Source organism: Cylindrospermopsis sp. CR12, assembly GCF_001432185.1.
Lineage (GTDB): Bacteria > Cyanobacteriota > Cyanobacteriia > Cyanobacteriales > Nostocaceae > Raphidiopsis > Raphidiopsis raciborskii.
Map to the genome: position 1 here is coordinate 1 of NZ_LMVE01000133.1, position 57,671 is coordinate 57,671.

Consider the following 57,671-nt stretch of genomic DNA (forward strand, 5'->3'; position numbering starts at 1 on the left):
ACTGGGTATGGTCTGGTAGGTTGAAAGGTTCCCTAGGGGGAGTTACATTTTGGGTTGAAGGTTGGGACACGGTTGGTAAGAGGGGGTTTTCCCCTCAGCTCAGGGGGATTTAACCTAATTTTAGCAACTTTTTTTAGTTTGGTAATCAGGGGATCTCATTGATCTTCGGGGGTTGGGTTGAGAAAACCCAGCCTACAAAGGGGGCTGAAATGTCTTTATCAAGATTAGAACGGACGATTGCGAAGCACTCCCTAGGAGAGATCCCACGGTGTTCAGATTTTAAAAACTATATATAAAAACTATATATTAATTTTTCTAATCTTTCTGAATCGCATAGCATAAGCTACCAATAAACCATCCTGAATGCTGAGGACTTTTGGCAATTTCCGATTGCATAGTTTCCGTTCTAACTTTTAGGGCGGTAAAAAATTCTTGTAAATTATAGGTTTTGGAACCGTCTTCCTCTCCGGTTCTGGTTTGCCAATCCCATTCTTTCCACCAATTGGGAACCGCTAAGGAAGCAGTAGTTAGATCAAACTGGAGGTTATAAATACCCGGTTCAGATAATTTATCAGGTTGGATAACTGCTGTAAGTTTGGCTTGATTTTCTTTGGGGAGAATTTGCCAATCTTTTAATTCTATGGCTGAAATTATTTCTGAATTGCTATCTACCTCTACAAACTTACGATTAAACCTATCTAACTTTTTACCTTTTACCTGGGCTTGAATCGTACTTGGATCTATCAATAAACTGTATTCTGAATGGAGGAAATTCACGGTATAGTTAATAGTTGAACTCTGCTTTAAGGAAGAATTCAATTTTAGCATTTCCTGGTTGCTCTTGCTAACCGTAACCCCCTCCTTGGCTAGGGCAAAAACTTCAGTAATCCCCTGTGGTAAAGATATGGGTGTCCCATCTAAAACGGAGATTTTATCCAATACATGATCAGGATGAAAGATCATTAAGTTACTGTTATCACTATTTAATAAATCTTGGTTTGTATTGTATTTTTTGAGCTGACTAAAGTAGTGCTTAATATCCCCATAGGGTCCGATAAATAATACATAAAATGGACGAAACTTTGCTGGTTCTTGACCTGTACTATAGTTAAAACTTCTTGGATTGTTACCTTCTAAATAAATCTTACCATCAAATTCACTTTTAATAGCCCAAATTCCTACCGCATAATCGCGATTATCAATATTATAATAAGTGTCATTAATTACTTTATTTAGCTTGGTTACGTCTCCACTATTTTGCTGCAAATCAGTAATAATCACAGTCATTTTTTTCTGCTCCTTTTCTGGGGGAACAATGGCAGCATCTATGGGACTGGAAACTTCTGGAAACTGGTTACTACTGCCATCGTAAAATACGGAACTAATTCCAGAATTGTAGTATTCACTACTAGTAATCTTTTGCATGGGACTACCAATTCGATAATATTCAACTGGTAATTTATCACTTAACTCAAATACATTTCTGATAGATCTAAGAGTCTTAACATAATTGGTTTCTCCACTCTTCACATATCCTAACATGGAACCACTACCATCTAGGTAAATGCTCACACTGAGATTATTTGATTTACTAGTATTAGTATTTTCCACAGGAGTATGGGCAAGTTCGCATTTTAACTTTTCTTCTTTGTTACAAGCCACTATAAAAAGACTAAGTAACAACATAATTAAGCCTTTACGGAAATATACTTTATGTATCATTTCTAACTCCTATTTGTCAAAACTATTTTATTACTAATTCCGTCAGCAATATTATTACTGATTATAAAATAATATTAAGTAACTTTACCACCAGTTGTATTGCAAATCTTAGAGTAGTATGTTAGCATAGGGAAAAATAACCATACTGAGTTTCAACCAAACGAGAACGGGAATATTACAAAAAATAGGGGGGGTTAATGAAGCCGAGGGAAGTGATCAGAATTATTGTACTCACCACAATTGGTGGCATGGCAATGTTTTTAGGGCAAAAGCTAGTTTATGAGAATCAAATTGTACCTATTCAACAAATACCAGTAGACGCTTGGCTGACTAGTAACTATAATACTGCCGCTATGGTCATGTTTCTTGCTTCTATTATTCCAACATTAATTTGGTATATATCAGCAGCTAGGAGTCGATTTAATGATGGATCTGCTACACGTCGATGGATGTTACTGTGGTGGTTATTGGGAATAATACCAATGGTGACCATTGTAGTCGCGGTTTTTTACATTAATCGGAGTAGCGAAGCCCAACATTCACTGATTTTCTTTTTTCTGCTGGATGCCATCTGGCTATACTGGTTACCAACAGCAACCAGCTCCCCAGAAGGGGTAAAATATATTCCACCATTGGCCTTTTTGTTACGTTATAAACTACTGGGAGACTTCATAGACTAATGGAGGACCTCATAAAATAATGGGAGACTGAGGATAGATGTCAAATTATATAATTGGAATTGGTGGTACTGGGGCTAAATCCATTGAAGCAATAATTCAATTAACCTCCATTGGGCTTTTTGGGGAACAATCCCTAAGGTTATTGTTTGTGGATACTGATGAAACCAATGGAAATGTTAACAGGGCTTTAAAGAGTTTAGACATATATAATAAATGTTATAAACTCGGTTTACAAGGTAAACACCCGTGGATGAAAACAGCGATTGAATCCTTTTCACGTCCATGGTCACCATTTGATGATATTGACAATGTTGCCAACAAAAACTTGGCAGTTATTTTTAAATACAATCTGATTAAACAAAATGAACCAGCCCTGGGTAACTTGTTTGATGTACTTTATACATCAAAAGAGCGAGAAGCCAGCTTGGATGTGGGTTTTAGGGGAAGACCCAATATTGGGGCGGCGGTGATGAGCCAGGTGATAAGCCAGGTAAAAATGGATACTAATGATAATGATTTTTGGGGAAATCTGATGCGGCAAATTCAACAGGATGCTGGAGGAGGAAAGCGACCAAAAATCTTTTTATGTGGTTCAATTTTTGGGGGAACAGGAGCTTCAGGACTGCCAACCATTGGCAGATTAATTCATAGTGAATTAGAAACACTAGGAATTAGGGAGAAAGTGGATTTAGGTTGTCTATTTGTCTTGCCTTATTTCAGCTTTACACCTGAAGAGAATGGGGAGGAAGTTTACGCCCGTTCTGAACAGTTTCTTTTAAACACAGAAGCAGCACTCCGTTATTATGGCAGTCGACCTCAAGAATTTGATGTAGTCTATTTATTGGGTAATCAACAATTATCCCCAGTTAAGAACTTTAGCATAGGTAGAAACACTCAATGTAATGATCCTCATTTTATTGAACTTTATGCTGCACTAGCTGGGAGAGAATTTTTATTAACCCCCCCAGCGGCGGAAAAAAAAGTGGTGTTAATGAACCGAGAAAATCAAGGAACCCTAACCTGGGAAGATATTCCAGACATGCAAAAAGTAAAAGCAGAAATGGTGAAAGCCACCCGTTTTGCCTTTGCTTGGTTATCTAATATTGCCCCAGAATTAAAAGAAGCTAGGGACTTGGGCGAAAAGAAATTCAGAATTCGTGTTGGTACGAGTTGGTTTGTGAAATTCTTCCCAGCTCCTAAAGGTATTTCTGGGGGAGGTAACAGGTTAGGCGTTGATTTTAATGATGCCGAACAACAAGAAGCAATGGAAAAAATTACGGATTGGTGTAAGGACTATTTGCGCTGGTTAGAGCATATTCATGAATCATCAGGGGAGAATATCCAATTATTTCACAAGGAGTATATTAAAAATCTGAAAGATGATAATTTGGCAAATCTGATATTTGAACAAGGTGACAGTCGGGGTCAAGATAAAAAATCTCAGGACACAATTCAGAAACTTAAAGAAAGTTTAAAACCCAAGGATATAGATCCTCCGAAATTGGGAACTATTGGTCTAGCTAAGTCCTTGTATCATGTTTGTAGATTAACAGACTGAAAATACTTGATTTAATATAATTCACAAGGTAGGTACTTTAGATATGGCACATTTGTTGTTACCCAAACTCAAAGATGATTGCGATGTGATCTCTGGAAATGCTGGTGTGTGGGATGCCCAAGCACCAACTACCTTTGATAAAGTTGCCACAAGTTTAGATTACAAGGCTCCAGGGGAAATCAAAAATATAAGTTCTGTGCCTACTATTTGGGCCCGTCCTTTATCAGTAGAAATGGCATTACATAATGATAGATATCCTATTAGGGAACAAATTATTGTCCAGTGGCAAGGAATGTTAACAGTTTTAGCTCTAGCTGAAGTGCGGGCATTTCCTATTAAGGCTCAACTTTTAGAATTGGGAGTTAAAAAAGATACAAATCCTTTCGCTCGTTCTCTATATAAGTTGTTACCAGACGACACAAATAGTATTTACCGGTTCAATAATGGTAGAAATCCCTGGGAAGATTTATATATTTTCACCTGGAATAATCGCCCTGTAGGTATGACTTCTCCTAGCACTTTAGTTGTCCCATCAGAAGAAGGTATTTGGGATGGTTTACCTTGGTGGAATAAAATTAAAATGCGATTTGAACCTGTACATGAGTATTTGAATAGGACCGAAAAAGACCAGTTAGTCTTTTGGTTAAACAAGCTCATAGAGGAAATTAATGCCGAGCATCATAATGGGAGACCGGGAGCAGTAAATATAGTAATTGGACTGATAGATGGATTTATTAGAAGTTTGCCAGCACCATTAAGATTGGACTTTCAATTAACCGAAAATGAAACATTTTTTGATGTTTCCTTGAACAGGGGAGCTTTGGGGGTACTAAATTTTCCCGTGAGGGTTGAACCAAGAGATTCTAATGTTCGTGTTGTTCCCAACATCCCGAAACCCAATATTAATCCCTTGTTAATCATCGATAGAGATATAGCTAACAGTTGGAGTGAGCTACCCCAAAATATTTGGGTTCATGAAGGTAGAACCTTAGCCGCTCTGCACCCTGAGGATGTATCAATATGGAATAACGGTAGAAGAGTAGTTTGTCGAAAGTCAGAAGAGCTATTTTTACCCGAATTAAAATTTATCAAACAGGAGGAAATTTTGCCTGGGGCCCTACTTCCCGAAGGTGCCCAATCCCTAAAATTCAGAGGTCAGTCTATTACACCTTTAATTCCCATACATCCAATTTTATTTGATTACTTCACCCCAGAATATTTAGCCACCAAAATTGTTAGGTTTCAGCTCACTAAAAATGCTGGTGGCACACCTTTGGTCAGAGTTACCTTAACCATACCCTTGAGTGGAATGAATGAAGGCCGAATACCTCAAAATTTCCATGTTTACAAAGAATATCCCCTTCTGGAGGAAAACGTCATTCCTGAAGTTCCCATGTTAGAAATATGGCCTGATTTTCAGGTACAGGGATGGAAAGAATACTACGGGTTTTACTATGATGCAGGTGCATTACAAGGGGAACAGACCTTTCAAGTCAGTTTTCCCGGTGCCCAAAAAACCCATGGGTTTCAAGACAAAAATGAGACTTATCAAGTAGTTAAATTAGACGAATTTCCATCCTTTATTGAGTGTAAAGACAAGTATAGAAACATCATTGGTCTGATTTTCTTACCAACACCAAGACCCATCAATCTTGTAGATAGATGGGTGATTGGTGTTGATTTTGGCACATCTTTTACTAATGTCTATGTCAATAAAAATGATGAAAATCATCCTGAACCCTTAGGTCTAGAAAATCTTCACCGTCAAGTTACAGATGTTTCTGATGATACTAGATTACCCGCCCTATTTGAATTTTTCATTCCCGAAAAGTTTATCCCCGAGGATAAACCCTTCCCCCTTTCTACTGTGTTGACAACTAGAGGTAAAACTAATGCTGGGGAAGACAGGAAAATTCCGATTTTTGACGGTCGTATCTATATCCCTAATTTCGCCAAAGAGTTTGCTCCCCAACTACCATGGATAAAAACTAACCTAAAATGGACAAATACTAATCTTAGCGATAATCGGCTTTTTCTGAAACATTTAGCCTTGCACATTACGGCTTTAGCGATTAAGAATGGTGTAGGGGAAATTCAATGGTCTTTATCATTCCCCTCCGCCTTCTCTTCAAGAGAACAGGATCAATATTTTAGACAGTGGGATTCATTAATTAGAGAATTAGCACAAGTCACGGGAATTGTCCATCATTATCCAAAAGAAGATGATCCTAATGCTCCTAATTATTTTAAGACCGAAAGTCTAGCAGTTGGACAATACTTTGCTGGCAAAGAAAAATATCATTTAGTTAGCAGTACCTGTATTGATATGGGTGGTGGGACTTCAGATATTTCCATTTGGCAAGATGATCAACTGCTACATCAGTGTTCTATTTTGTTAGCGGGTAGGGAGTTATTTTCCCAGTTTATAGCAATGAACCCCAACTTTTTGCAAAGATTAGATACAAATATCAAAGATATGAATGAGTGGGGTAAGCTCAAAGGTGCTGCTTTCTATGCTAAACTAGATGTCTGGATGCGTTTAGAAGCAGCTAACTGGCTAGAAAAGAAAAGAGAAAGATTTGAAGAAGATAGGGAATTTCAAGGACTTATACGTCTGATGGCAATTGGCATTTCTGGGTTATACTTCTATGTAGGTCAAATTCTCTCTGCTTTGTCTCAAGAGCAAAAATATTCCGGAAATGAAATCACTTCAGTTTATATTGGTGGTAATGGTTCTCGTTTATTACATTGGTTAGCAGCAGGCGGTAAATTTAAGCCCCGTTCAGAAATAAATGGTTTGTTTAATAAAATGATGAGTATTGCTGCCAAATTGCCAGATGCAAAGCAACCCTTACGTCTGAGTCAAAATCCCAAGGATGAAGCTGCTTGTGGATTGGTTTTACAAGAGAGAAGATTAAGAGGTTTGGGTAACAATGATAGAGATCTTATTGCTGGCGAGAAGTGTACTATTAATGGTCAGAATTTTGATTATCAGGATCGTTTGAATTTCAGGAATTTCAGAAGTGATATTAGTGAATATGAAATCACGTTTGATCAATTGAAGTTATTTTTAGATGCTTTTCATATCAGTTTATCTGAACTAGATATTGAGGATATAAGACCATTGGAAAAATACCAGGTTAAGAAAAATTTAGATGATCCAGATCCGGACTACAATGCACAATTGTGGCGTGAAACAAAAACAGAATTGAGGAACGATATTAATAATATCCGAGGTAGTATTGAAGATATTAGGCAAGAACCACCTTTTATAATCGCATTAAAAGCTCTTTTGAGGGTTCTCGGCAAAGAGTGGGCTGGAAAATTGATACTGTAGCCAGAATCTTAAAACCCTATTGATAACGTCCTGATTTTATTGAGTTTCAGACGTATTCGGGAAAATTGGCAATAGTATTGAAATAACACCAGGGATCATAAGTGGGCAATTTAGTTTGCCCACTCCTTTACCCAAAGGTTATCATTTATGTAATTTGGAGGTTTAAAGATGGAAGATTGTCCCGTATGTGGATATAAATATAATAGAAATACAGAAACAAGTGAGTTTTGTCCAAAATGTGGTTGGCATTTGTTTCTAGATCCATTACCCCATGATGTTGATTGCATGGAACCAGCACCAGTTGCAGCGCAAATACTAAACTGGGCTAAAACTACCTGGAAAAAATTAGAGTTGTTGGAAAAAAATCCACTTTTAGAGCCAACAAATTATTCATTACTGGCCAAAAAAGTAGAGGAGATTCAGAATAATACTAGTAATTTACCAGAAATCTTGAGTATTTTACGGGAAATAAACGAAAAAATCCAAGAAAACTACTCTCTCAGTGATCAAACACAAATAGTATCAAATACACTTGGAGATTATAAGCAGGATGAACAAGTAAGTAACTATTCTCTCAGTGATCAAACACAAATAGTATCAAATACACCTGGAGATTATAAGCAGGATGAACAAGTAAGTAACTATTCTCTCAGTGATCAAACACAAATAGTATCAAATACACCTGGAGATTATAAACAAGATGAACAAGTAAGTAACTATGAAATTGATGACCCAGAAATAAATAGAGAAATAAATAGTTTGGTGGAGAATTATAATAATCACGGGGAATTTCCGGATAAGATAGATGTTTGTGAAACGGAAGAAAGCAGATCTCGTCGTTGTTCTGGTGGCAAAGATCCAACGGTTTTTGAGGCGAATTACAGGGGTAGGGGGGACTATTGGATTATTGCTGATCAATATCTAGTGCCAAAACATAAGTATAAGATTAATCAGCATAGTTATAAAACTATATCAGTGTTATTTGATTGTCGGAATTATGATGGCAATGCTCATGCAAGTTTAGATGATATGATCTTAGTTAAACCTGCTAAGGTTATCCCTATTCCTAATCAACAAAAATGGCAATTACAAGACACTGGAATCTTAGAGTTTAAAACCCAAACATAAAAATGACAAAACTTTATAAAAAAATATGAATAAACTTATGAAGCACCACTTTTATCTGACACTCACATTATCTAGTATATTGCTCTTGGTTTCTCCCGTTCGTGCTGTGGATGATCTGGTGCAAGATCTACCACCAGGTAATATAAATAATATTGCCATAGGTGTCAGTCAGCAACAGAATATCCTAGAAAAATTTACAGGTTTAAAAAATGCGGTAAGATCCTTTAATCGGAATTTAAAGAATTTTGTTCAAGATAAAAAAGATACTGGAAATTTGAACTCTCGTGCGGTTCTTGCCCAAATTAATCAGCTAAAGCAAGAGATTTCTACCTTATCTCAAACCCCGGTTGCTAGGAGTAGTGCTATCCTTAAAGAACTTGAGCGTGCTACCAAATACTTGGAAAATGGATTAGAACCGAAAGGAGTAACTGGAATACAAAAATATTTGGGGTTTTTTGCCAAAAAAAAAGTAAACAAAAAATATTATGGAAACTTTGGCAAAACAACACAGGAAGAAATAGAGAAATTTACTAATGCAAAAATTCAACAGTTAGAAAAGGAGATTACAACCATTCAATCTTTGACTGGTAAAACTGGGACAAAATCGGTAGCAGTATTAAGTACTAACAGTATTAGTAATATCCCAAGTTCCTCCACTAAAGTGGATCCTAAGTCAAATAATCCTAAGTTAAATAATAATGAACCCAATAATAATGCGAAAGAACTCGCAGCACTCAAAAGTAGATTAGATAGAATGGAGAAAACAGCAATAATCATAGGTTTGATATTTCTGATCGGTATTGTTGTTTGTATATATGTATTGTCTCAAATCATAGGAAATCCAGAAATGATCAAACGACTTAACAAGCTTGATCAATCTAATAATAATAGTATGAAAAAGTTCAAAGATTTAGAAACCCGGTTAGGGGTGATAGGAGATGATCAAAAAACTTTAATTGAGAAAATCAATAACTTAAGCAACTTAGATAGGTTTAATGGTGAGCAAGTTTCAATTTCCGAACCTCCTAAACTACCAGTAGATAAACGTTATCAATCACAAAAATTACCATTCACACCCAATAATTTGGAAAATCCTATTATTGTACTCTATAACAACAAGGCTAATGCGCTAATTGATAGAGCAATTCCAGTGTCGGAGGCTAAACTTACAGCTTATGATCGTCGTTTGGGTCGTTATACTCAACCTGTTTTAGAGGAAACTAGACGGGGTAATTATTGGGTTATTATCGAAGGTGCTATGAACTATCTTGTTCCTAAATTTGACATCAGAATTAATAGTCATAATTATAGTACTATATCTCTGTTTTTTGAGTGTTTTAAATATGATCACAAGAGCATAAATGATTTTAAGGATTTTAGACTGATTAGTCCAGCAATAGTTTCCGCAACTGGTAACAAATGGGAGTTAGTTGAACGGGGAGAGTTGGAATTTTAACCCATGTTCTAATTTAAATGGTTAATAAAGATAGAAAACTACTATTTGTTATACCCTCTATATATAAACCCAAACATAAAAATGACAAATATTGAACTAACTTATGAAGTACCGTTTGAAGTACTATTTTTACCTCACCCTCACATTATCTAGCATATTACTGTTGTTTCCCCATGTTCGTGCTGCGGATAATTGGGTGGAATATTTTGACCTAAAGCAGGGGATTTCTACTTTAAGTAGTAAGATTATTAATAGTAATACTCCAGCACCCGAACCCTTACCCACTAAGGTAGATCCTAAGCCAAATAATAATGGGAAGGAACTTGCGGAAATTAAAAGTAGATTAGATGAAATGGAAAAAGTCATAATAATGGTAGCTGTGCTATGTTGTGGTGGTATTTTTATTTGTTTATTTGTATTATTTCAACTCATAGAAAATCCAAGTTTGATTAAAGACTTTGACATAATTTATCGCTACCATAAGAGTAGTGTGATAAGACTCGATGCTTTGGAAAATCAATTAGATGTGGTACTAATTAAACAAAAAACTTTAATTGACATAATCAGTAACTTAACTAACTCAGATAAGTCCGATGGTGAGCAAGTCCCCCCAATTCCTCAGCAAATCCCACAAGAAATTCCTCAACCATATCAAACACCAAAATTAGGACCCAATATTTTTGATAATCCTATAGTAGCACTGTATAATGGCAAGGTTAAGTTGCTAGCTAATATGGTAATTAGAGCATCAGAGGTTAAACTTACAGCTCGTGAACGTCGTTCTGGTCGTTATACTAGGCCTGTTTTAGAAGAAAACAGACAGGGTAATTATTGGATTATCAATCAACGAAATATGATCTATCTTGTTCCTAAATTTAACATGAGAATTACTAGTCGTAATTATGATGCTATATCTGTGTTTTTTGAGTGTATTAAGTATGATCCTAATAGTAGGAAAAGTTTTAAATTGATTAATCCAGCAATCGTTTTCTTAAAGGGTAGTAAATGGGAGTTATTTCAACGGGGAGAGTTAGAATTTTAACCTATAAGTGGGTGGGTGCTAAATATAAGATGAACCTAGGTTGGGTTGAAGTATGAAACCCAACGCCCGCACGGGTTTCGTTCCTCAACCCATCCTGAAAATAATTGTGCCTCCCTACCTATATTAGTTTTGTGGTAATTTAGTGGTAATTTAAATAAGTGGAGTTGGAAAATGGTTAATTCAGATGATATCCTCGCTAGAATTGAAAAGATAGAAAGCTACCTATCTGCAGCTGATGCAAGAAACAATGGCCCGGTCATGGTCACTGGTGCTTTTAATACCGAAAAAATTATTCCCGTAAATATCTCGGAAGAGGAAATAATAGAAGTTTATAATGAGGTACCCGGGGTTTTACTCAGAAACTCAATTGTTACAGGGTTAACTGAGGTAAGTTATAGGGAATATAGTGGAGACCAGCCAATTATTTTGCAACCCGATGACTATGGTAAGTATTGGTTAATTGTCTCCGATGAAGATAACATTTTTGTTATACCCTCTATTGAGGTCAAGTCTTATATTTATAGACTAAAAAGCATGGCTAAAGTATTTGATTTTCAGGGTGATAGTCCCTCTACAGATAATTATTATTTATTAATTAAACCTGCAAGATTTCAGGTTTTACCCAGTGGAAGGGAATGGAAACTGGAGGAAAAGGGTGTTTTAGAGTTTACTAATCGTGCTGGAAAGGGTTCACTGGCTAAATCTTTGCATAAGTCTATACAGAATAATCAGACAAATACTAATTTGGAAATCTCGAAAATTCATCAAGAGTTAAATGAGATAAAATCTCAATTAAAACAGGTTACTCCCCAGGTAGATTCCCAACTCCCTATATCGGAAATCAGAGACAATCAAGCAAATACCAATTTGGAAATCCTGAAAATTAACCGACAATTAAATGAGATAAAATCTCAATTAGAACAGGTTATCCCCCAGGTAGATTCCCAACTCCCTATATCGGAAATCAGAGACAATCAAGCAAATACCAATTTGGAAATCCTGAAAATTAACCGACAATTAAATGATAATATTAATTCCCATTTAGAGCAGTTGGAGTCTCAAGTAAGTAAAATCTCACTTCTGAGAGATTATGTTTATCTTCAAATAGATTTACTCAAGGTACGCTTAGAATCTTTAGAGAGCAGGTCAAGTAGAGATTAACTAGAGTATTAAGTCTTCACGGATTAAAATAGCCATTATATACTACTATGGGGATTTTTAATCCTGTCCACTCAACAATTTCTTCCATGAAACCACAATTGCTTGTTTATGTCCCACCCCATCCCTTAATTAAACACTGGCTGTCTGTAGCTCGTGAAGCAGCTACCCCTTCAGTGCTATTCCGCTCTGCTATTACCGAATTAGGAAGGTGGTTAACCTATGAAGCCACTAGAGAATGGCTACCTACTCAAGAAAGCGTAGTTCAAACACCTTTAGCTCCATGCTCAGCTACTTTTATCAATTCACAAGTACCCTTAGCAGCTGTCCCCGTTCTCCGTGGGGGATTGGGTTTATGGGAAGGAGCACAAACTGTGTTACCCTTAGCTAGTGTTTATCATTTGGGATTAACCCGAGATGAAAAAACCCTGGAACCATCCTGTTATCTCAATAAGTTACCGGAAAAATTTGCCCCCGACACTAGGGTCTTAATTGTCGATCCTATGTTGGCCACAGGAGGATCTATAATGGCAACAATGGCAGAATTGACACAAAGAGGTGTGGAACCAGCATTAACTCGAATTGTTTGTGTAATCGCGGCAAAACCTGCTTTGCAAAGACTAAATGCTGCTTATCCTCAATTGGTCGTCTACAGTGCCACTATTGATGAAAATCTAGATGACCAAGGATTCATTGTGCCGGGACTAGGAGATGCAGGCGATCGCATTTTTGGTACTTAAAAGCTACCATATTAGCTACTACTTATTGAAGGCGGTGAAAGTATGAGTCAGAAAGATGGGTTTGGCAGTGGGTTTCTACTGGGGACAATTGTTGGAGGTGTGGTAGGTGGCATTTTGGGCACGGTATTAGCATCGAGAAGGGAAAGAGCAGAAACGGAGGATGGAGGTAACAGTGATGATTTAGAAATGGGTAAAGGTGGGACGAGAAGAAAACAGATGAAATCAGCAGTTAGTCAAGATCTCGCCATGGAAACAGCAAGGCGGTCTCTAGAAGACAAAATTGCCCAGCTCAATGCTACAATTGATGATGTGCGAGAACAATTAAACAGTGTTAATAGTAGTTCCCCTGGTTCTTCTCAATCCTCGTTAATTCAGGAATAATCATCTAAGGTAGAAACCTCTCCTAACTATGTATTTACTTTTCCAAACTTTAGCCTCCTTTGTGGAAATTTATAGCTACGTGCTAATTGTCAGAGTTCTGCTAACCTGGTTCCCACAAATTAACTGGTACAATCAGCCATTTGCTGCATTAAGTCAGGTTAGTGACCCCTATCTCAATCTGTTCCGCAATATCATTCCTTCCCTGGGAGGTATTGATATTTCGCCTATTTTGGCCTTCTTGGTGCTTAATATAGTCTCCAGTTTGTTGGAGAACCTTAGTAGTGCAACTTCTTTAGGGGGATTTTAGACCTAAGTAGGGAGGCACAATTATTTGTAGGATGGGTCGAGGAACGAGACCCATGCAGGCGTTGGGTTTCATACTTCAACCCAACCTACGTTCACCTTATATTTATACTTACACTCGGAAAACTAGGAAATACCTTGAGAACTTTCTTCGGAAAACTAGGAAATACCTTGAGAACTTTCTAGCGAATCCCTTTACCTGTGGGTATGAGTTAAACAGGTATTAGTATCTATTTTCGGATCATGGCGCTAAATCCTGATGCTTTAAACTGTTTCAACTTGAGTGGAGTTGGTTGATTAGCTGGTACGGAAATTCTTAACTCAAAATTACTGATACCGGGTGGTACTTGGGCAATTGACCCCAAGCGGGAGCGATTTTGTAAGATGGGGTCATTATTCGCATCATAGATTCTACCATATACGTCAGCATCATAAACAGTTTTGTAAGTGCCATTTTGTGCCTTACCTGTGATGATAAAACAGTTAGCGAATCTGGAACTACCACTGACTACAGCACCTTGAGCTAGGTCTGAAGGACAATCTTGATAGGATAAATCGAATAGTTTAATACTAGTTAATGCTAAAGCTGATGGAGTAATTATCAATCCAAGAAAACTAGTTAAACAAACAAAAAAGACTAGGATAACTGATTTTAAACGCATAAACACACCTTGTATAAATCACTATTACTCACTCTTTAACTTTAGTGCTTCCGTCGTTGACACTCCCTCACCTTGAGAACCAAAATAGGATATAGTCAGAGCAGCTTCACCTCTGGTCACAGCTTTTTTAGGCTGAAATAGGGTTGTATATCCAAAAACCCTTCTAATATTTGATTGTTCCCCATTTTGAAAGTCAGCTAGGACTGGTCTAAGAGCTTTTAGGTCAATCTTTGCTGTATCCTGAAAGCCCCAGGTTTGCTTGACCGCTTCCGTACTAGCATTGGGGAGAGATTGACGAGTGTCTAAGGGAACTTTCCACATTAGGAGGTTTTCCCTGGTTAGAGGTGCATCGGGACGAAACAAGAGTTCCGTTGCATCTCCTGAGAGAGGACTGGCAATTAGTCCAGCTTCTGCTAAACCCTGAATAAAGGGAAAATCAACATCAGTGGGTGGAACATCTTTAAAGATGGGTTGGGAACCTGGGGATGGTAAACGGATTTTTTTAGCCTGCTTATTAGCATAGATCACATTGTTACCAGTTACTAACCATCTAGCAAACTCTCGACGTGTAATTATTTTGTTGGGTTCCAGTTTTTGTGGTTGCCCAGAATAGTTTTTAGTCTGTTGATTATTCCCCAGCACTTTATTATCTATGGACAAAACTCCCAACTTGCCTAAATCCTCAATTGGTTTTCTCCATTCTAATGGTACTTGTGGTAAATCGGTAAATTCCAGAGGATGGAAATTTTGATTGTAGTCAATTTGCGCTGTAGATTGTTGAGTGGTGTTGGTTGAATCAGTTATGGTCGGGGATGGCTCAGGTTGAGACGTTATAGTGGCTCCTAAATCAGTGTTGTTTAAGTTGTTATTCAACTGATATTCAATTGTTAATTCAGTGGAGCTTCCAGGTTGATTTGCACTGGTACTAGTGACCGTTGTAGGTTTAACAGTCACCTTCAATAATAGATCGGTTTTTCGAGCTTCAAAAATCCCATCTCCATCACTTCCTGGCTTTTGTAAAATTTGCCAGTTCTCTGTTTGCAGTTTACTAGCATAAAAACTGGCAATCATATTACTGGGATCAGAGCTTTCCCAGCGAGTTATTGAGTATTGTGAGTTATTTTGTGCCAGTTCAACTTCTATTAACTTAGCATTAGAATATAAGGGAATTATTTTAGGAAAATCACTAGGTAAACCAACAACAGGTGTCGGGGGTGTTTGTTGCTGCTGAGGAACACCAAAAAGTCCCGATCTCTCCTGTAGTCGCGAGTCCGCAGCCAAATTACGTTCCCAGTTTTTAGCACCGGGTGCGTTAGCACAGGCTGTTAAGGTAGATAGCGAAACAGCTATACTAATAAAAGTAGTGGAAAGTTTATAAATAACCACAGAAAATCACAAGTATGTTTAATATTAACTACTAGACTAGCATTCCTTAACTTACTCCTTACAACACCATCCCCGACCATAAATTTTAACTTATGGAATTTATGGACATCTGGAGTGCTAAACTAGAGATGAACAAAATAACTAGTCTAACTTAAACAATTCTACCCAAGTAACTCAGTATTTTACTATTTCTCAGGCGTTGCCAGGTTGTTACCAGTGCTGAAACAAGATTACATGGAAGTTTCCCAGGATCAGCCTATTCATTTTGAGGCTCCACTCCAACTGTTGCTCTTTGTTGATGGAAGACCCAAGTCTCGCCAACAAGTGCAACGAATATGCGCGTACCTACAAGATCTGGAAGTAGACTATAGTTTTGATCTGCAAATCATTGATGTCGGGCAAGAACCCTATTTAGCAGAACATTTCAGACTGGTTGCAACACCAGCTTTAGTCAAAATCCATCCAGAACCGCAACAAACTTTGGCTGGAAGTAATATCATTGCCCAATTACAAAATTGGTGGCCACGGTGGCAAACTGCCATAGATACATCTCTAGCTTTACAGAAAGACTTACACGAACTTCCAGAACCAGATATTTCTATGATTCACCCCCCATCTACTATACATTCTGTGGCCCTTTCTGCTGAGCTAATTAAGTTGTCAGACCAGATTTTTTACCTCAATCAGGAAAAAGCAAAACTTCAAGAACAGTTACAATTTAAGGAACGTATCATAGCCATGCTGGCTCATGACCTTCGTAACCCTTTAACTGCTGCTGCCATAGCTATAGACACTCTTCAATCTGATTATAATTCCGATTTGGGTCAGTTTCAACGCCTAAAACCAAACTTGACGGAAAATTTACTCAAACAGGCCCGTCATCAAACCCGGATTATTGATAGGATGATAGCCGATCTGTTGGAAATCGGACGCGAAAACGATAATGATTTTAACATAGCACCACAAAGGTTGGAATTGGGCAAACTCAGTTTTGAGGTACTAGAAGAATTACGAGACCGTTATGTTGGTAAGTCTCAAACGGTAGAGACTGATCTTCCATCTGATCTGCCTTGTGTGTATGCAGACCCAGAGAGAATTCGTCAAGTTTTGATTAATCTGTTAGACAATGCTATCAAGTATACACCCAAGGAAGGTAAAATTAGTTTAGCAGGACTGCATCGGACAACACAAAAGGTACAATTTAGTATTGGTGATACAGGTCCTGGTATTCCCCATGAAAACCGAGATCACATTTTTGAAAATCATTTCCGTCTAGAACGAGATCAAGCAGCGGATGGTTATGGTATTGGTTTGTCCCTATGTCAACGTATTATCCGTGCCCACTACGGTCAGATTTGGGTAGATTCTACCCCTAATGGTGGCGCTTGGTTTCATTTCACTTTACCAGTATATCCTTCTTAATTTAGCCATTCTCAATCTTTCTAATCATTTCTTAACTATGCCACACCCATTGATGTATGAAGAGGAAAATTTTGTTGTTCTGGAAACTAACCAAGAAGAACAGTTTTTGACGAAGCTAGAATTGTTAGAAAAGTTGCAAAACACTTTAAGTCAAATGCCTATAGAAGATATACCTTTAGATGTGAGAAAAATTGGATCCTTGATAGAACAGGTGAACCATTTGATTGATACCACCTGCGAATTAGATTTGGGACCAGGGCGATATTTACAATGGTATGCTGTCAGATTAGAAAAGTAAAAGCGTCTTGATATGAGATTAATTAGAATGGTTGACAGTAATTAATTCCAATTCAATTTTATCTTCATTGGGCTGAGTGATTTTTACATGAACATTAGGTGCAAAATACTTAGTCATTTTCTCTTGTTTTTCCAACCATGTATCCAGAGGGATCAGGGGAGAGTCAAACTCTAGAATTAGACAATAAGCACCATCAAGGGAAGTTTCTCGCAGACTGGTGACTACGGGGCGTTCTTCATCCGTGGGATTTAAGCCTAAATATTCAAGGGCCCTATCTAAATGGGCTTGTTGTCCGTAGCAAAATCTTGTAATATCTTTACGGATTTTATTTTGGGTAATAGTAGCTTGCTGCTTCCTGAGTTCCAATACCGACTCTGTGGTAGGTTCACTAAAGGGTATTGGTTGGAGTTCATTAGCTTTGAGTGCTAAACCACCTAATAACAGGGGAAATCCATAAAAAAACCCTACCAAATTCAAGGTCGCGTTATCCAACCCATAAGCTATAAAGCCCATAATGGTTAATATACTACCTACAGTTAAACCGAGTGTTCCCAAAGAGATTTTGCCGAACATGATTTTAGATGCTGATCATTTATTGATATTGGCAAGTATTTTACACTATTTGGGCGCTATCTGAGATTTGCGGAGGCACAATTATTTGCAGGATGGGTTAGCGAATCCATGGGGGTGTTGGGTTTCATACTTCAACCCAACCTACGTTCATCTTATCTAGCTTTTTCAGAAAATCTGTAATAAGCTATAAATTTAACTGGTAGTATTTAAAAATACGAGGAAAACTTATGGATCTGGAAACAATAAAGCAAAGAATCTCCTTAGTACAAACTAAGCGCGAATACCTACTAGGGTTACTCGAACAGCCTAACTTGGGCACTCTTAGGGTTGATATCAATCAAGCTCTGGAAGAGTTAGATGATCTATTGGATGAGTTTAATCGTACATTTTCAAATGAAAATACGAATTAAACTACCCACATAGAATAGAAATGGGGATATTATTTTTAGTTTATTTTGGCTTACTTGAACTTATTCTCAATTCTGCATAAGCGGCTTTGGGTAATTATTTTGGCTCATGGACATAAGAATCGCTTGGGAGTTAGCTTCTGAACTGTTATCTTTGGGCGTTCTTTGAATGTAATTGCCATCGGGTTGTAAATCCCAAGCTTGACGATTATCTGCTAACATAATCCCGAGGATTTCTTGTAGATCTTTGGCAATTTCTTGGTCTCTAATTGGTGTAATAACCTCCACTCTCCGATCTAAATTGCGACGCATCCAGTCCGCACTGCCAATATATATTTCTTCCTGACCATTGTTGTGGAAGTAAAAAATGCGAGAATGTTCTAGAAATCGCCCAATAATGCTCACAATGCGAATGTTATCACTAATGTCTTTCATTCCAGGTCTTAAACAGCATATACCTCTAACTATCAAGTCTATTTGCACCCCTGCACGGGAGGCGGTATATAGGGTGGCAATGATTTCAGGATCAACTAGCGCATTCATTTTGGCCACAATCCTTCCAGAGAATCCATTGTGTACGTTGGTAATTTCTCTGTGAATTAGTTCTAAAAAGCGGTTGCGCATATTCACCGGAGCAACTAATATCTCTCGATAGTTTTTTTGCAGAGAATAACCTGTTAAGAAGTTAAATACATCGGTTAGATCTGCACCCAGTTCTTCCCGACAACTAAACAATCCTAGGTCTGTGTATAGTCTGGCTGTTTTTGGGTTATAATTACCCGTGCCAATATGGACGTAACGACAGATTTTCTCTTTTTCTCTCCTGACTACTAGCACTATTTTACTATGGGTTTTCAAACCCGCTAATCCATAAACTACATGAACTCCAACTTTTTCTAATCGTCTGGCCCAGTAGATATTATTTTCTTCATCAAAACGGGCTTTTAACTCCACTAGAACTGACACTTGTTTACCATTTTCAGCTGCAGCAATTAAGGCATTTACTATGGGTGAATCCCCGGAAGTACGATACAATGTCATTTTAATCGCTAACACTTGAGGATCCCATGCTGCATGGGTAATAAATTGCTCTACTGTAGCGGAAAATGATTGATAGGGATGATGGACTAATAAATCTTTTTCTCTAATTATAGAAAAGAAATCTTTTCCATCTTCTGTTTCTAAAACATCGGGATCTAAACAGGGTTCTTTTAACCGCTGTAACCGGGAAGGAATGACTGATTGACGTGGAGGATCTTTCAGTTCTGGTAAGGATAATCCCATAAAATACATTAGATCCCTCAAACCTAGTAAACCATTTACTTGGTAAACATCATTAGCAGTCAATTCTAGGTCTTCTAATAACCGAGAACGTAAATTTTCCGGTGTTTGTGATTGTATTTCTAATCGAACCGGTGTCCCACCCATACGCCTTTTACGTAGTTCTTGTTCAATGGCTAGTAATAGGTCATCTGCTTCATCTTCTTCTAGCTCTAAGTCCGCATCTCGAGTGATCCGAAAAGGATGGCATTCTTGAATGTTCATCCCCGGAAATAATTGATCTAAATTATGGGCGATCGCCTGTTCTAAAGGTACACCAATCCAGTAAATTGGTTTACCATTATGACTTGCTAGTTCGGAAGGTAAGGGGATAAATCTTGGTAGAACTTTTGGTACTTTCACCCGGGCAAAATATTCTTCTTCTGTCTCTGGATTTTTGACCACTACAGCCAAATTCAGGCTGAGATTAGAAATGTAAGGAAAGGGATGACTAGGATCCACTGCTAAGGGGGTGAGAACGGGAAATATTTGTTCTTTAAAATATTCATCCAGATGCAATTTCTGTTGCTGATTCATATCTATATATTTTATAATATGAATACCTTGATTAGCTAACAAAGGTTGTAGTATTTCTTCAAACTGTTGGTTCTGTTTTGCCACTAATGGGTTTAAATATAATCTGATATCATCTAACTGCTGTTGTGGTGTGCGCCCATCAGGAGTAAGAAGGTCTACTTTTGCTTCTACCTGCTGTTTTAGTGCTGCAATACGCACCATAAAAAATTCATCCAGGTTAGAGCTAAAAATGGCTAGGAATTTGAGTCTCTCTAATAGTGGTGTGCGTTCATCGCATCCCTCATGTAGTACCCTGCTGTTAAACTGTAACCAACTTAATTCTCTATTAATATAATATTCTGGGTCATTTAAATTAATTGGTTCATCTAAACTAACAACTGGAGGATTGTTTTTTTTGAGTTTGGCCATGATTATCTATCACCTAGTAGATGTTGCTATTTCCTTGGTAGTCAATTAATCCAATTATAATGTTAAGCTTTGGTTAAGAAAAAGTTAAGAACCCCTAATTATTTGTCTAAGTAGGTCGGTATAATTAAATATAAATTTTTAACTCCTTGTCATTATCCACTGTGTATGTTCCAAGCTACTCGTCGTCGTCTTGCTCTTTGGTACACCGCTGTCACCGCTATTTTACTACTCTTGTTTGCCACTGGAGTGTATTGGTATGTCCGCAGCACATTAATTGAGAGAATTGATGATACTTTAAATCATGTAGTAGAGGTAGTAGAGCGTTCCTTAGTAATTGAAGACGTTAACTTGGAACCAAGTCAACTAAAATTAAGGCATCAAGGAGTTAAAATACCTCAACAAAACACAATTAGTGTTAACATAGAAGCAAGTTTTCGCAATAATAAGAGTACAAATGAAGACGATCATATTGATTTAGAATGGTTTACCCCTACTGGTGAGTTAAGGTGGTCTACCTTTTCCGAACCCTTACACATTCCCATTCGTGGGAACACAAGTGAAACTGTGCGGGTGATGGGAGCATGGGGTAACTCAGAGCTATTACTGCGACAGGTGACCCATAGAGTGGAAATAGGAAGACAAGTTTTAGGGTATTTGAGGGTCAGTCACCCCTGGTTTGAAGTCACTAAACCAAGTCGAAAGTTGGTTGTGGATCTAGGTTTAGGTATAGGGTTAATGGTGATTTCTGTGGGCGCTAGTGGTTGGTTTTTGTCTGGAAAAGCGATGGAACCTGTGGGTGATTCCTATCAACGGTTGAAACAGTTTACTGCTGATGCTTCCCATGAATTAAGAAGTCCTATAGCGCTGATTCAAACCAATGTCCAAGTTGCATTAGCTGATTTGGAATCGGAAAATTCTTATACTGCTCATGACTATGAACACAATTATTCCCATTATCGCCAACAATTGCAGTTAGTTGAAAGATTAACCCAGCGTTTAGGTAGGTTGGTCAACGATTTGTTGTTTCTTGCTAGACAAGATAGTGGTATGAGTCCTAACTTGTTTTCACCTTGTCCCGTGGATGCTTTGTTAATGGAAGTGGTGGAAGAGCAGGAACTTGTAGCTACAGAAAAACAAATTTCCCTGAGTTTAATCCTTGTGGATCCTCCAGTGGAAACTGACTCCAGATTACGGGAAAACTGGTTCACTCTCATGGGAAACTGGGATCAACTGGGTAGATTATGCACTAATTTGATTAGTAACGCCCTACAATACACTCCCAGGGAAGGAAAAGTGCAAGTAGAATTGGCACGAGTTTTGACAATGCCTGGTCCCTGCTTACAAATTAAAGTGATTGACACGGGAGTAGGTATTCCTAGGGAATCTTTACCAAAACTATTCGATAGATTTTATCGCGTGGACCCAGCTCGCTCCCAACGAGACGCTACTACCGGATCGGGTTTAGGTTTAGCTATTGTTCATACCATTGTAGAACAACATCAAGGGGAAATAGAAGTTCACAGTATTCTTAGTCAGGGGACTACTTTTGTCATTCACTTACCTGTAGGTAGTGAATTTTACTAGTTTTTTTAGTATAATTTTTCTATTAATTTCTCCCATCTTCTAAATAAATATCTCGAATATCAGGGTCTAATTTTTCTTCTAACATCTGGTAGCTCTGTTGTAATAAATCGCTTACCTGTACTATAGAAATATTTTCTCCCTCTGCTTGTAAATAAGCGGCAATCCGGGTTTCACTCCAATGGAAGGTTCGCGCCATCAGTAAAACTACGCGTAGAACAGGTGGTAGTTTATCCAGTGCCTGCTGTAAATAGCACCAAAGCGGAGGTGAGGTTTCTTTTATGGAGTAATGAATTGCTTCTGCTGGTGGTACGCTGATTCGATTAATGCAAAAGGCAGTCATGTTAATTAACCAGTTTTGCAGGCTTAATGCTTCTTTCTCGGTTATTGGTTGCTCTAGAGAAAGTTCCCTCATTTCATAGTATATCTGTTGCCAAGTCAGGGCAAATAAATAGTCTGCTTGAACGGGAGATTTCGCTGAGTGTTGAATCAGAGTGTAAACTATAGGATGATAACGGGCAAATATGGCTGTGAAGTACCGACCACTATCAGGATAGCGCTGAAATAGGTTTAATAGTTCTTGATCGGTTTGCTCAAATAGGGATTTCACCAAGGGGTGATTGGTTTCGGGAAAGGAGGGAATTTGCACAGGGGTTGTAAGGAGTTTAAATGTCAGCTCAAGTTGGTTAGAGTATAAACTATTAAAGAGATAGCGATATGCTAGTCTTTAGCAACAATACTAAAAACCTATTCACTATACAATCTAGATTTATTCATGGTTATAGTAGCTAATGTGATACCTTTTTTGCATATTCCAGTGACAATTGCCTCTTTTTTACCCTCCCTACCCTTGGATAGTCTGTTTTCCACCCAGGGGATTATGATTATGCTATTGGCAGCTTATGCTGGTGCCATGTGGATGTTTCTCACCAGCGCTCCCAAGGTCTATACTGTAATGGTCTCGGATTTGGAAATTGCCCGACAACTATATGAGGGTTTGTTGGATTTACCCGCTGCGGAAGTACCTCTACACTACTACTACAATTATGAACAAACTATAGGTGCTACGGCTATAGATCCGCTTTATATGTCTTCTGGTCCTAGTTTCTCTCATAGGACTATTAGTAATGGCAATGATGGACTATGGTACCAATTAAAGAAAAATACCCAACTACACGTTATTACTGGTGCAAGTCTAGGTAGTAAAAGTCAACAACGTCATGTTTGTTTTGACCGGGATTGTTTAGACTTAATTTTAATGCGGGTGGAAACTAGAGGGTTAAAGTTTAAGATTCGTAATCAAAAACCTTTGAACTTTTTGGTAAAAGATTACGAAGGGAGAATTATTGAAATGGCTGAGGTGACTGGTTAAGAAAAGTTGTTATGGGGTAAAAGACCTGTGATTGAGGCTGAGGTTCATTTGTCATTACATAATTTCCTGCGCTCCCAGGTGGGTTTTCCAACTTGGCCTCATCACCTAACGATGGCAAGGTTGGTAGCTAGGGCTTTTCGTTTGGGACGTAGTGCTTTAATTCAAGTTGGAGCTCTTTGTGGTTATCAAGGAAGATACCGAACAAGTTTTATTGCCTCCGCTTTAATGTGGCCTGGTCCAGTAATTATCGTAGCATTACCAGAAATCCAGCAAAGATTGCTCAAGATAGAAATACCTCGTCTTGAACAGTGGTTAGGAACAACTAAATCTATTAGAGTAGGTGATGTTTGGCCTGATCCCGATTTTAAAGGTTTACTACTAACCTCTCCTCAAGCGTGGCTAAAAGAGCAGTTGAGTAATGAACATGTTGGTTTCCCTCCCCATATTCCTACTATTATTGATGGTGTAGACGATCTAGAAGATTGGGTACGTAATCAGCTGACCCAAAACCTTGATCCCCAGTCCTGGGATCAGCTAATATGGGCTTGTCCCCACCAAGCGGATTTAATCCGGGAAGTGAGGGTAAAATTAACTCATGAATTGTTTCAGCATCCAGAAAATCCATACCACTGTTATCTAATTTGCCAACGGGAAATTGAAATTTTACAAACTCTGTTTTCTGCTTTAAATCCTGACCATCTCCCAGCTATATGGCGTAGTTTTCAGGCATGTTTCTACAACGCTATTGATAATTCCGTAACACCTGTTGGTCTGACTTCTTCCCTTTTTTGGGCCACTGTTGCTCGTCGTCAAGGTCTATTTTATTTACATTGTGCACCCGTAGAATTAGCGACGAAATTAGCACCAATTTGGCAACGACAACCGGTGGTGTTAATTGGTAGTGCTTTGGAACCAGAAACGGAAGCACCCCTGTTTCGCCAGGGATTGGGTTTAGTAGATGTAACTTGTTTGAAGTTTTCCAGTGACAATCACGGTGAAGCTATTCAACTTTATGTACCCCATAAGTTACCTTTGCCCAATACACCGGAATTTCAATCTTCGTTTATTCATCAAGTCCGCACCCTGATTTGTTTGAGTACCACGGCTTTGGGTCTAACTGTAGTGTTGGTCGGTGACGTACCTCTCAAAAGTAGAGTAGCAGCGATTTTGGCTGCTGACTTCGGTTCACGAGTTCAGGTGGAAAAAACTTGTTTGGATGATAATGGTATTCTGGTTAGTGGTTGGGAATTTTGGCGATCGCACCAGAGTGTTTTGCCTGCACCCCAGTTATTGATTATTGCTACTTTACCCCTACCATCCTTAGAGAACCCTTTAGTAGCTGGTAGGGTGGCTTATTACAAGCGATCGCACCAGGACTGGTTTAGACTGTACCTACTACCCACTGCGCTGAGTGAGTTACAACGGGCCCTAGCTCCGGTGAGAGAAAGTCAGGGGATAGTGGCCTTATTAGATAGTCGTGTGGTCAATCGTAGTTATGGATCCCAGATTCTTGCTTGTCTTAGCCCTCGAGCACGCTTAGACTATCTTGATCCCAGTCTTTTTTCTTCCCATACTCCAGAAAACTATTGATGAATTTGAGAGGAAACTAAGTACCTTAATAGCAAACCTTAAATATACTAGTAAGTGAAACGAAATCAAACCTGAGATTAACTGAAATCAATTATTTGTTATGGGTGAAGCAAAACGTCGGAAAAATACCATGGGGGAGAACTATGGACAAGAAACCCCCATATTGCCATGGGTTCCCATTACTAAGTCTCAAGCAGAACTTTTTGTGAAAATAACCACTCGCGGAGCATGGATTGGTATTGGAACTATGGTAGCTATATGGGTGACTATCCGTTTTATCGGACCCGCTTTTGGATGGTGGCAAGTAGTGGATTAGGTTAATGAGTATGATTTAATTTAAGCTAGCTGGAAATATCCTAGTGGGAGCTATAGTTAAGAAATAATGCTAGGTCCTCTCAAAATTGCCTATGGAGGTGTAATATCCAACTATTGCCAATTTGACTAAGATTTAGGTTAGGCTAATTGCTAACCTAAGCATTTATCCAAAACTTTTAGAGATAGAGTACAATAACAAGGGACAGGAAAATCTAAAGAAAATATAAAACATTCTCAAATGACCGTGGTGTCTGGAGGAAAAAATGTTTCTGAGACTAGCATACGAACATAGACAATTTGTGCAAGAGTTGGTAATGAACTTACAAGCTCTGGCCATGGTTCTAGAACGCAAGGGTTACCCAGCTTCTTGCTACACCTGTGGGGATCAAATGAACAGTGCTTCATTTATGGTGGGTTTGGGGAATAATCACCTCATCCGCTTTCTGGTGTCTGACTATGGGATTACCTGGACCGAAATGAGGGATGACCGGGAATTGATGAAGTTAGAAGGAGCGGAAGCAATCCAACAATTACAAGAACTAGCTAATCTGGTTAAACAGTCTATAGAACCTTGTACAAATCAGAAAGCTCTAATTAGGAAGTAAGGAAGTTATTTTGTATAGATGAGCAACACAACATCAGGTCAAGGAACTTTACCACCAGCAAGTGCAATTGACAAGTTAACAAAGAATGAAGTTGATACCTGGTTTGACTATCCCATCAGAGTACAACCTCATCATACGGATTATGCAGGATTAGTTTGGCATGGTACCTACTTAACTTGGATGGAGGAGGCACGAGTAGAGTGTTTACGCTCCTTTGGTGTTGATTATGCTGATTTGGTAGCCTTGGGGTGTGATCTACCAGTTGTAGAACTGTCTATACGCTATCATATATCACTACAATTAGGGAATATGGCTTTGGTCAAAACCCGCATGTTAGAAGTTACAGGTGTGCGAATCAACTGGGACTATAAAATTGTCTCCCTTGATAATCAGCAATTATGTGTAACTGCTCAAGTAAGTTTAGTAGCATTAGATAGGGAAAGGGGTAAAATTATGCGTCAGTTACCCGCCACATTCCAGGAGGTGATCGCTAAAATTGCGGCATCTTATAAGTAGTTATAAGTTTAAGAAGGTCAAGACACTTGCCTACACCATTTCGCTAAAACTGGTGTAGGTATATGAGACAGAAATGTTACAGTTAGCGGACAGAAATAAATTGTGGTTGTATACTAAAATTTTCAGTGGCTTTAATTACTTCTTGTCTAGCCCACCTATCTGCTACCAGGATATCCTCTAAAGAAGGATGAGACTGGTTCTGATGGCGATCGCACACCAATTCAATACAGCGAGCAATATCCAAATAGCCAATTTTTTCTTCTAAAAATAGTGCTACAGCTTGTTCATTAGCTGCATTTAAAACAGCGGGCATAGATCCACCTGCTCTACCAGCGGAATAAGCTAAACCCATACAAGGGTATTTGTGATGGTCTGGTTCGCGAAAAGTCAAAGTTCCGCATTTGACTAAATCCAGCCTTTGCCAATTGGTGTAAATTCTTTCTGGCCAAGACAAAGCATAAAGTAAAGGTAGGCGCATATCTGGCCAACCCAACTGAGCTAAAACAGAGGTATCTTGTAACTCAATTAAAGAATGAATAATACTTTGGGGATGAATAACAATTTCGATGTCATTGTAGTTCATACCAAATAAATAATGGGCCTCAATAACTTCCAACCCCTTATTCATCAAAGTTGCTGAATCCACAGTAATTTTTTTACCCATAGACCAGTTAGGATGTTTAAGAGCGTCTGCAACTTTAACTGTAGGTAATTGTTCCACTGGCCAATCTCTAAAAGCTCCCCCGGAAGCGGTCAACAAAATCTTTTTTAAACCAGCTGGGGGTACACCTTGTAAGCATTGAAAAATAGCGGAATGTTCCGAATCAGCAGGTAATAACTTGACCCCGTGTTTTTGTACTAGGGGTAAAACCACTGGGCCACCAGCAATTAAAGTTTCTTTATTTGCTAGAGCAATATCCTTACCCGCTTCAATAGCAGCGATAGTGGGGAGTAAACCCGCACAACCGACGATTCCAGTAACTACCGTTTGGGAGTCACCATAACGAGCGACTTCCACCACACCTGCTTCCCCGGATAGTAAAATAGGTTGGGGGTAGATATCTTTGATAGCTTCCTCCAGCTCCTGTAACTTATCAGCACAGGAGATAGCAGCTATTTGGGGACGAAACTGGCGGATTTGCGCTGCAAATAACTCTACATTACGTCCAGCAGCAAGACCAACTATGCGAAACTTGTCTGGATGCTCAGAAACGATATCTAAGGTCTGAGTACCAATAGAACCAGTAGAACCTAGAAGAGTTATAGCTTTCACAATGATTGAACAATTTACGGATACTCCTAATTTTAAGCTTCTCCGGTCTAAAGACACGGAGATTTCCGAAGAGTCTATAAACGAACTTTCTGAGGCTGGCTTAAAAAGCCTCTACTGATTCTGCTAAAATTAATTCTTAGCATTACCGCTACTTTAAGTTGATTTCGAAAGTATAGCTCAGATAAGACTTACTTGTCAATAGCAGCCACAAAATAACATAAAGACAACACTGGAATATTGAAGATCCGCATCACGGTTAAATATCAAGGCGAATAAATTCGCCGTTGGCACTTCCTGTCTAAAGCCAATTCTATAACTGTAGCCACCTGCAAGGATTATAACGCCCATCCAGGAGCCATATTTTATTAAAAGCAATAAATTCTTTACTATTTGGTAATATCTAATATGTTTTGTTTAATTCTCTTGTTTATATATGACCAAGGGTCAATTTGCCGGTTACAAACCAATTAATCACAAGCTGTTTAGTTACAACTTCATTAGTAATTATCTTGGTAGGGATAACATATATTTCCCTGTAGTTGTATGGCTATTGAGTCGGCTCATGATTTGGGCAGGAATGTTGCTAATTGCACCTAGCATATCAATAACGGATAACAGCGTTTTTGAGCATGGTACATGGAGTATTTTTGACGCTTGGGACAGTGTGCATTATCGGGCGATCGCCACTAGTGGTTACGAGTTTTACCCTGATGGTCAACAATATAATCTAGCTTTTTTTCCTATGTTTCCCCTAACCATTTGGGTTTTAATGAAACTCGGGTTACCTTTTGAAATAGCTGGTTTATTAATCAACAATTTGTCTTTTTTAGGAGCGGTTTACCTATTATATTTTTGGGTTAAAAAACATTGTAGTTTAAGGATAGCGCAATGGACAATTATAGTCATTTGTTGTTGTCCCATGTCCATGTTTACGGGGGTAATTTACACAGAAGGATTATATTTATTATTCAGCATTGGTTGTTTAAGAGCTTTTGATGAAGAAAAATATAGCTTAACTGCCTTTTGGGGAGCTATGGCAACTGCTACACGTCCTACGGGAATGGCTTTAATTCCTGCTTTATTGCTGACTGCTTGGAGACAAAGGCGGGGTAAAATAGCCTATTTTACCAGTTTGTTAACTGCTACTGGGTTAATATTATTTAGCATATATTGTGCGATTAATTTTCATGATCCCTTAGCCTTTATTGCTGCTCAAAAAGGATGGCGACCATCTCTTGGTTTTGATTGGCAAGGTTGGTTAAATATGTTGATGCAAATTATTTTGGGGAGAAATTGGAATTTTGGGTGGGTATGGAACGATGATGGAGGAATTAGGGATCCTTGGTATCCCGTATTTTTTGGTTTTATGGTTTATGGCACAGTCACTTTGTGGTTGCGGCAAAAATATTGGCATCCCTTCATGATATATTTGGTTTATACCACATTAGCAGTGTTATTGATTTTAGTGGATCAGAGGGTGATCAACAATTTGCTCAATGTTTTAATGGTGGTAGGTGGTAGTTATTTAGTGTGGCATTTTCGTCGCAAACTCACACCTGTCATGGTCATTTATAGTTTGTGTGGAGTCGGTTTATTATTAGCTTCTGGAGGAACCATCTCTTTAAGTCGTCTAGCTTATGGTATTGTTCCTTTAAGCATTGCTATTGGTGCTTGGTTGTCCCGATTTCCCCGTCAAGCTTATCTATCTGTCGGTTTATTTGTGGTTTTACTCTTTAGGTTAGCTATAGGATTCGCTCAACATCATTGGGTGGGTTAAAGTATGGAAGCTTATTGAAGTTTAATTATTGATTCGAGTGAGTATAAATCAAACATGAATTTTTTTTGGAATCTGCTGACTCAGAATAATACTGTATTTGCCAAAATTCTAACAGGGTTATTTTTTATAGTTGGACTACCTGCTATACTTCATCATGCTATGTGGCGTGATGAACTGAATGTTTGGTTGATTGTTAGGGAAAGTCAGTCCTTATTGGAATTATTCCATCACATTCATTATGAGGGACATCCTTTTGTTTGGTATGTTTGTTTAGCAATTTTAAGACAATTTACAACTAATCCTGTAATCATGCAAGTATTTCACTTGTGTTTAGCCACATTGTCAGTCTATGTGTTTACCAGATATTCACCATTTAGTTATTTTCAAAAATTGTTATTTTGCTTGGGCTATATTCCTTTTTATGAATATTTACTAATCAGCAGAAATTATGCTATAGGACTATTACTAGTTTTTATATTTTGTAGTCTCTATTCTAGTCGTCAACAGAGTTACCTTAAATTGGCAGTGGTTTTATTTTTTATGGCTAATGTTAATGCTTATTGTTTATTATTGGCAATAGCATTTAGTCTAACGTTGGTAATAGAATATATTTGTAGGCAATTTTTACATCTAAATCTTGTGGCTAAAAAACATGATATAGTTGTAAGTAGTTTAATAATTTCCCTGGGTATTATTATCTCATTTCTACAGCTGATTCCGCCCCAAGATAGTAACTTGGCTGGAGGGTTATCCGGGTTTGTATTAAACTTTGACTTTAACCATTTAACTAAGACTTTAGTTAGATTATGGAATAGTTATATTATTGTTGTTTTAGCTAATGAATCTGAACAATTCAGTCTCATTCTACTTTCTGTTTTGTCCATAATATTTTTTCTGGTTTTCAGCATTTCTTTCATAGTCAGACCAATTATTTTATTTCTTTACATAGTGGGAACAATGGAGATACTTGTATTTACTTATGTTAAATTTTTAGGTAGCCCACGTCATTATGGACATTTATATATTTTGTTAATTGTCTGTATCTGGCTTAGTAGTTATTATCATTCATTATTTTCCTTATCAAGCGTAACTGTTTTACCAAAAACAGTAGTTCAAGCAGCAAAACTGAAAAAGTCATATTATAATATAGCAATTATGGTAATTTTATATTGCCAAATGGTAGGGGGAGTATTTGCTTTTAGTCGAGATATTATTATTCCTTTCTCATCTAGTAAGGAAGCATCTGCTTATATCAAAGACCAATATCAAGATAAATTAAATGACTTGTTTATTGTTGGTAGTAGAGATTATGCCATATCCCCAATTTCTGCATATATTAATCGTCAGATTTATTACCCGGAAATCTCAAAAATGGGCAGTTTTGTTTTATTCACCACTAAGAGGAAGGAGATTAATCATATAGAAGTTCTAAGCCAAGTAAATCAAATATGCCAAAAAGAATTAAATCCATTACTTTTGATTTTAAATAGACCTTTGGAACTCAACCATGCTAAATTGAAGATTGATTTGATTGAGAAGTTTACTAAGGGGTTTATTTATGATGAGCGATATTATTTGTACTCTGTTACAAAACGAACTGTTGAGTAAGATTTTTATTAAGCTACCCATAAACCTTGGGCAAATCTAATTGATGAAGTAATTAACATAATTATAAACCACAATATAATGAAGTAGTTCAGTTTAACATGACGGGATAAAAATATTCCCCAACATATTGCCAAAGAAACACAACCATAAGCGAATCTGTTAATGGACATTGTTCTCCCGGTAGCAAAAATAATAAATAAACTAAATATTCCATAAAATAGGATAGTCGGGGAAATTATTTGACGATAATGCCATAATAAATAAGCACCACCAAAAACTAGTAAAGAATTGAAAAATTCATCACCCGACAAAAGCCATAAAACAATTATCCCAGCAATCATACCATAGCTGAATTTGTAATTACCTGTCCGCCTATCCCAGCAATCATACCATAGCTGAATTTGTAATTACCTGTCCGCCTAACTTTCCACCAACAATAATAAATTAAACCCACACCAAGAGCAAATATAAGAGGATAGATAATATCAACCAACCTACCTGATTTATAATTTGCCCAACCGAAAAACATGGGTAAGAATATTTTTAACCACAAATAACCCAACTTTTCCTGTCCTTCTTGAGTCCATGCTTTTTGTACTAATAAAAATGCCAAAGGTTGATCAAACTTAATTTTTAAATACCCCATATAAAAGATTAAACCTAATCCAGTTAACAGGGCGGCGATATAAGCGGTTAATTTTCTTTTTTCTTGCCAACAAACAATTAAATATGTAGGAATTATAGCCAAAGAATTTAGTCTAGTTGCTGTTAATAACATTCCAAAAATAGACGACTTTAAAACATCTGGTTTCGTCCAGTAAGTTAGGGTCAAGGTGCTCAAGCATAAAAATAAACCTTCTGTATAGACCACACTACAATATAATGAAATCGGACAGAAAGATAAAAATGCTATAGTCCATTTAGCTATATTTATGTCATGTTTTTTTGCTAAGTAGTGAAATAAAATAATTAGGGCAATTAGAAAAGCTGTATTACTAATTATAATTCCTGCTATCTTAGGTTCAAAACCTATAAGTTTACTGAAATATATCAGAGTGGGATATAAGGGGAAAAATGCCACATTATAACCTTTTTCATCATTAGCAAATTGGTAACCATGTTCAACTATATTCAAATAAAAGTTACAATCAAATCTAATAAAAACATCCCAGGAAAAAGTCGCCCTAATGTCTTTAACCGGTTGAGGTAGTAATGGTGCTATTCCCAGCATTGATACCCAAATAATTATGCGACTTGATAACCACATAAAGAAGGGAAAATAGGACTCATTCGCTTTGTTGACTAAATACTTCATCATAGTTTATTGGTAGGTGAACTTGGACTCGTTGGCGCAATTAATCTAAATCCTTGGGATTTTCCTAGGACTCGACTATTTTTTAAGTTGATTTTACCTAAATCCTCTTCATTCACTAACAAAAAAGAGTGAGAAGAAAACTTATCTACTAAATCCCCAAGAGAGGTGGGGATAATCTGACAATCACTATAGAAATCCAAACTGGGACGACTATCAGGAAAAGAAGTATATATTTTTTGCCCCGCTGGAATATGTTGACGAATTAAACCTGCTACTGGTTGGACAGGGAATTTTTCATTCAATTCCCACACCCAAGATTGGGAAATCATCAGCAGTGTTAAAACCAAATACATTCCCCCAAATAAAACCGGGATAAATTGACGACTGTGCTGAGAAATAAACCACGATGTGATAACCATACTGATTGTCAACACCACGCTCATAAGAATCAATGGAACCTGGCGGTCAAATAAACTAAAATAAATACAACCCCCCACACCAGCAACTGATAAAAATATAAAAAATCCTATTAAAAATTTAATTGTTAATGGGGTTTTTAAAAACTTACCAAGACTATGTTCCTCCCAGGTATAACCTAAATTAACACCAACTGCCAAAGCCAAAAATGGATATATGGGCATGATATACCAAGGTAATTTGGTACTCATTAAAGAAACTATAGTAAAATAAATGACCGTACCAATAAATACTAAAGATCCCCAAGGAGTTTGACGGTTTTTCCAACTTAAATATAATCCTCCGGGGAAAAATAACAGCCAGGGAAAACCATATTTAATTATCTCCAGTAAATAATACCAAACAGGGCCAGTATTACCCTCCACTGCTGTTCCTAGTCTATCAAAAGCCTGATCTTCAAAATGCACCTTGAGAAAGGTATCACCATAATGTTGCCATTGGGCTATATACCAACCTAAAGCAGGAAAATTCCCTAAAAATATCCCTATCCAAAAGTATGGGTTTCTCAGTAGATCTAGTTGTTTATTAGCAATGACAAATGTCCCACTAATTAGCACAAATACCATTACCAACATACCCTTTGTCAGAGTAACTAACCCTAGACAAAATCCTATGCCAATAGCATATCTTTTATTATCTCTTGCTTTTAAAACACAGAATAAAAGCATTAGAAAAAAGGAAATTGCCATTCCGTCTAACATTGCCAGTCTACCATGACGTACCACTGGTAATAATGTTAAATAAACTAGGCTGGAAAATAAAGCTGGTGGGGTTTTTAAAAACACTAATCTCCCAATTAAGTAGATTAGGGGAACTCCTAAAGCAGTTAAAAACGCTGCGGGAAATCTGGTTGTAAATTCTCCCACTCCCCCTAGGTGATAACAGATGGCTATTAACCATTGCATTAAAGGGGGTTTGAGCAAAAAAGGAGACCCCTGTAAGGTGGGATAAAACCAGTTACCAGTACGGTAAATTTCTCTAGCAACTATACCGTATGTTCCCTCATCCCAGTCTCTTAATGGTAGGTTCCCTAAACCTACTAGCCATAAGGTCAGTGAGAGGAATAATAATCCTAGCACTATCCATTTGTCACCCATTTCTATTTGAGATTGTTTTGAAAATTTTAACATGTGATTTTAATTAGATTATTCCATTGGATGAATTTGATAGTTGAAATTAGAAATTTCCGTTTCATTAGTTACTTCCCAGTCAATAAATCATTATAGCAGTTGAAGCAAGAGATTCAGGATAGGATACAACTACACCGTGCTGACTGAACTGGGAAAGGAATTAGAGTGAAAATTCATAAATGGGCGATCGCCATATTATTGTGGGGTTTTGTTTTTCGGATGACCTGTGCGATCTATCTCAATACAGGCCTTGACGAAGCTTACTATTACCTGTATACCCAAAATCTCGACTGGAGCTATTTCGATCATCCGCCCCTTGTCGCTTTTACTACAGGAATAGGCGTATGGCTGACAGGTGAAGTGACACCATTTACGATCAGAATTGGTGGAGTTGTACTGTATACAGGAACCCTAATTTTTTCCTATTTAGCTAGTCGCAAACTATTTGGTGATCGCGTCGCCACATTAACTTTAGTAATTTTGACGACTATTCCGATTTTCCAAATTGCCTTTGGGATTCTCACACTACCAGACAACGCCTTAATGTTTTTCTGGAGTATCTGTTTGTGGCTGTGTGCTACTGAATTTTTTCCCTCTGGTGAGTCCTATGACCCTATTTATGACACAAGGCCCTATAGACCCACTTATAAACTTGCGCTTGTTGGCTTGCTAGTGGGCCTATCATTTTTAGGGAAGTATCATGGAGCATTGCTAGGCTGCGGCTTAGTTTTGTTTTGCCTGATTAGTAATCGATACCGTTGCGCTCTATTCTCCATCTGGACATTGGTAGCAGTCGTGCTATTTCTCATTGCCATTTCCCCCGTGCTGTATTGGAACTCACAGCATGAATGGACTTCTTTTCGATTCCAAAGTGGTCGTGCAGTTCCTTCTGTTGGCTATAATCTGGAACGTCTTTTAGTCACAATTTTAGTGGGGATTGGCTATCTATTTCCTACTTTTGGCTTTCCAATCTGGTGGACAAGTTTCCGTACCTTTTGGGAGTGGTTACCCTTCAATAAATCTCAAACCCCTTCTAATTATGCTCATACTAAGAACATAGAACCAGAGGCGATCATGATAAATCAGCTTGCTCATGATCTAGTGGTTCAAAAGCGCTTGCTGATATTATGTGTGTCGATGCCAATCTTCTTTGGTTTTACCTTTATGGGTGGCTTTATCCAAATCCTTCCCTCATGGCATATGCCCGGATTTTTTGGGGCCACACTTTTGTTAGGCGAACGTGCAGCATTAGTGCAAGTCAAGCGTCCCAAATTTATCCGCAATTGGCTTTGGGGTTCGGGAATGGTAATTTTGCCACTGTTGCTCATTAGCTTGCTCCATATCCATTGGGGTATCGCGCAGAAGGGAGGCAATGTGGCGATCGCCGGCGGATTCTGGGAAGCTAAGGATGATCCTTCCACGCAAATGATTGATATTGAACAGTTACGACAAGCATTTTTGGATTCACCTGACTTAAAAGCGGAATTAGAAAAAGCAGATTTTGTCTTTAGCAATAATTTCTTTGTAGCGGGACAAGTGGGTATGGCGATTGAGCCTCTCGGCAAAAAAGTGACCTGTTTCGACGAGGATTTGAGAGGTTTTGCTTATTGGAGTCAGGCCACAGATTTTGTTGGCAAAACTTCTCTGTATGTCACTTCTGAGCAGTTTATGATGGATGAGCACTTTCCGCAACCGCTAGATAAATATAAAGGTTACTTTAAATCCTTAGAAAAGATTGCTGATATCGCCATTAAGCGAGGTGGGCAAGCTGTTCAGATTTTCCCAGTCTATCGTGCTTCCCCCATGCTCAAACCCTATCCCAGACCCTATGGTTAAATGAAAGCTCTAACTTAACTGGATAGGTTCGGAGACCGTTTTTTTACTCTGTGGTTGGGTTGAGGAACGAAACCCAACACCCCCATGGGTAACTCATTTCTATTTGAAATTGTTTTGGAAATTTTAACATGTGATTTTAAGTAGATCATTCCATTGGATGAATTTGATAGTTGAAATTAGAAATTTCCAACAATTGGTAGAAACTTCATGACATTTGTAATTGTTTTTAAAGTTTTTAACTCTGGTATATCTGGTTGAAGTTTTTCCGCTGTAACTAGATTTTTTTCTGCTTGTCTTGGTTGAAAGTTATAGAGATGCACAAATCCCAAATAAATCCAAGCATAGGGATTTTGGGAATCGTATTGAGTTATCTGAGTTAAGTTCTGTATTAACTCTGGTACTTGACGCTGCAAAAGTTGTGATAGGGCTAGGGTATACCGCCAATTTAGATTATTGGGTTCAGCTTGTAAATAATAATTGGCAGCAGTTTTGATCTGCTTGAGGTAATCTTGGGTTGGATCATACTGGTTGAAGTTGTCTATTTGGATAAATAGGTTCTCTAACTTACCCTGCTGAAATTCCATTGCCAATTGGGACATGCGAGAAACTAAATCCAAAGGTGGGGTTCTGTTTATTTTTTTGGGAGACGTGATATCCTTTTGAATGTTCACAGTATAATTGATGTTATTTAGGGGTGTAATTTTTCCACTTTTTCTATCTACATAAAGTGCTGAAAGTTGATATTTTCCGGTTGGTAATGTTTGAGGAACAAAGGTAGATAGATTCTCTGTGACGCGGAAATTTCCCCCAGGATCACATTTTATACCACAATATAAATTTCCTAGGGCAATTCCGTGGTCATGATACCATGCTGATTTTCCATTTTGCCATTTTAGCAGTAACACGCCATTTTGTAACTTATCCCATGAACCGGTTATTTTATAGGTTATGGGGTTATTTTGATTGACAGTAAACTCATCGTTGAAAATGACTGTTTCTAGGTTAACTGGGTTCTGATCAGCTTGATCATAGCCCAGTTTCTCAACGACTATGTGGGGATTTACGCGATGATACAGTCGTAGTTTATTTCCTTGGGGTAATAGCCAATCGCTCTGCAATTTTAAGTCGGGAGAAGACTCTACCAAAAATTTGAGTTGACGTTTAGTTTCTCCCCTTTCTCCTGGTTCATCTGGTTCATTTTCCTTAGTTACATACCAGGACAAATACTGTAAATCCTGATCCATTTGAGATAATTTCATCGTTAGTTTTCTTCCATATACCCGAAAGTCAGCCAAGGTCCCAAAATAATCCAGGGTAAATTCATTAACTTCTGCTGTTGAAACTGGTATTACTCCCAAGGTGTTTCTTAAATATGGTGTGGTTTGGTTGATTGTTGTAATTAGCTCGCCCAGGGGATACTTTTTACTCTCGTCGCTGGGCAAATGTCTTCCACCCCAACTCTGAATCAGGGGGAGGGGAAATAAATTATTGATTAAAACAAGACTCCCTAATCCTATAGTTAATAATCTCAATCTATCAAACCATATATTTTGAACTAAATTAAAGAAATAAGCAAGAATTACACTAATTACTGGAAGGCAAGGAAGAATAAATCTAATGTCTTTATTTGTACCCAGAGAAGAAATTATATAGCTGCTAATTAGAAAAATAAGTAACCAATTTACGGATGCTTGATTAAAGGTTAAATGAGATAGGTTAGATAGGTTATTTATAGGATTTTTACTAATATGGTTAAGGTCATGTTCACCAATCTGTTTGGTGATCTGTTTAATAATAAACACCAAGAAAACACCAATGCTAATAAATAATATGGGATATCCCACGCTTTCAGGAATAGTTTGGGGATAATACATCCATCCAGCAATGGTGTTAAAAGTGGGATCTCCTTCGTTTTTACCCACATTGTTGGCATTTAATGCGGAAGTGATAATGGTTAACCAATTTAATCTGTACCAAAATCCACAAATCAACCAAGCAACTAGCAAAGACAACCCTGCTTGAATCAATTTGGTGATTTTTTCAGGGACTTTTAATTTAGGAGCTTTCCTATTCCAAAGAAAACCAGTTAATGTCCAAACACCCGGAACAAAAAGGAAGATAAATCCTGTTGGTTTTGATAACATGATCAATCCTATTCCTATCCCCAAAATCACCGTTAGGATCCATGATAAAAATCCAGTATGACGATCTTTCCACAATGTTAAAATCGTAAATGTCAAGCTCACAACTGCTGTTAAACCATAATCTAGTAAATAATCTGTCCGCATGATTCCCAAAATGGGAAATAACAAGCAAAATATACTAGCTGTAATCCCAACTTTCCCATGAGGAAATAAATAATTCCCCAAATAATATACGGAAAATATAATTATACCTGTATAGAATAAATTTACTAAAGTAGCTTGGTCATATCCCCTACCAAACAGTAAAAAAAATGGTACTGTACAAATATATATAAATGGAGCTCGGTAACTGGGCGTTAACTCCCACAAGGATAACCACCAATCACCTGAGAAAATATTTACATCCTGAAAGACCCGATAATGATGTAGTGCTGCTGTTAGATGGGCACTTTGATCCCAAGCAGGAATAGACTCGTCTAGTAACAACCATGTTCTGTCTATAATTAATCCTATGAACCAAATTGAGAAAAGGATGATATAGTCCTTGTTAGCTTTCAGATACACCCGTTTCATTACTTACTTCCCAGTCAATAAATCAGCAACAATATTTTAGCGTGAATCATCCCATCCACTCCCCCATCTACTCCTTAGTTGTCCCCATTTACAATGAAGAGGAAAACATTGAAGAAATGTACCGCCGTCTGAGCAATGTAATGGCCCAGTTGCAAGGCGAAGTTGAACTGATTTTAATAGATGATGGTAGTCGAGACCAGTCTTTGACCATGATTCGAAAATTACATCATCATGATAGTCGAGTTCGCTACTTGAGTCTAGCTAGAAATTTTGGTCATCAGATCGCGGTTACCGCAGGATTGAACTTTGTTCAGGGTCAAGCCATTATTGTTATGGATGCTGATCTGCAAGACCCACCTGAATTAATCCTTTCTATGATTGATAAATGGCATGAAGGATATCAGGTGGTTTATGCTCAACGCATATCCCGTCATAAAGAAACTTGGTTCAAACGTCTCACAGCATACCTATTTTATCGCCTTTTACAACGTCTAGCTAAAGTAACCATTCCTGTAGATACGGGAGACTTTTGCCTAATGGATAAACAAGTCGTAGATATTCTCAATGGGATGCCAGAACGTAACCGCTATATTCGTGGTTTACGTGCTTGGGTAGGATTTAAACAAACATCTGTAATGTTTGAAAGAAGTCCCCGCTATGCAGGAAAAGTTAAATATACCTTTAGTAAGTCCCTCTCTCTAGCAATTGATGGTATTATTTCATTTTCTACTGTTCCATTAAGACTCGCAACTTATCTGGGCATTATTTCAGCTACTGTGGCTTTAATCATGATATTCCTGGTTCTATACTGGCGAATCTTTGCTCCTGTTTCCCAATTAATCGGGTACAGTCTGATTACAATTGCTATATTTTTCCTGGGATCAGTACAGCTGATTTGTATCGGGATTTTGGGAGAATATATTGGTAGGATTTATGAGGAAGTTAAAGCTCGTCCTTTGTATACCTTAAAAGAAACTGGTGGTTTTGACCCGCTAAATATCTAATTCAGTTTATATTAACCCATAAACAATATTTGAGGATAATTCCTGTGTCACCTCAAGAATTTACTTTACTCCTGTTCTCTGTTCTCATTAGTGTTACCGGACAATTTCTCCTGAAAACAGGAGCCCTGAAACTAGGTAAGGTTCACGCGGGGAACTTTATTACTCATATTCTCAACATGATTACTGTCCCCGAACTATTGTTGGGACTCGCATGTTATGGTGTGGGAGCAATAGCATATATTTTACTGCTTACCCGCGTTAATCTCAGTATCGCTGGTCCCGCTGTCTCCGTGGGTTATATTTTTTCAGTAATGATAGGTCTTCTGGTGTTTAAAGAATCTATGCCTCTTACCCGTATATTAGGATTGGGTTTTATTGTCACAGGAGTAATATTATTGGTTAGACCTAATTGATCTTCTTATTAGTAATTTTGCGGATGGATAGATCAATCTTGTGAAGAATAAGATGTAATCATAAAGAAGGTAATGAAGGGTACAACTTCATCACCAGTTGTTATTGCAAAATATCATTATCAACATTAAGTAGGTGGGTGAAATTAAATATAAGATGAACGTAGGTTGGGTTGAAGTATGAAACCCAACACCCCTATCGCCAACCCATCCTACAAATAATTGCGCCTCCCTACTTATCAATTTTATTTTAAACACTAAGGAGCTATGGAGTGGAAAATAAAAGGATATCTTTTTGTCCGCAGGGAGTATTAGTTATATTACTGTGCTTAATTGGTGCTTTGGGAAGTGGGTTAGTGTTGTTTTTAAAAACAACTGCTTCTCCACCTCAAAATGATAATAATACTCCTCCCAGAATTTCTTCTAAGTTTACTAATGGAAAATCTCTGGATAGGTTTAAGACTACCATGCTCACTACTTGGCACAAAGAAGCACAATCTAAGGGGATAATTCCTGACGTACCTTCCCAGTTCCAAGGAAAAGTTATTAAGTCAGCTATCTTACCTTCTAATACAAAGGTTATAGCGCTTACCTTTGACGATGGTCCCTGGCCCAAAAGTACGGCCCAGGTTCTGGATATTCTCAACAAAAATGATATTAAGGGCACTTTCTTCGTAGTTGGAAAAAATGTCCAGCGCTATCCCGATTTAACTAGACGTATAGTTAATGAGGGTCATTCTATAGCTAATCACACTTGGCATCATTGGTATCACGCCATGAATCCTCAAGTTGCTGCATACGAAGTTGCAAGCACTACAGATATTATATTCAAAACTACAGGAGTGAAAACAGGACTGTTTCGTCCCCCCGGTGGTGCTATGACTAATGGAGTCGCATCCTATGCTAAAAATAATCAATATGCTGTTATTATGTGGTCTTCCGATTCCATAGACTACTCTCGTCCTAATCCTAAGAAAATTATTAGTAATGTTTTTAAAACAGCACAATCTGGAGGAATTGTGTTAATGCATGATGGAGGAGGAGATCGCTCTCATACTGTTAAAGCTTTACCACAAATTATTAATAAGTTTCGCAAGCAGGGCTACAGTTTTGTCACTGTTCCACAATTGCTAGAAATGCAGGAGAAACCAAAACAGGTAGTTGCTAAGAAGAAATGAACAGGGGAATCTAACTTCCCCCATGACTTGAACCCAACCTACGTTCTCATTTCTTTTGCATTAGCTTCTAAACTATCTGCTTCCGATGGCGGTACTACTTGCCAGAATTTAGGTAGGTATTCTTCCCATTTATTGAGAATTAATTGCGCTTTTTGAGATCCCGTGCGATCGCAGTGGGCTCTAATTAGGTCATACAACTGTTTTTTGCCTGCTTCGGTTACTACGGGCTGAAGTTTAACTATTGTCTTATTCACTAAGTCGGGGAAGCTACCATCTTCGTCTAAGAAGTAGGCCAGTCCTCCAGTCATTCCCGCACCAACGTTACGCCCTACTTTGCCCAAAACTACCACTACCCCACCTGTCATATACTCACAACAGTGGTCTCCAGCTCCTTCAATTACTGCTGTACCTTTGGAATTACGCACTGCAAACCTTTCACCAGCTAAACCACTAGCAAATAAAGCTCCTCCAGTCGCACCATAAAGACAGGTGTTACCAACAATCACGTTTTTACCTGCATCATAGTTAGCTCCCGCTGGGGGTTTAATAATAATTTCCCCACCGTGCATCCCTTTACCTACATAATCATTAGCTTCCCCCTCTAGGGTTAGGGTTATCCCAGGCAAAATAAACGCTCCAAAACTCTGTCCTACACTACCTTGGAAATTTAAGTTTATCTGCCCTTCAAAACCAGAATCACCGTATTTAGATGCGATCGCACCTGCTAATCTTGATCCTACGGTTCTATCGGTGTTTACAACTTTGTAGGTTTTGGTGACTGTAGCTTGATTGGTGATGGTTGTTTGAATATCCTCATCAGCCAAAATTCTGTTGTCTAGAACTTCTCCATTACTGTGAACTTCTTCATGGGTTAACCAAGTACGATTTGATCTAGTATCTGGTAACTTAGTTAAACAGTCTAAATTGACAGATTGGGTTTTGGTTAACTGGACATGGGAACGTTTAGTTAATAGGTCTGCTCTACCAGTCAATTCGTTTAGGGAACGATATCCCAGGTTGGCCAGTAAACTCCGAACCTCTTCTGCTATAAAATAGAAGAAGTTTACCACATGTTCGGGAATACCCGTAAACCTTTGACGTAGTTCTTCTTTTTGGGTAGCTACACCTTTGGGACATGTGTTTAAATGACACACCCGCGCCATAATACAACCCTCGGCAATCATTGCTATAGACCCAAAACCAAATTCTTCTGCACCCATTAAAGCAGCAACTACAACATCCCAACCACTTTTGATGCCACCATCAACCCTTAAAACTACGCGATCGCGCAGCCCGTTATCCATCAGTACCCGATGCACTTCGGTTAATCCGAGTTCCCATGGGCTACCCGCATGTTTAATAGAACTCAAGGGAGAAGCTCCAGTACCTCCATCATGACCAGAAATTTGGATAACATCAGCATTAGCTTTGGCCACACCTGCTGCAATTGTCCCAATACCAATTTCTGCCACCAATTTTACCGAAACCTTTGCTTTGGGATTAATTTGATGCAGGTCAAAAATCAACTGTGCTAAATCCTCAATCGAATAAATATCATGATGGGGGGGTGGAGAAATCAAAGTTACACCCGGTTTAGAACGTCGCAACATAGCAATGTAAGGACTCACTTTCGGTCCGGGTAGCTGTCCACCTTCACCGGGTTTTGCACCCTGGGCAATTTTGATTTCTAACTGTTTAGCACTGGCTAAATATCCCGGTGTTACGCCAAAACGACCGGAAGCTATCTGTTTAATGGCACTGGAAGCCGTATCACCATTTCTCAAGCCATTTAAATGAGGTAAAGTCAGTGAATGCCCATTTTCATCCACATCCTTTAACACCCCATAACGCACTGGATCTTCCCCACCTTCCCCAGAATTGGACTTACCACCAATACGATTCATGGCAATGGCTAGATTTTCATGGGCTTCCCGTGATAATGCTCCTAAAGACATCCCACCAGTACAGAAACGTTTAGCAATATCACTGACACTTTCCACCTCTTCTAAATCTATCTTCGAGCGATCGCTATTAAAGTCCAATAAATCTCTCAAAGCGGTAGTTGGTCTGGTTTGCAAGTGGTGTTTATAAACCTGATAATGGTCATACTGCTTACCATCTACAGCTTTATGTAAAGCTTTCACCAATTCTGGATTATTACTATGATATTCTCCACCGGGGCGAAACTGAACAAATCCCAGGTTCTCCAACTTCTTCGTTGATAATTCGGGGAAGGCCTTACTGTGGAAAGAAAGCACCTCCTGAGCTAATTCCCCACAACTGATACCACCAATACGCGATGTAGTGCCTTTAAAACCTAACTTAATTAGATCCTCACCAATACCAATGGCTTCAAAAATTTGTGCTGCTTGATAACTAGAAAGCAGGGAAATTCCCATTTTAGAAAGGATCTTCAACAAACCGGACTCCACCGCTTGACGATAATTGGCAACTGCTTGCTCCAGGGAAATATCATTTAACTTACCCCGCTCTCGCAACTGCTGGGTTCTAGGATCAAGCCACCAATCACGCACCGTGTCCAAGGCCATATATGGACAAACCGCACCCGCACCGTAGCCCAACAAACAGGCAAAATGATGGGTACTCCAACACTGGGCGGTGTGCACCACCAAGGAGGTTTTCATTCTGATTCCCTGGCTAATTAAGTAGTGATGTACCGCACCCACAGCTAATAATGGTGGAATATAACTTAAATTAGCATTAATTCCTTTTTGACCATCCAGAGCAATTTTATCACTCAGGATTAGGATTTTTGCTCCTGCTCGCACAGACTCTGCTGCTTGTTTTTGCAAAGACTCCACAGCTACCTTTAATCCTTCCGGACCTCCATCAATAGCAAATAGGGTAGATATTTCAGCTGTACCAAATCCACACAATTTAATTGCTTCCAAATCCCCATCGGTCAAAACGGGTGAGTCTAATCTTAATCTTTGATCTCCTCCCGATTGAGGATCTAATAAATTTCCCCTTTCCCCTAGTTCCACTGTTAAGGACATCACCAATTTTTCCCGTAGGGGGTCAATGGGGGGGTTAGTTACCTGGGCAAAACGCTGCTTAAAATAATCGTAGAGCAGATGGGGTTTGGCCGATAAAACTGCTAGGGGAATATCGTCACCCATACTAAAAGTTGGTTCCGCTCCCGTATTACCCATGACGTGAATAATCATTTCCACATCTTCACTTGTGTAGCCAAACGCAATCTGGTTTTGCAACAGAGTTTCCCTATCTGGTACTTCCCAACTGAGACTCCCATTTGCACTGGATGGTAATAAATCCTTTAAGTCTTGACGGTGTTTTTGTAACCATTCCTTATATGGATGTAACTTAGCAATCCGCTGTTTAATTTCCCAGTTCTTTAACACCTCATTGCTAATCAAGTCCACCGCAATCATTTGTCCTGGACCGAGTCTACCCTTCTCCACAATACTTGCTTCAGGAAAATCCACCACACCCGCTTCTGAAGCGACCACAATATAATCATCATTGGTAATTACATAACGCGCTGGTCTCAGTCCATTCCTATCTAAGGTCGCCCCTACACTTTTACCATCACTAAATACTATGAGAGCAGGTCCATCCCAAGCTTCTTGCAGTCCACTGTAATATTCGTAGAAATCCACAATTTCTGGGTGATCTTTTAAGGAAGGTTGATGTTTATATGCTTCTGGCACCATTATCATCAACGCCTCTAAAGGACTACGCCCAGAGCGTACTAATAACTCTAGGACGTTATCTAAGTTTGCCGAATCACTACTATCTGAATTAACTAAAGGTTTATATTCTTCATCCCTACCTTGCCAAAGGGGATGTACTAGAATAGATTCCCTCGCCCTCATCCAGTTAATATTGCCCAGTAGGGTGTTAATTTCCCCATTGTGACCCAGCAACCGCATTGGTTGAGCTAAAGGCCATTTAGGCATAGTATTGGTACTAAAACGACGATGATATACGGCAAAAGCAGATTTAAAGGCTGGATTCTTTAAGTCTTGATAAAAACTGCCCAAAACGGCTGAGCGTACCATACCCTTATAAACTATGGTGCGACTGGAGAGGGAGCAAACATAAAAGTCATCTTCTAATTCTCTTAGCTGTTTTGCAGCTTTCACTATCCGACGACGCACTATATACATTTCTCTTTCTAATTCATCCCCGCTTTTATCTGCGGAACGGACAAATACCTGCTCTATATGTGGTTGATTTTCCCGCGCTTGTTTTCCTAGAACCTCTGGAGATACGGGTACTGCTCGCCAACCCAAAACCTCTAACTTTTCTTCAGTGATCACCTGTTCAAATAGTTGTCTGGCTTTTCTGGCGGATTCTTGCTCTTTGGGTAAGAATATCATTCCTACAGCTATATTACCTGTGTTATCAGTCCATCCTTCTTCTGCTAACAATTGCCAGGGAATAGCTGTTAAAATCCCCGCTCCATCTCCTGAGTCTTTATCCGCACTACACCCTCCCCGATGCTCTAAACAGGTTAGTGCGTCTAACGCCTTGGTTAAAATTTCATGATTGGCATAGTTTTTCCTATGGGCAATAAATCCCACTCCACAAGCATCTCGCTCTTCTACCAACCACCTTTGTCCCTGATAAATTTCCCTATTTTCTTCATCCAACATTGTGATATTTTGAGCTTGATTTGATGATTGATCATTCATATTTTGGTTCTCGTTCTTTTACTGAGTGTTGTTACCGGAAGTAATGGTAAATTCGTTGACAAAACATATCAATTTTTATATTGATATAAATCTAGCCCTATTTTGGCAGTTTAGTGCTTATATCTACTCACCTATATTAGTTCATACCCGGTTTTTGTTGGTGGTTTGGGACAGCGAGTGTCTTTCCTGCTAAAGGATAAAACCTGAGCCGGAATATGGTTTTACCTGACATTAGGTTATGGTTTCTATAGGTTGATAGTGAATCCTTTTTCCGTGGTCAAAAAGTACAAGTATCTATAAGATATAATACCATCCTTGTGGCTAGAAAAGTAATTCTCAAAAATTATTCTCAACTATTTTTTCAATCTGCCTTCATTATTTTGCTATTCTTCATAATTTAGAGCTTATGAAACTAATCACAGCCAGTAAACAAGCATCCTTATGTTTAATTGTAACCTCAGTTCTGATGACAACCGCTAATTTGGGTTTTACCGGTACTGCCCAAGTTGTTCCCCCCACAGGTTCTTCAGGTAATCAAATTACTCTCAATGGTAGTAAGTTGCCAGCATCTTGGATGCAATTACGGGAAGGTGACCAAATAATCACATATTTGAGTGATGCGGCTTTGAGCCAATTTGTAGGGGTGGATTTACTAAACACTACCAATCCGGAATTACAACCGGTTGATTGGTATTCTAACGTACCTGTGAAAACTCTGAAAGCCACAATTTTAGGGGGATATCGCTATTTAGAAATTTCCCCCCTGGCGGAAAAAAATAAGTGGCAAATTCAAACCAACGGTGCTAATTTGATGATTTCTACCCCCTCGGTAACAATCAATGATATCCGTCAGGGTAAGGGGTCTTGGGGAGACCGTTTGGTCATAGATATGGATTATGCTGCACCTTGGAAGGTAAGACCTGGTCAACCTATTAACTCAGGATCCATTGTTCCCAATTCAGCACCGGGCCAAGCCCCTGTACAACCTAATCGGGAATGGATTGTTAGTATAGATGGTAAAGCAAATGACGCACTGGTCAAAAAGTATCTGGCTACATCTAGTCCAAATCCCCTCATACGAAAAATTCAGATCACTAACCGGGTGAAAAATACACAGCAGACCAATATACATTTAACTTTACCCTTTGCTTCATCTCCCCGCGTTACTACCCTTTCTAACCCTAACCGCTTGATTATTGATGTGCGTCAGGATGCTTTGGTTCCTAGAGATATTACTTGGAGTAAAGGACTCCGTTGGCAACAAAGATTTATTAATCTCGGCAAAGACAGCTTTCCTGTAGTTTGGTTGGAAATTAATCGGAAAACATCAGGGTTAAATTTACAACCCATATTACCCAATCCTCAAACACAAACAGGCACAGCACCACTAACATTAACTGCACAACGCTACTCAGCTATGGCGGGAATTAATGGTGGTTACTTTAATCGTAATAATCAGCTACCATTAGGTGCAGTACGCCAAAATGACCAGTGGATTTCAGGACCTATACTCAATCGAGGTGCGATCGCATGGAATGATCAAGGGGAGTTTTATTTTGGTAGGTTGAGTTTAAACGAAACACTAATTGTCAATCAGGATAATAAACAAACATCTCTCCCAGTTTTGTTTTTGAATAGTGGCTATGTACAAAATGGCATAGCTCGTTATACATTTGCTTGGGGACCTAACTATGTACCACTAACCAACAATGAAACTATCATAACAGTTCAAAATGGTAAGATTACTAAACAGTCCCCACCAGGGGGGGCAATTTCTATACCTGGGGATGGCTATTTACTCATCTTGCGGGGAACTGCTGTGAGTAAAACTTCTCTGTTAAGTGTTGGCACAAAAGTAAATTTGGAAAGTTCCACCACACCGGGTGAGTTTAATACCTATCCCCACATTATTGGAGCAGGTCCGTTATTAATTCAAAATCAGCGAATTGTTGTTGATGCCAAAGCTGAAAAATTCAGTCAGGCTTTCATCAAGGAACGAGCGGTTCGTAGTGCTATATGCACCACTAACAATGACAATTTAATTCTTGCTGCAGTTAATAACCGTGTCGGTGGATGGGGACCAACATTAGAAGAACATGCCCAGCTCATGCAAAAAATAGGTTGTACAAATGCCCTTAATCTAGATGGGGGTAGTTCTACAAGCTTATATCTAGGTGGACAATTGCTAGACCGGTTCCCCAACACTGCTGCTCGTGTTCATAATGGCATTGGTGTTTTCTTAAAATAAATGAATTATGAAGAGTTAATGTGGAGCAGGGATTTTTTAGCTCCAGTAGACCATTAGGTTTTAATTTAGTATGGTGATGGGAGATTAATTTAGAGATTAGTTTGGAGATTAATTTGGAGATTAGTATGGCTCAATTGACAGAAAAACTTTCCCACAATGCACTTAGTCTCAGCACCACTGCTGACCATAAGGGAATCGTTGCTGGTGAATTACGTCCTTGGGGATCATTCACCGTTTTAGAGGAAGGAAGAGGCTATAAAATTAAACGTATTGAGGTTAAACCCGGACATCGTCTTAGTTTGCAAATGCACCACCACCGCAGTGAACACTGGATAGTCGTCTCTGGTACAGCTAAAGTTGTGTGTGGAGATCGGGAAATCCTCCTGAGTAATAATCAGTCCACATACGTGCCTCAATGTACAGTGCACCGCTTAGAAAATCCCGGTGTCATTCCCTTAATTTTAATAGAAGTCCAAAATGGAGAATATTTGGGGGAAGATGATATTATTCGTTACCAAGATGATTATGCTCGTGATCATCATTGAGAATGGTATGGATAAAGCCTTAACCACTTAAACCTTAATTAGCCACTTCCCTGCCATGATTAGCTTGAGTTCAGCAGCTACCAATGAAATTGGACGCTTAAAATCCAAACATCAGCCCCATAGTTTATTCCGGGTGCGGGTGCAACCAGGTGGTTGCTCCGGGTGGTTATACCATATCTCCTTTGACCAGTTAATTAACCCAGAAGATCAAGTGTTTGATATTGACAACCTGCAACTGGTCATGGATCAGGAAACCATAAAGTATATCAACGGTTTAACCATTGATTATTCTGAAGACCTTATGGGTGGGGGTTTTCGTTTCCGCAATCCCCTGGCCACCTCCACCTGTAGCTGCGGTAATTCCTTTTCCATGAAATCTTAACTCACCGTTAATTACAAAAAAATAATTGACGGAAAAACCAAAAAAAAGTTATAATCAGGATTTGTTAAAATAAAAAATAGGCAGCTTAATGCGCTGTAACTCATGCCAACAATACAGCAGCTAATACGTAGTGAGCGCGAACTAGCGCGTCAGAAAACCAAGTCCCCTGCTCTGAAGCAATGTCCTCAACGTCGAGGAGTGTGTACCAGGGTATATACAACCACCCCCAAAAAGCCCAACTCAGCTCTGCGGAAAGTGGCAAGGGTGAGACTGACCTCCGGATTTGAGGTGACGGCTTATATTCCGGGAATTGGTCACAACTTGCAGGAACACTCGGTGGTGATGATTCGTGGTGGTCGGGTAAAAGATTTGCCTGGGGTCAGATACCACATTATCCGTGGCACCCTAGATACAGCTGGAGTGAAAGACCGGAAGCAAGGACGTTCCAAATATGGAACTAAACGCCCGAAACAAACGAAAAAATAGGTTTTAGGCGATTAATTGTCTTTAGGATTAATCGCCCTAACTAACACCCTGTGTTATGGAAGAAAGCCTTCTGTGTTTGATAGAGAGTGAAGATGTTCTGATAACATATAATCTCGTAGTTTCGTTTACTAAAATTTCCAGTTTAAGGATAAAGTATGTCTCGTCGTGGTGTTAGTCAAAAGCGGCCAGTTCCGCCAGACTCAGTGTACAATAGCCGCCTTGTCAGTATGATAATGCGGCGGGTAATGCGTCATGGCAAAAAGTCTCTGGCCGCTAGAATAGTTTATGATGCCTTCAAGACAATTGAAGATAGAACAGGTGGCAGCCCCTTAGAGGTATTTGAGAGGGCAGTGCGCAATGCTACCCCTCTAGTAGAAGTAAAAGCTAGAAGGGTAGGTGGTGCAACCTATCAAGTACCAATGGAAGTCCGGGCGGACCGGGGAACAGCTTTAGCTCTAAGATGGTTGGTGCAGTTTTCTAGATCGCGCCCAGGTCGTACCATGGCTAGTAGACTGGCCAATGAGCTAATGGACGCATCTAACGAAACAGGAAGTGCCATTCGTAAGCGGGAAGAAACTCACCGCATGGCGGAAGCAAATAAAGCATTTGCACACTACCGTTATTAAGTGAGATATGCACCGATATATCCTCAGTTTGCGAGGAGTACATCGCTAAATTTCTGCCTAAGACGGTTTTCCGTAAAAGTATAGAATCTTAACAAAGAGTAATATACAAGATATCATGGCACTATAATTATTAGGAGGTAAATGTGGCACGCACAAACCCGCTAGAGAAGGTACGCAATATCGGTATTGCGGCGCACATAGATGCGGGCAAAACTACAACGACAGAGAGAATACTATTTTACTCTGGGATAATTCATAAAATTGGCGAAGTTCACGAAGGAACAGCCGTAACCGACTGGATGGAGCAGGAAAGGGAAAGGGGAATTACCATCACCGCTGCTGCTATTAGTACCAGTTGGAAAGATCATCAAATTAACATTATTGACACTCCTGGTCACGTAGACTTCACCATAGAAGTGGAACGTTCCATGCGGGTGTTGGATGGGGTGATAGCCGTATTTTGTTCTGTGGGTGGAGTTCAACCCCAGTCCGAAACCGTATGGCGGCAAGCAGATCGCTATAAAGTGCCTCGTATAGCTTTCATTAACAAGATGGATCGCACAGGAGCGAATTTCTACAAAGTGCATGAGCAAATGTGCGATCGCCTGCGTGCTAATGCCATAGCCATCCAACTTCCCATAGGTAGCGAGAGCGAGTTCCAAGGTATTGTAGATTTGGTGCGGATGCGTGCATATATTTACACTAATGACCAAGGGACAGATATTCAGGAAACAGAAATTCCGGCTGAATTAGCAGAGCAAGCGGCAGAGTATCGAGTAAAGCTGATTGAAGCAGTAGCGGAAACAGAAGATGCTCTGATGGAGAAGTATTTTGCGGGTGAAGATCTCACCGAAGCGGAAATTCGTAGTGCCCTGAGAAAGGGAACAGTTGCTGGAACAATTGTACCAGTTCTTTGTGGTTCAGCCTTCAAAAACAAAGGCGTACAGTTGATGTTGGATGCAGTGGTAGATTACCTACCAGCTCCAATAGATGTACCAGCGATTCAAGGTACACTACCCAACGGGGATACAGTAGAGCGGAGAGCTGAGGATAGCCAACCTCTATCAGCTTTAGCCTTCAAAATTATGGCAGATCCCTATGGAAGACTTACCTTTGTTCGGGTTTACTCTGGCGTGCTGAAGAAAGGTAGTTACGTACTTAATGCTACCAAGGGTAAGAAAGAACGTATTTCTAGACTGGTGGTGCTAAAAGCGGATGAGCGTCAGGACGTAGAAGAACTGCGTGCTGGTGACTTAGGAGCAGCAGTAGGGTTAAAAGACACCTTGACAGGTGACACCCTATGTGATGAAGGATCCCCAGTAATTCTGGAGTCCCTATTTATTCCCGAGCCAGTGATTTCTGTTGCGGTAGAGCCTAAGACCAAAAATGACATGGATAAGCTTTCCAAAGCTTTACAGGCTCTTTCAGAAGAGGATCCCACCTTCCGGGTTAGTGTAGACCCAGAAACCAATCAGACGGTAATTGCTGGTATGGGGGAACTGCACCTAGAAATTCTGGTAGACCGGATGTTACGGGAATTTAAGGTAGAGGCCAACGTGGGTGCACCCCAGGTAGCCTACCGAGAAACCATCCGCAAAGCCGTCAACAGAATCGAGGGCAAATTTATTCGTCAAAGTGGCGGTAAAGGTCAATATGGTCACGTAGTCATTGACCTGGAACCGGGTGAACCTGGGACTGGTTTTGAATTCGTCTCCAAAATAGTTGGTGGTGTGGTTCCCAAAGAATACATTGGACCATCGGAGCAGGGTATGAAAGAATGCTGCGAATCTGGTGTATTAGCTGGATATCCACTCATTGATGTGAAGGCTACCCTAATAGATGGTTCCTACCATGATGTAGACTCTTCAGAAATGGCCTTCAAAATTGCTGGGTCCATGGCTATGAAAGAAGCTGTGGCAAAAGCCTCACCTGTGCTGTTAGAACCCATGATGAAAGTTGAGGTAGAAGTACCTGAGAACTTCCTGGGTGATGTAATGGGGGATTTAAACTCCCGTCGCGGACAAATTGAGGGCATGGGTTCGGAGCAGGGACTGGCTAAGGTAACTGCTAAAGTACCCTTAGCGGAAATGTTTGGCTATGCTACGGATATCCGGTCTAAAACTCAAGGACGGGGTATTTTTTCCATGGAATTTAGCCATTACGATGAAGTACCTCGCAATGTGGCTGAGGCAATTATCGCAAAAAGCAAAGGGAACGCATAATTAAAAAAGGAGATATACATGGCACGCGCAAAATTTGAAAGGAACAAACCTCACGTTAATATTGGCACTGTTGGCCACGTTGACCACGGTAAAACAACTTTAACAGCAGCTATTACCATGACCTTGGCCGCTTTGGGTCAAGCAGTGGCTAAAGGCTATGACCAAATTGATAATGCGCCCGAAGAAAAAGCTCGGGGTATTACCATCAATACTGCCCACGTTGAGTATGAAACAGAAAAACGTCACTACGCTCACGTGGATTGTCCGGGACACGCTGACTATGTGAAGAATATGATCACTGGTGCTGCACAAATGGATGGGGGTATTTTAGTAGTAGCTGCTACTGATGGACCCATGCCTCAAACCCGTGAACACATTCTTCTTGCAAAACAGGTGGGTGTTCCTAGCTTGGTTGTCTTCTTAAACAAAGAAGATATGATGGATGACCCCGAATTGTTGGAACTGGTAGAACTGGAACTGCGGGAATTATTGACCAGTTATGAATTTGATGGCGATAATATCCCCATTATCAAGGGTTCTGGTTTGCAAGCTCTGCAAGCAATGACTGCTAATCCTAAGACTCAACGAGGCGAAAATCCTTGGGTAGATAAAATCTACGAACTGATGGATGCTGTAGATTCCTATATCCCCACCCCTGAGCGCGATATAGACAAACCCTTCTTGATGGCAGTAGAGGATGTGTTCTCTATTACTGGTCGTGGTACGGTCGCTACTGGTCGGATTGAACGTGGTAAGGTGAAGGTTGGTGATAACGTTGAATTAGTAGGTATTAGAGATACTCGCGCTACCACGGTGACCGGGATTGAAATGTTCAAGAAGAGTCTTGAAGAAGGTATGGCTGGTGACAATGCGGGTGTGCTACTACGCGGTATTCAAAAAGCCGACATTGAACGGGGTATGGTAATTGCTAAACCCGGTTCTATTACCCCCCACACCCAATTTGAAGGTGAGGTTTATGTTCTCACCGAAAAGGAAGGTGGTCGGAAAACCCCCTTCTTCCCTGGTTATCGTCCCCAGTTTTATGTGCGGACAACCGATGTAACGGGTACTATTAAAGCCTTTACTTCTGATGAGGGCACTGATGTGGAAATGGTAATGCCTGGAGACCGGATTAAAGTGACTGTGGAACTGATTAACCCTGTGGCCATTGAAGAGGGTATGCGTTTTGCTATTCGTGAGGGTGGTCGGACTATCGGTGCGGGTGTGGTGTCAAAAATTGTAAAATAGAACTCGCCTTTTTGCTCTGAAGAAAATGGAGCGGAGATGGTTAAAATTCATCTCTGCTCTTTTTTCTTCCCTCAAGCTCTAAATTTAAAATTCACAGAACCAGGAAAACTAAAGATGGCAACTTTACAGCAGCAAAAGATCAGAATCCGCTTACAAGCTTTTGACCGACGTTTATTAGATACATCTTGCGAGAAGATTGTAGATACGGCCAACCGGACTAACGCTACAGCTATTGGACCTATTCCTTTACCCACAAAACGCAAAATATATTGCGTGCTGCGTTCTCCTCACGTAGACAAGGATTCCCGTGAACACTTTGAAACCCGTACCCATCGTCGTATTATTGATATTCATCAACCATCTTCTAAAACTATTGATGCCCTGATGAAGTTGGATTTACCATCTGGTGTGGATATTGAAGTTAAACTATAGCCAAAACGCTAAATAGTGGAAAAAAGGGGTTGGTAGCTTCCCCTCTTTTCCACTTTTATTTTTTCCTGTTTCTGATACAATATTTTCAAATAATTTCCAAATAATCTCAAGTACAAACTTTCACTCAGACTTGGGTGTAAAATATCAGTAACATACATAGCCTTTATAGTCTTAACAATATACTTTATCCCCTAACCCAAAATGACATCTTCCCCCAAAATTGCCGTCCGCGAACTACCCCTTTTCCCCCTACCAGAAGTGGTGCTTTTCCCCACTAGACCTTTACCCCTGCATGTGTTCGAGTTCCGCTACCGAATTATGATGAATACTATTTTAGAGAGCGATCGCCGGTTTGGGGTGTTAATGGTAAATCCAATTAATGGTGCTATAGCCAATGTTGGGTGTTGTGCAGAAATAATTCATTATCAGCGATTGGAAGATGGCAGAATGGAAATCTTAACTTTAGGACAACAAAGATTTCGAGTGCTTGAATATGTGAGAGAAAAACCCTATCGTGTAGGTTTAGTGGAATGGATGGAAGAAAATCCACCAGCTTTAGATTTAAGACCTCTAGCTAGGGAAGTAGAGCAGCTGTTGCGGGATGTAGTTCGTCTCTCTTCCAAATTGACGGACAGAGATATTGAATTGCCAGAAGATTTGCCAGATTTACCACGGGAGCTATCTTATTGGATAGCCAGTAACCTGTACGGTGTAGCCGATGAACAACAGGCACTGTTGGAATTACAGGATACCCAAGCCCGATTAAACAGGGAGTCGGAAATCTTGACATCTACTCGTAATCATCTAGCCGCACGTTCAGTCTTAAAAGATACCTTTGATGATATAAAGTAGTATGTGAACTTGAAATTAAGATGAACGGGTGACGGTGGCAAAATCTGGTTCTCTCTATGAAGTGGGCAATTTTTTGCATGTACCGTGGGAGGGATTTTTAAGCCATTTTAGGGACTAAAAAGCCAAAACATATTATTTATGACCAAAAACCTCAATATATCAAAACTTTAATCGTTCTAACTCCAATTATTTAGGGTATAACATGAGAATATGTTTATCAAAAACTTTGGTTTTTGCCTTGGACACCTATTTTTATGGACATTCAGTTAATCAACATTGGTTTTGGCAACATAGTTTCTGCTAATCGGGTAATTGCCATTGTCAGTCCCGAATCAGCACCTATTAAGCGAATTATTGGCGATGCCAAAGATAGAGGACAATTAGTTGACGCCACCTATGGTCGTCGCACTAGGGCGGTAATTATCACTGATTCTAGTCATGTTATTCTCTCAGCAATTCAGCCAGAAACAGTGGCCAATCGTTTTGTTCTTTCCCGTGACCATCATACAGCTGATAATTGATTGATAATAAGTCCCAAATTAGACAATGCAATTTTTACCTCTTATTTCCAGTGCTACTACCCACCCCGGTAAGCTAATTGTTTTAACAGGTCCTAGTGGAGTTGGTAAAGGAACTTTAATGCAAAAACTTTTGGCACAACATCCCCAATTGTATTATTCAGTTTCTGCTACTACTCGCTCTCCTCGTCCCGGGGAAATTGATGGCAAAAGTTATTACTTTATCACCCCCAACAGCTTTCAAGAGTTAGTTGCTCAGGGGGAATTTTTGGAGTGGGCGGAATTTGCTGGTAATTATTATGGAACTCCTCGTGCTGCTGTTCTCGAGCAAATTCAGTTGGGAAGATCGGTGATTTTAGAAATTGAATTGGCTGGGGCCAGACAAATCAAAGCTTCTTACCCTGACGCCTTAAGCATTTTTATTTTGCCTCCTTCATTTCTAGAATTAGAAAACCGCATCCGAGCAAGAGGACAAGATTCGGATGAAGCCATCACTCGTCGTCTTAACCGAGCTAAGGAAGAAATTAAAGCCGCTTCAGAATTTGATATTCAAATTGTCAATGATAACTTTGCTACAACGTTAAATGAACTAGAAACTATTTTAAAAACTATTTCAAGTTTTTCACAGCTTTGAGACTTAGATCTTCATCTTTTCCTTGATCTTCATCTTTTCCTTCCACCTACCCAGATTGTTAAGGTCTGAGTAGGTTTGGGTGGACATTAATAAGCGGGCGCAGAAATTATGGAAATTAACCAATTAAACCTTGGATAATTCCAGAGTTCAGGGTCAAAAAGAAAGCAACTACAGCACCACCAATACCACCAATTAAGAACGCACTGGTGAAGTTATTCCAACTTTCTTTGGAGTTAAATGCGTCTCCTGGAACTTTGGTCACAGTTACACTCGCTAGCGCTGGAGCAGGATTGCTATTAGCATACAGAGACAGACATGCGGTAAGAATGATAACTAAACCCACACTGCCCAATAATCCAGCTAAATTGGCATTGGCAGAATCACGTAGGGGACCTAACTTATCAAAAGGCCCAAAGAGTAAGTAGCCATGTGCCATACCCACTTCCAGTCCTCGTCTAAAAGGAGTTAAGCCAGGTCTATAAGCAGGTAAGTTGCCAATAAACCACTTAACCAAAGGGGATGAGTTAATTGGGGTTTCCAAATTTCCATCCTGGGGATTACCACCAGCTGCTCTTACAGTTTGCTGATTTCTGGGATCACTGGGGAGATTTTTAGATTTATTTGCTGCTTGTGCCATGTTTTGTATTGCCTCAATATTGCTTCAACATTATGGTCGGTAAACAGTTGTGAAGGATAGGTTGAGATATGGTTAACTCTCCTAAATGGTACTGTTTACCGATCAAGACTATATTTCGGTCTAGCTGGCCTAGGGTAGGGGGTGGAACAGTAGGTCAGGGAAAAAGCGGTTAAATTCGATGAGAATACCCGCTGTGATAGTCAGCCAAATTGTAGCTGCTACGGGAGCTGTGGAAATGAACTTGATTAGGTAGGATGATTGATCGCTTTTATCAGCCATGGATTTAGTCTCCGAAAACAAGTGGATAGAAGCAGATGAACTAGCGAGGAGAAACGGTAATTTCCGAGTCCTTAGCAGTTAATTCACCAGAGAGAAATTCTTTAATCGCTGCTGCTGGCCAAGCAAACCCAGTGGTGATAATGGGTAGTGCTAAACCCAGATCAATTTGGATCTCTTTTTGCTCGCTATCAGCTTCTTTTTTGATTGCTTGTAAATAAGCACGGCCTACCCAACCAATCCAACCAGCAATGTAAAGGAAAAGAATACTAGGAATTAAAAAGTCCCCTGCACGATCTAAACGACCGTCAACAATTAGGTGAGGATAGCCCTCAGGACCACATAGAGCCTGTGAATATCGTTCAAACCGTTTTTTCCCAGATTCGGGATCAGCAGTGGTATTACGGGCATTTAGAGCCAGATCTTGAAAAGCGGGAGAGTCTTTACAAGGAACAAGGTTGGCACCCAGGGCGTGGGCCTGAGGGGCAAAATTGAACCAGAGACCAATCGCTAAAATCAAAGCAAACAATCGTCGCATGGAGTTGTTTCCCTTTGTTACAAAAAAGTAAGTTTTTTGACTTTTCTCCGCTCTAAAGAGACGGAAATTCATTTTGGCGCAGTCAAAAACGCCTCACTGACTCCATCTGGATCAACTCCAAATATT

At 39.3% G+C, this 57,671-nt stretch carries 51 protein-coding genes; 36 read left to right on the forward strand and 15 right to left on the reverse strand.

Features of this window, described 5'->3' with window-relative positions:
* Window positions 1-315: 315 nt before the first annotated feature.
* On the reverse strand, window positions 316-1,722 hold the full coding sequence (locus ASL19_RS15505; protein WP_057179028.1) for a hypothetical protein: 1,407 nt from the start codon (window positions 1,720-1,722) through the stop codon (window positions 316-318).
* 197 nt (window positions 1,723-1,919) lie between these two features.
* Between ASL19_RS15505 and ASL19_RS15510 the strand changes: the two genes are divergently transcribed.
* The 10 genes from ASL19_RS15510 (at window position 1,920) to ASL19_RS15555 (ending at window position 13,509) form a co-directional block, all read left to right on the forward strand.
* Window positions 1,920-2,402, forward strand: a complete 483-nt coding sequence (locus ASL19_RS15510) for a hypothetical protein (RefSeq protein WP_057179029.1) — start codon at window positions 1,920-1,922, stop codon at window positions 2,400-2,402.
* A gap of 37 nt (window positions 2,403-2,439) precedes the next feature.
* Complete coding sequence (locus ASL19_RS15515) at window positions 2,440-3,960, forward strand: tubulin-like doman-containing protein (protein WP_057179030.1); 1,521 nt, start codon at window positions 2,440-2,442, stop codon at window positions 3,958-3,960.
* Window positions 3,961-4,003: 43 nt separating this feature from the next.
* The gene (locus tag ASL19_RS15520) at window positions 4,004-7,297 is read left to right on the forward strand and encodes a hypothetical protein (protein WP_057179031.1); all 3,294 of its coding nucleotides are present in this window, start codon (window positions 4,004-4,006) and stop codon (window positions 7,295-7,297) included.
* 168 nt (window positions 7,298-7,465) lie between these two features.
* Window positions 7,466-8,425, forward strand: a complete 960-nt coding sequence (locus ASL19_RS17195) for a zinc ribbon domain-containing protein (protein ID WP_057179032.1) — start codon at window positions 7,466-7,468, stop codon at window positions 8,423-8,425.
* 25 nt (window positions 8,426-8,450) lie between these two features.
* Window positions 8,451-9,881 carry a hypothetical protein gene (locus ASL19_RS17200; RefSeq protein WP_152980447.1) on the forward strand — a complete coding sequence of 477 codons (1,431 nt, stop codon included), beginning with the start codon at window positions 8,451-8,453 and terminating at the stop codon, window positions 9,879-9,881.
* A gap of 103 nt (window positions 9,882-9,984) precedes the next feature.
* Window positions 9,985-10,923, forward strand: a complete 939-nt coding sequence (locus tag ASL19_RS15535) for a hypothetical protein (protein WP_057179034.1) — start codon at window positions 9,985-9,987, stop codon at window positions 10,921-10,923.
* A 171-nt stretch (window positions 10,924-11,094) separates the two neighbouring features.
* The gene (locus ASL19_RS15540; protein WP_057179035.1) at window positions 11,095-12,084 is read left to right on the forward strand and encodes a hypothetical protein; all 990 of its coding nucleotides are present in this window, start codon (window positions 11,095-11,097) and stop codon (window positions 12,082-12,084) included.
* An 86-nt stretch (window positions 12,085-12,170) separates the two neighbouring features.
* Entirely contained in the window at window positions 12,171-12,821 is a 651-nt protein-coding gene (gene upp / locus ASL19_RS15545) for a uracil phosphoribosyltransferase (protein WP_006275962.1), read from the forward strand.
* A 42-nt stretch (window positions 12,822-12,863) separates the two neighbouring features.
* Window positions 12,864-13,202 carry a hypothetical protein gene (locus ASL19_RS15550; RefSeq protein ID WP_006275963.1) on the forward strand — a complete coding sequence of 113 codons (339 nt, stop codon included), beginning with the start codon at window positions 12,864-12,866 and terminating at the stop codon, window positions 13,200-13,202.
* Between the two features lie 28 nt (window positions 13,203-13,230).
* Window positions 13,231-13,509, forward strand: coding sequence for a YggT family protein (locus tag ASL19_RS15555; protein WP_057179036.1), 279 nt, complete (start codon window positions 13,231-13,233; stop codon window positions 13,507-13,509).
* Window positions 13,510-13,735: 226 nt separating this feature from the next.
* Here the strand turns inward: ASL19_RS15555 and ASL19_RS15560 are convergent, their stop codons facing one another.
* Window positions 13,736-14,167 carry a hypothetical protein gene (locus ASL19_RS15560; protein ID WP_006275965.1) on the reverse strand — a complete coding sequence of 144 codons (432 nt, stop codon included), beginning with the start codon at window positions 14,165-14,167 and terminating at the stop codon, window positions 13,736-13,738.
* A 24-nt stretch (window positions 14,168-14,191) separates the two neighbouring features.
* Complete coding sequence (locus ASL19_RS15565; protein ID WP_057179037.1) at window positions 14,192-15,553, reverse strand: S-layer homology domain-containing protein; 1,362 nt, start codon at window positions 15,551-15,553, stop codon at window positions 14,192-14,194.
* 216 nt (window positions 15,554-15,769) lie between these two features.
* Between ASL19_RS15565 and ASL19_RS15570 the strand changes: the two genes are divergently transcribed.
* Entirely contained in the window at window positions 15,770-16,975 is a 1,206-nt protein-coding gene (locus tag ASL19_RS15570) for a histidine kinase (RefSeq protein ID WP_177169538.1), read from the forward strand.
* A 37-nt stretch (window positions 16,976-17,012) separates the two neighbouring features.
* Window positions 17,013-17,273: a chlororespiratory reduction protein 7 gene (locus ASL19_RS15575; RefSeq protein ID WP_040008099.1), complete on the forward strand. Its 261-nt coding sequence runs from the start codon at window positions 17,013-17,015 to the stop codon at window positions 17,271-17,273.
* Between the two features lie 18 nt (window positions 17,274-17,291).
* Here the strand turns inward: ASL19_RS15575 and ASL19_RS15580 are convergent, their stop codons facing one another.
* On the reverse strand, window positions 17,292-17,846 hold the full coding sequence (locus ASL19_RS15580; protein WP_057179038.1) for a DUF2854 domain-containing protein: 555 nt from the start codon (window positions 17,844-17,846) through the stop codon (window positions 17,292-17,294).
* A 227-nt stretch (window positions 17,847-18,073) separates the two neighbouring features.
* On the opposite strand from ASL19_RS15580, the gene ASL19_RS18755 reads away from it, so the two are divergent.
* A complete protein-coding gene (locus tag ASL19_RS18755; protein ID WP_006275970.1) occupies window positions 18,074-18,256 on the forward strand; it encodes a hypothetical protein in 183 nt (60 codons plus the stop codon).
* A gap of 66 nt (window positions 18,257-18,322) precedes the next feature.
* On the opposite strand, the gene ppk1 is transcribed toward ASL19_RS18755, so the two are convergent.
* Window positions 18,323-20,518, reverse strand: a complete 2,196-nt coding sequence (gene ppk1, locus ASL19_RS15590) for a polyphosphate kinase 1 (protein ID WP_057179039.1) — start codon at window positions 20,516-20,518, stop codon at window positions 18,323-18,325.
* A gap of 165 nt (window positions 20,519-20,683) precedes the next feature.
* Between ppk1 and ASL19_RS15595 the strand changes: the two genes are divergently transcribed.
* Window positions 20,684-22,102: a cell wall metabolism sensor histidine kinase WalK gene (locus tag ASL19_RS15595; protein WP_057179040.1), complete on the forward strand. Its 1,419-nt coding sequence runs from the start codon at window positions 20,684-20,686 to the stop codon at window positions 22,100-22,102.
* 22 nt (window positions 22,103-22,124) lie between these two features.
* On the opposite strand, the gene ASL19_RS15600 is transcribed toward ASL19_RS15595, so the two are convergent.
* Complete coding sequence (locus ASL19_RS15600) at window positions 22,125-22,748, reverse strand: RNA polymerase sigma factor (protein WP_057179041.1); 624 nt, start codon at window positions 22,746-22,748, stop codon at window positions 22,125-22,127.
* Between the two features lie 126 nt (window positions 22,749-22,874).
* On the opposite strand from ASL19_RS15600, the gene ASL19_RS15605 reads away from it, so the two are divergent.
* From ASL19_RS15605 to ASL19_RS15625, 5 genes are all read left to right on the forward strand, one after another.
* A complete protein-coding gene (locus ASL19_RS15605; RefSeq protein ID WP_006275974.1) occupies window positions 22,875-23,471 on the forward strand; it encodes a hypothetical protein in 597 nt (198 codons plus the stop codon).
* 27 nt (window positions 23,472-23,498) lie between these two features.
* Window positions 23,499-25,061, forward strand: coding sequence for a helicase C-terminal domain-containing protein (locus ASL19_RS15610; protein WP_057179065.1), 1,563 nt, complete (start codon window positions 23,499-23,501; stop codon window positions 25,059-25,061).
* 100 nt (window positions 25,062-25,161) lie between these two features.
* Window positions 25,162-25,377: a DUF2839 domain-containing protein gene (locus ASL19_RS15615; protein WP_057179042.1), complete on the forward strand. Its 216-nt coding sequence runs from the start codon at window positions 25,162-25,164 to the stop codon at window positions 25,375-25,377.
* A gap of 262 nt (window positions 25,378-25,639) precedes the next feature.
* Window positions 25,640-25,981, forward strand: a complete 342-nt coding sequence (locus tag ASL19_RS15620) for a DUF1815 family protein (protein WP_006275977.1) — start codon at window positions 25,640-25,642, stop codon at window positions 25,979-25,981.
* An 18-nt stretch (window positions 25,982-25,999) separates the two neighbouring features.
* Window positions 26,000-26,497, forward strand: a complete 498-nt coding sequence (locus ASL19_RS15625) for a thioesterase family protein (RefSeq protein ID WP_057179043.1) — start codon at window positions 26,000-26,002, stop codon at window positions 26,495-26,497.
* A gap of 82 nt (window positions 26,498-26,579) precedes the next feature.
* Here the strand turns inward: ASL19_RS15625 and dxr are convergent, their stop codons facing one another.
* The gene (gene dxr, locus ASL19_RS15630; RefSeq protein ID WP_057179044.1) at window positions 26,580-27,770 is read right to left on the reverse strand and encodes a 1-deoxy-D-xylulose-5-phosphate reductoisomerase; all 1,191 of its coding nucleotides are present in this window, start codon (window positions 27,768-27,770) and stop codon (window positions 26,580-26,582) included.
* A 433-nt stretch (window positions 27,771-28,203) separates the two neighbouring features.
* Here dxr and ASL19_RS15635 point away from each other — a divergent pair, with 433 nt between their 5' ends.
* Window positions 28,204-29,547, forward strand: a complete 1,344-nt coding sequence (locus tag ASL19_RS15635; RefSeq protein ID WP_235529021.1) for a mannosyltransferase family protein — start codon at window positions 28,204-28,206, stop codon at window positions 29,545-29,547.
* Window positions 29,548-29,601: 54 nt separating this feature from the next.
* On the forward strand, window positions 29,602-31,155 hold the full coding sequence (locus tag ASL19_RS15640) for a hypothetical protein (protein ID WP_057179045.1): 1,554 nt from the start codon (window positions 29,602-29,604) through the stop codon (window positions 31,153-31,155).
* A gap of 8 nt (window positions 31,156-31,163) precedes the next feature.
* On the opposite strand, the gene ASL19_RS17205 is transcribed toward ASL19_RS15640, so the two are convergent.
* The 3 genes from ASL19_RS17205 to ASL19_RS15655 are packed head-to-tail and all read right to left on the reverse strand — an operon-like array spanning window position 31,164 to window position 34,077.
* Window positions 31,164-31,496, reverse strand: coding sequence for a hypothetical protein (locus tag ASL19_RS17205; protein ID WP_057179046.1), 333 nt, complete (start codon window positions 31,494-31,496; stop codon window positions 31,164-31,166).
* On the reverse strand, window positions 31,493-32,473 hold the full coding sequence (locus ASL19_RS15650) for a hypothetical protein (protein ID WP_152980448.1): 981 nt from the start codon (window positions 32,471-32,473) through the stop codon (window positions 31,493-31,495). Before ASL19_RS15650 ends, ASL19_RS17205 begins: the two co-directional genes overlap by 4 nt.
* A complete protein-coding gene (locus tag ASL19_RS15655; protein ID WP_235529022.1) occupies window positions 32,470-34,077 on the reverse strand; it encodes a glycosyltransferase family 39 protein in 1,608 nt (535 codons plus the stop codon). Before ASL19_RS15655 ends, ASL19_RS15650 begins: the two co-directional genes overlap by 4 nt.
* 165 nt (window positions 34,078-34,242) lie before the next feature.
* Here ASL19_RS15655 and ASL19_RS15660 point away from each other — a divergent pair, with 165 nt between their 5' ends.
* A complete protein-coding gene (locus ASL19_RS15660) occupies window positions 34,243-35,913 on the forward strand; it encodes a glycosyltransferase family 39 protein (RefSeq protein ID WP_057179048.1) in 1,671 nt (556 codons plus the stop codon).
* 176 nt (window positions 35,914-36,089) lie between these two features.
* On the opposite strand, the gene ASL19_RS15665 is transcribed toward ASL19_RS15660, so the two are convergent.
* Window positions 36,090-38,630: a hypothetical protein gene (locus ASL19_RS15665; RefSeq protein WP_057179049.1), complete on the reverse strand. Its 2,541-nt coding sequence runs from the start codon at window positions 38,628-38,630 to the stop codon at window positions 36,090-36,092.
* Between the two features lie 53 nt (window positions 38,631-38,683).
* Here ASL19_RS15665 and ASL19_RS15670 point away from each other — a divergent pair, with 53 nt between their 5' ends.
* The 3 genes from ASL19_RS15670 to ASL19_RS15680 all read left to right on the forward strand — a co-directional run bounded on the left by ASL19_RS15670 (window position 38,684) and on the right by ASL19_RS15680 (window position 41,222).
* Entirely contained in the window at window positions 38,684-39,634 is a 951-nt protein-coding gene (locus ASL19_RS15670) for a glycosyltransferase family 2 protein (RefSeq protein WP_057179068.1), read from the forward strand.
* Between the two features lie 44 nt (window positions 39,635-39,678).
* Window positions 39,679-40,047 (forward strand): EamA family transporter, encoded by a 369-nt coding sequence (locus ASL19_RS15675; protein WP_057179050.1) that lies wholly within the window; start codon window positions 39,679-39,681, stop codon window positions 40,045-40,047.
* Window positions 40,048-40,316: 269 nt separating this feature from the next.
* Window positions 40,317-41,222: a polysaccharide deacetylase family protein gene (locus tag ASL19_RS15680; RefSeq protein WP_057179051.1), complete on the forward strand. Its 906-nt coding sequence runs from the start codon at window positions 40,317-40,319 to the stop codon at window positions 41,220-41,222.
* A gap of 38 nt (window positions 41,223-41,260) precedes the next feature.
* On the opposite strand, the gene ASL19_RS15685 is transcribed toward ASL19_RS15680, so the two are convergent.
* The gene (locus ASL19_RS15685; protein ID WP_057179052.1) at window positions 41,261-45,901 is read right to left on the reverse strand and encodes a glutamate synthase-related protein; all 4,641 of its coding nucleotides are present in this window, start codon (window positions 45,899-45,901) and stop codon (window positions 41,261-41,263) included.
* 406 nt (window positions 45,902-46,307) lie between these two features.
* Between ASL19_RS15685 and ASL19_RS15690 the strand changes: the two genes are divergently transcribed.
* From ASL19_RS15690 to gmk, 11 genes are all read left to right on the forward strand, one after another.
* Window positions 46,308-48,149 (forward strand): phosphodiester glycosidase family protein, encoded by a 1,842-nt coding sequence (locus tag ASL19_RS15690; RefSeq protein ID WP_057179053.1) that lies wholly within the window; start codon window positions 46,308-46,310, stop codon window positions 48,147-48,149.
* Window positions 48,150-48,274: 125 nt separating this feature from the next.
* Window positions 48,275-48,694 (forward strand): cupin domain-containing protein, encoded by a 420-nt coding sequence (locus ASL19_RS15695; RefSeq protein WP_006275993.1) that lies wholly within the window; start codon window positions 48,275-48,277, stop codon window positions 48,692-48,694.
* Window positions 48,695-48,749: 55 nt separating this feature from the next.
* Entirely contained in the window at window positions 48,750-49,076 is a 327-nt protein-coding gene (locus tag ASL19_RS15700) for an iron-sulfur cluster assembly accessory protein (protein ID WP_057179054.1), read from the forward strand.
* A 102-nt stretch (window positions 49,077-49,178) separates the two neighbouring features.
* Window positions 49,179-49,562, forward strand: a complete 384-nt coding sequence (gene rpsL, locus ASL19_RS15705) for a 30S ribosomal protein S12 (protein WP_006275995.1) — start codon at window positions 49,179-49,181, stop codon at window positions 49,560-49,562.
* Window positions 49,563-49,717: 155 nt separating this feature from the next.
* Window positions 49,718-50,188: a 30S ribosomal protein S7 gene (gene rpsG / locus ASL19_RS15710; RefSeq protein WP_040008105.1), complete on the forward strand. Its 471-nt coding sequence runs from the start codon at window positions 49,718-49,720 to the stop codon at window positions 50,186-50,188.
* 143 nt (window positions 50,189-50,331) lie between these two features.
* Window positions 50,332-52,410, forward strand: coding sequence for an elongation factor G (gene fusA, locus ASL19_RS15715; protein WP_006275997.1), 2,079 nt, complete (start codon window positions 50,332-50,334; stop codon window positions 52,408-52,410).
* Between the two features lie 18 nt (window positions 52,411-52,428).
* Window positions 52,429-53,658, forward strand: coding sequence for an elongation factor Tu (tuf, locus tag ASL19_RS15720; RefSeq protein ID WP_057179055.1), 1,230 nt, complete (start codon window positions 52,429-52,431; stop codon window positions 53,656-53,658).
* 114 nt (window positions 53,659-53,772) lie between these two features.
* Window positions 53,773-54,090, forward strand: coding sequence for a 30S ribosomal protein S10 (gene rpsJ, locus ASL19_RS15725; RefSeq protein ID WP_009341974.1), 318 nt, complete (start codon window positions 53,773-53,775; stop codon window positions 54,088-54,090).
* A 201-nt stretch (window positions 54,091-54,291) separates the two neighbouring features.
* Window positions 54,292-54,942, forward strand: a complete 651-nt coding sequence (locus ASL19_RS15730) for an LON peptidase substrate-binding domain-containing protein (RefSeq protein ID WP_006276000.1) — start codon at window positions 54,292-54,294, stop codon at window positions 54,940-54,942.
* Between the two features lie 254 nt (window positions 54,943-55,196).
* On the forward strand, window positions 55,197-55,463 hold the full coding sequence (remA, locus tag ASL19_RS15735; RefSeq protein WP_006276001.1) for an extracellular matrix/biofilm regulator RemA: 267 nt from the start codon (window positions 55,197-55,199) through the stop codon (window positions 55,461-55,463).
* Window positions 55,464-55,488: 25 nt separating this feature from the next.
* Window positions 55,489-56,094, forward strand: a complete 606-nt coding sequence (gmk, locus tag ASL19_RS15740; RefSeq protein WP_006276002.1) for a guanylate kinase — start codon at window positions 55,489-55,491, stop codon at window positions 56,092-56,094.
* A gap of 115 nt (window positions 56,095-56,209) precedes the next feature.
* On the opposite strand, the gene ASL19_RS15745 is transcribed toward gmk, so the two are convergent.
* From ASL19_RS15745 to ASL19_RS15755, 3 genes are all read right to left on the reverse strand, one after another.
* Window positions 56,210-56,731: a photosystem I reaction center subunit XI gene (locus tag ASL19_RS15745; RefSeq protein ID WP_006276003.1), complete on the reverse strand. Its 522-nt coding sequence runs from the start codon at window positions 56,729-56,731 to the stop codon at window positions 56,210-56,212.
* A gap of 129 nt (window positions 56,732-56,860) precedes the next feature.
* Complete coding sequence (psaJ, locus tag ASL19_RS15750) at window positions 56,861-57,010, reverse strand: photosystem I reaction center subunit IX (RefSeq protein WP_006276004.1); 150 nt, start codon at window positions 57,008-57,010, stop codon at window positions 56,861-56,863.
* 40 nt (window positions 57,011-57,050) lie between these two features.
* The gene (locus ASL19_RS15755) at window positions 57,051-57,545 is read right to left on the reverse strand and encodes a photosystem I reaction center protein PsaF, subunit III (protein ID WP_009341979.1); all 495 of its coding nucleotides are present in this window, start codon (window positions 57,543-57,545) and stop codon (window positions 57,051-57,053) included.
* Window positions 57,546-57,671: the final 126 nt, after the last annotated feature.

Coding starts and splice junctions, on each gene's coding strand:
- ASL19_RS15505 (WP_057179028.1), bottom strand. CDS start 1,722: ATGATACATAAAGTATATTTCCGTAAAGGCTTAATTATGTTGTTACTT.
- ASL19_RS15510 (WP_057179029.1), top strand. CDS start 1,920: ATGAAGCCGAGGGAAGTGATCAGAATTATTGTACTCACCACAATTGGT.
- ASL19_RS15515 (WP_057179030.1), top strand. CDS start 2,440: ATGTCAAATTATATAATTGGAATTGGTGGTACTGGGGCTAAATCCATT.
- ASL19_RS15520 (WP_057179031.1), top strand. CDS start 4,004: ATGGCACATTTGTTGTTACCCAAACTCAAAGATGATTGCGATGTGATC.
- ASL19_RS17195 (WP_057179032.1), top strand. CDS start 7,466: ATGGAAGATTGTCCCGTATGTGGATATAAATATAATAGAAATACAGAA.
- ASL19_RS17200 (WP_152980447.1), top strand. CDS start 8,451: ATGAATAAACTTATGAAGCACCACTTTTATCTGACACTCACATTATCT.
- ASL19_RS15535 (WP_057179034.1), top strand. CDS start 9,985: ATGAAGTACCGTTTGAAGTACTATTTTTACCTCACCCTCACATTATCT.
- ASL19_RS15540 (WP_057179035.1), top strand. CDS start 11,095: ATGGTTAATTCAGATGATATCCTCGCTAGAATTGAAAAGATAGAAAGC.
- upp (WP_006275962.1), top strand. CDS start 12,171: ATGAAACCACAATTGCTTGTTTATGTCCCACCCCATCCCTTAATTAAA.
- ASL19_RS15550 (WP_006275963.1), top strand. CDS start 12,864: ATGAGTCAGAAAGATGGGTTTGGCAGTGGGTTTCTACTGGGGACAATT.
- ASL19_RS15555 (WP_057179036.1), top strand. CDS start 13,231: ATGTATTTACTTTTCCAAACTTTAGCCTCCTTTGTGGAAATTTATAGC.
- ASL19_RS15560 (WP_006275965.1), bottom strand. CDS start 14,167: ATGCGTTTAAAATCAGTTATCCTAGTCTTTTTTGTTTGTTTAACTAGT.
- ASL19_RS15575 (WP_040008099.1), top strand. CDS start 17,013: ATGCCACACCCATTGATGTATGAAGAGGAAAATTTTGTTGTTCTGGAA.
- ASL19_RS15580 (WP_057179038.1), bottom strand. CDS start 17,846: ATGTTCGGCAAAATCTCTTTGGGAACACTCGGTTTAACTGTAGGTAGT.
- ASL19_RS18755 (WP_006275970.1), top strand. CDS start 18,074: ATGGATCTGGAAACAATAAAGCAAAGAATCTCCTTAGTACAAACTAAG.
- ppk1 (WP_057179039.1), bottom strand. CDS start 20,518: ATGGCCAAACTCAAAAAAAACAATCCTCCAGTTGTTAGTTTAGATGAA.
- ASL19_RS15595 (WP_057179040.1), top strand. CDS start 20,684: ATGTTCCAAGCTACTCGTCGTCGTCTTGCTCTTTGGTACACCGCTGTC.
- ASL19_RS15605 (WP_006275974.1), top strand. CDS start 22,875: ATGGTTATAGTAGCTAATGTGATACCTTTTTTGCATATTCCAGTGACA.
- ASL19_RS15615 (WP_057179042.1), top strand. CDS start 25,162: ATGGGTGAAGCAAAACGTCGGAAAAATACCATGGGGGAGAACTATGGA.
- ASL19_RS15620 (WP_006275977.1), top strand. CDS start 25,640: ATGTTTCTGAGACTAGCATACGAACATAGACAATTTGTGCAAGAGTTG.
- ASL19_RS15625 (WP_057179043.1), top strand. CDS start 26,000: ATGAGCAACACAACATCAGGTCAAGGAACTTTACCACCAGCAAGTGCA.
- ASL19_RS15635 (WP_235529021.1), top strand. CDS start 28,204: ATGACCAAGGGTCAATTTGCCGGTTACAAACCAATTAATCACAAGCTG.
- ASL19_RS15640 (WP_057179045.1), top strand. CDS start 29,602: ATGAATTTTTTTTGGAATCTGCTGACTCAGAATAATACTGTATTTGCC.
- ASL19_RS17205 (WP_057179046.1), bottom strand. CDS start 31,496: ATGATTGCTGGGATAATTGTTTTATGGCTTTTGTCGGGTGATGAATTT.
- ASL19_RS15650 (WP_152980448.1), bottom strand. CDS start 32,473: ATGATGAAGTATTTAGTCAACAAAGCGAATGAGTCCTATTTTCCCTTC.
- ASL19_RS15655 (WP_235529022.1), bottom strand. CDS start 34,077: ATGTTAAAATTTTCAAAACAATCTCAAATAGAAATGGGTGACAAATGG.
- ASL19_RS15665 (WP_057179049.1), bottom strand. CDS start 38,630: ATGAAACGGGTGTATCTGAAAGCTAACAAGGACTATATCATCCTTTTC.
- ASL19_RS15685 (WP_057179052.1), bottom strand. CDS start 45,901: ATGAATGATCAATCATCAAATCAAGCTCAAAATATCACAATGTTGGAT.
- ASL19_RS15690 (WP_057179053.1), top strand. CDS start 46,308: ATGAAACTAATCACAGCCAGTAAACAAGCATCCTTATGTTTAATTGTA.
- ASL19_RS15695 (WP_006275993.1), top strand. CDS start 48,275: ATGGCTCAATTGACAGAAAAACTTTCCCACAATGCACTTAGTCTCAGC.
- ASL19_RS15700 (WP_057179054.1), top strand. CDS start 48,750: ATGATTAGCTTGAGTTCAGCAGCTACCAATGAAATTGGACGCTTAAAA.
- rpsL (WP_006275995.1), top strand. CDS start 49,179: ATGCCAACAATACAGCAGCTAATACGTAGTGAGCGCGAACTAGCGCGT.
- rpsG (WP_040008105.1), top strand. CDS start 49,718: ATGTCTCGTCGTGGTGTTAGTCAAAAGCGGCCAGTTCCGCCAGACTCA.
- tuf (WP_057179055.1), top strand. CDS start 52,429: ATGGCACGCGCAAAATTTGAAAGGAACAAACCTCACGTTAATATTGGC.
- rpsJ (WP_009341974.1), top strand. CDS start 53,773: ATGGCAACTTTACAGCAGCAAAAGATCAGAATCCGCTTACAAGCTTTT.
- ASL19_RS15730 (WP_006276000.1), top strand. CDS start 54,292: ATGACATCTTCCCCCAAAATTGCCGTCCGCGAACTACCCCTTTTCCCC.
- remA (WP_006276001.1), top strand. CDS start 55,197: ATGGACATTCAGTTAATCAACATTGGTTTTGGCAACATAGTTTCTGCT.
- gmk (WP_006276002.1), top strand. CDS start 55,489: ATGCAATTTTTACCTCTTATTTCCAGTGCTACTACCCACCCCGGTAAG.
- ASL19_RS15745 (WP_006276003.1), bottom strand. CDS start 56,731: ATGGCACAAGCAGCAAATAAATCTAAAAATCTCCCCAGTGATCCCAGA.
- psaJ (WP_006276004.1), bottom strand. CDS start 57,010: ATGGCTGATAAAAGCGATCAATCATCCTACCTAATCAAGTTCATTTCC.
- ASL19_RS15755 (WP_009341979.1), bottom strand. CDS start 57,545: ATGCGACGATTGTTTGCTTTGATTTTAGCGATTGGTCTCTGGTTCAAT.